The 57,671-nt window shown below is 74.0% G+C and carries 46 protein-coding genes and 2 tRNA genes (1 of these 48 running past the window's edge); 32 read left to right on the top strand and 16 right to left on the bottom strand.

Features of this window, described 5'->3' with window-relative positions:
• On the top strand, positions 1–915 hold the 3' portion of the coding sequence (locus QOZ88_RS14240; protein ID WP_306000401.1) for a sulfotransferase family protein. Its footprint begins 297 nt before the window's first position; 915 of the gene's 1,212 nt are visible here — the last part of the coding sequence; its start codon lies beyond the left edge, outside the window; it ends in the stop codon at positions 913–915.
• Here the strand turns inward: QOZ88_RS14240 and QOZ88_RS14235 are convergent.
• The 7 genes from QOZ88_RS14235 to QOZ88_RS14205 form a co-directional block, all read right to left on the bottom strand.
• Positions 901–1,632: a calcium-binding protein gene (locus tag QOZ88_RS14235; protein ID WP_306000400.1), complete on the bottom strand. Its 732-nt coding sequence runs from the start codon at positions 1,630–1,632 to the stop codon at positions 901–903. The genes QOZ88_RS14240 and QOZ88_RS14235 overlap by 15 nt on opposite strands.
• 239 nt (positions 1,633–1,871) lie before the next feature.
• Positions 1,872–2,966: an aminoglycoside phosphotransferase family protein gene (locus tag QOZ88_RS14230; RefSeq protein WP_306000399.1), complete on the bottom strand. Its 1,095-nt coding sequence runs from the start codon at positions 2,964–2,966 to the stop codon at positions 1,872–1,874.
• Positions 2,967–3,106: 140 nt separating this feature from the next.
• A complete protein-coding gene (locus QOZ88_RS14225; RefSeq protein ID WP_306000398.1) occupies positions 3,107–4,288 on the bottom strand; it encodes a YveK family protein in 1,182 nt (393 codons plus the stop codon).
• 73 nt (positions 4,289–4,361) lie between these two features.
• Positions 4,362–5,519 (bottom strand): hypothetical protein, encoded by a 1,158-nt coding sequence (locus tag QOZ88_RS14220; protein WP_306000397.1) that lies wholly within the window; start codon positions 5,517–5,519, stop codon positions 4,362–4,364.
• Positions 5,516–6,514 (bottom strand): glycosyltransferase family 2 protein, encoded by a 999-nt coding sequence (locus QOZ88_RS14215; protein ID WP_306000396.1) that lies wholly within the window; start codon positions 6,512–6,514, stop codon positions 5,516–5,518. Before QOZ88_RS14215 ends, QOZ88_RS14220 begins: the two co-directional genes overlap by 4 nt.
• The gene (locus tag QOZ88_RS14210; RefSeq protein WP_306000395.1) at positions 6,511–8,154 is read right to left on the bottom strand and encodes an oligosaccharide flippase family protein; all 1,644 of its coding nucleotides are present in this window, start codon (positions 8,152–8,154) and stop codon (positions 6,511–6,513) included. Before QOZ88_RS14210 ends, QOZ88_RS14215 begins: the two co-directional genes overlap by 4 nt.
• Entirely contained in the window at positions 8,151–9,074 is a 924-nt protein-coding gene (locus QOZ88_RS14205; RefSeq protein ID WP_306000394.1) for a sulfotransferase family protein, read from the bottom strand. The genes QOZ88_RS14210 and QOZ88_RS14205 overlap by 4 nt, the downstream gene beginning before the upstream one ends.
• A gap of 442 nt (positions 9,075–9,516) precedes the next feature.
• On the opposite strand from QOZ88_RS14205, the gene QOZ88_RS14200 reads away from it, so the two are divergent.
• The 8 genes from QOZ88_RS14200 to QOZ88_RS14165 all read left to right on the top strand — a co-directional run bounded on the left by QOZ88_RS14200 (position 9,517) and on the right by QOZ88_RS14165 (position 17,867).
• On the top strand, positions 9,517–10,200 hold the full coding sequence (locus QOZ88_RS14200) for a nucleoside/nucleotide kinase family protein (RefSeq protein ID WP_091929206.1): 684 nt from the start codon (positions 9,517–9,519) through the stop codon (positions 10,198–10,200).
• Positions 10,197–11,171 (top strand): NAD(P)-dependent oxidoreductase, encoded by a 975-nt coding sequence (locus QOZ88_RS14195; RefSeq protein ID WP_306000393.1) that lies wholly within the window; start codon positions 10,197–10,199, stop codon positions 11,169–11,171. The genes QOZ88_RS14200 and QOZ88_RS14195 overlap by 4 nt, the downstream gene beginning before the upstream one ends.
• A gap of 50 nt (positions 11,172–11,221) precedes the next feature.
• Positions 11,222–12,118, top strand: coding sequence for an isocitrate lyase/phosphoenolpyruvate mutase family protein (locus tag QOZ88_RS14190; protein WP_306000392.1), 897 nt, complete (start codon positions 11,222–11,224; stop codon positions 12,116–12,118).
• Positions 12,115–13,518, top strand: a complete 1,404-nt coding sequence (locus tag QOZ88_RS14185) for a carboxylate--amine ligase (RefSeq protein ID WP_306000391.1) — start codon at positions 12,115–12,117, stop codon at positions 13,516–13,518. The genes QOZ88_RS14190 and QOZ88_RS14185 overlap by 4 nt, the downstream gene beginning before the upstream one ends.
• 2 nt (positions 13,519–13,520) lie before the next feature.
• Positions 13,521–14,414: a sulfotransferase domain-containing protein gene (locus tag QOZ88_RS14180; protein ID WP_306000390.1), complete on the top strand. Its 894-nt coding sequence runs from the start codon at positions 13,521–13,523 to the stop codon at positions 14,412–14,414.
• 331 nt (positions 14,415–14,745) lie between these two features.
• Positions 14,746–15,531: a hypothetical protein gene (locus tag QOZ88_RS14175; protein ID WP_306000389.1), complete on the top strand. Its 786-nt coding sequence runs from the start codon at positions 14,746–14,748 to the stop codon at positions 15,529–15,531.
• 63 nt (positions 15,532–15,594) lie between these two features.
• Positions 15,595–16,329 (top strand): hypothetical protein, encoded by a 735-nt coding sequence (locus tag QOZ88_RS14170; RefSeq protein WP_139206170.1) that lies wholly within the window; start codon positions 15,595–15,597, stop codon positions 16,327–16,329.
• Positions 16,330–16,508: 179 nt separating this feature from the next.
• On the top strand, positions 16,509–17,867 hold the full coding sequence (locus QOZ88_RS14165; protein WP_306000388.1) for a hypothetical protein: 1,359 nt from the start codon (positions 16,509–16,511) through the stop codon (positions 17,865–17,867).
• A 168-nt stretch (positions 17,868–18,035) separates the two neighbouring features.
• Here QOZ88_RS14165 and QOZ88_RS14160 read toward each other — a convergent pair whose 3' ends face one another.
• The gene (locus QOZ88_RS14160; RefSeq protein ID WP_306000387.1) at positions 18,036–20,168 is read right to left on the bottom strand and encodes an Ig-like domain-containing protein; all 2,133 of its coding nucleotides are present in this window, start codon (positions 20,166–20,168) and stop codon (positions 18,036–18,038) included.
• Between the two features lie 379 nt (positions 20,169–20,547).
• Between QOZ88_RS14160 and QOZ88_RS14155 the strand changes: the two genes are divergently transcribed.
• Positions 20,548–22,506: an Ig-like domain-containing protein gene (locus QOZ88_RS14155; RefSeq protein ID WP_306000386.1), complete on the top strand. Its 1,959-nt coding sequence runs from the start codon at positions 20,548–20,550 to the stop codon at positions 22,504–22,506.
• Between the two features lie 27 nt (positions 22,507–22,533).
• Here the strand turns inward: QOZ88_RS14155 and QOZ88_RS14150 are convergent, their stop codons facing one another.
• From QOZ88_RS14150 to QOZ88_RS14140, 3 genes are all read right to left on the bottom strand, one after another.
• Positions 22,534–23,148 carry a nuclease-related domain-containing protein gene (locus QOZ88_RS14150; RefSeq protein ID WP_306000385.1) on the bottom strand — a complete coding sequence of 205 codons (615 nt, stop codon included), beginning with the start codon at positions 23,146–23,148 and terminating at the stop codon, positions 22,534–22,536.
• 203 nt (positions 23,149–23,351) lie between these two features.
• Positions 23,352–24,401 carry a PHP domain-containing protein gene (locus QOZ88_RS14145; protein WP_306000458.1) on the bottom strand — a complete coding sequence of 350 codons (1,050 nt, stop codon included), beginning with the start codon at positions 24,399–24,401 and terminating at the stop codon, positions 23,352–23,354.
• On the bottom strand, positions 24,398–24,970 hold the full coding sequence (locus QOZ88_RS14140; protein ID WP_306000384.1) for a DoxX family protein: 573 nt from the start codon (positions 24,968–24,970) through the stop codon (positions 24,398–24,400). Before QOZ88_RS14140 ends, QOZ88_RS14145 begins: the two co-directional genes overlap by 4 nt.
• Positions 24,971–25,128: 158 nt before the next feature.
• Here QOZ88_RS14140 and QOZ88_RS14135 point away from each other — a divergent pair, with 158 nt between their 5' ends.
• Positions 25,129–25,464, top strand: coding sequence for a hypothetical protein (locus QOZ88_RS14135; RefSeq protein ID WP_306000383.1), 336 nt, complete (start codon positions 25,129–25,131; stop codon positions 25,462–25,464).
• A 7-nt stretch (positions 25,465–25,471) separates the two neighbouring features.
• Here QOZ88_RS14135 and QOZ88_RS14130 read toward each other — a convergent pair whose 3' ends face one another.
• Both QOZ88_RS14130 and QOZ88_RS14125 read right to left on the bottom strand, forming a co-directional pair.
• On the bottom strand, positions 25,472–25,720 hold the full coding sequence (locus QOZ88_RS14130; protein ID WP_306000457.1) for a phosphatase PAP2 family protein: 249 nt from the start codon (positions 25,718–25,720) through the stop codon (positions 25,472–25,474).
• Between the two features lie 131 nt (positions 25,721–25,851).
• Positions 25,852–26,382, bottom strand: a complete 531-nt coding sequence (locus QOZ88_RS14125) for a CGNR zinc finger domain-containing protein (protein WP_306000382.1) — start codon at positions 26,380–26,382, stop codon at positions 25,852–25,854.
• A 103-nt stretch (positions 26,383–26,485) separates the two neighbouring features.
• Between QOZ88_RS14125 and QOZ88_RS14120 the strand changes: the two genes are divergently transcribed.
• The 6 genes from QOZ88_RS14120 to QOZ88_RS14095 all read left to right on the top strand — a co-directional run bounded on the left by QOZ88_RS14120 (position 26,486) and on the right by QOZ88_RS14095 (position 35,247).
• Positions 26,486–27,685, top strand: coding sequence for an MFS transporter (locus QOZ88_RS14120; RefSeq protein WP_306000381.1), 1,200 nt, complete (start codon positions 26,486–26,488; stop codon positions 27,683–27,685).
• Positions 27,686–27,851: 166 nt separating this feature from the next.
• Positions 27,852–27,940, top strand: a tRNA-Ser gene (locus QOZ88_RS14115).
• A gap of 20 nt (positions 27,941–27,960) precedes the next feature.
• Positions 27,961–28,033 (top strand) — tRNA-Arg (locus tag QOZ88_RS14110).
• Positions 28,034–28,341: 308 nt separating this feature from the next.
• Positions 28,342–29,661 (top strand): heparin lyase I family protein, encoded by a 1,320-nt coding sequence (locus QOZ88_RS14105; RefSeq protein ID WP_306000380.1) that lies wholly within the window; start codon positions 28,342–28,344, stop codon positions 29,659–29,661.
• A 400-nt stretch (positions 29,662–30,061) separates the two neighbouring features.
• Complete coding sequence (locus tag QOZ88_RS14100; protein WP_306000379.1) at positions 30,062–32,302, top strand: MMPL family transporter; 2,241 nt, start codon at positions 30,062–30,064, stop codon at positions 32,300–32,302.
• A gap of 215 nt (positions 32,303–32,517) precedes the next feature.
• Entirely contained in the window at positions 32,518–35,247 is a 2,730-nt protein-coding gene (locus QOZ88_RS14095; RefSeq protein ID WP_306000378.1) for a transglycosylase domain-containing protein, read from the top strand.
• A gap of 169 nt (positions 35,248–35,416) precedes the next feature.
• Here the strand turns inward: QOZ88_RS14095 and QOZ88_RS14090 are convergent, their stop codons facing one another.
• The gene (locus QOZ88_RS14090; RefSeq protein WP_306000377.1) at positions 35,417–36,697 is read right to left on the bottom strand and encodes an alpha-hydroxy-acid oxidizing protein; all 1,281 of its coding nucleotides are present in this window, start codon (positions 36,695–36,697) and stop codon (positions 35,417–35,419) included.
• Between the two features lie 340 nt (positions 36,698–37,037).
• On the opposite strand from QOZ88_RS14090, the gene QOZ88_RS14085 reads away from it, so the two are divergent.
• From QOZ88_RS14085 to QOZ88_RS14015, 15 genes are all read left to right on the top strand, one after another.
• Entirely contained in the window at positions 37,038–38,060 is a 1,023-nt protein-coding gene (locus tag QOZ88_RS14085; RefSeq protein ID WP_306000376.1) for a hypothetical protein, read from the top strand.
• Between the two features lie 40 nt (positions 38,061–38,100).
• Positions 38,101–38,601: a MarR family winged helix-turn-helix transcriptional regulator gene (locus tag QOZ88_RS14080; RefSeq protein WP_091929226.1), complete on the top strand. Its 501-nt coding sequence runs from the start codon at positions 38,101–38,103 to the stop codon at positions 38,599–38,601.
• Between the two features lie 109 nt (positions 38,602–38,710).
• Positions 38,711–40,261, top strand: coding sequence for an acetolactate synthase large subunit (locus QOZ88_RS14075; protein WP_306000375.1), 1,551 nt, complete (start codon positions 38,711–38,713; stop codon positions 40,259–40,261).
• Positions 40,262–40,397: 136 nt separating this feature from the next.
• Positions 40,398–41,399, top strand: a complete 1,002-nt coding sequence (locus tag QOZ88_RS14070; RefSeq protein WP_306000374.1) for a tripartite tricarboxylate transporter substrate binding protein — start codon at positions 40,398–40,400, stop codon at positions 41,397–41,399.
• Between the two features lie 42 nt (positions 41,400–41,441).
• Entirely contained in the window at positions 41,442–42,995 is a 1,554-nt protein-coding gene (locus tag QOZ88_RS14065) for a tripartite tricarboxylate transporter substrate-binding protein (protein ID WP_306000373.1), read from the top strand.
• Between the two features lie 3 nt (positions 42,996–42,998).
• Entirely contained in the window at positions 42,999–44,687 is a 1,689-nt protein-coding gene (locus QOZ88_RS14060) for a tripartite tricarboxylate transporter permease (RefSeq protein WP_306000372.1), read from the top strand.
• Between the two features lie 69 nt (positions 44,688–44,756).
• Positions 44,757–45,422: a 3-oxoacid CoA-transferase subunit A gene (locus tag QOZ88_RS14055; protein WP_306000371.1), complete on the top strand. Its 666-nt coding sequence runs from the start codon at positions 44,757–44,759 to the stop codon at positions 45,420–45,422.
• Positions 45,419–46,096: a 3-oxoacid CoA-transferase subunit B gene (locus QOZ88_RS14050; protein ID WP_306000370.1), complete on the top strand. Its 678-nt coding sequence runs from the start codon at positions 45,419–45,421 to the stop codon at positions 46,094–46,096. The genes QOZ88_RS14055 and QOZ88_RS14050 overlap by 4 nt, the downstream gene beginning before the upstream one ends.
• A gap of 579 nt (positions 46,097–46,675) precedes the next feature.
• Positions 46,676–48,202, top strand: a complete 1,527-nt coding sequence (locus QOZ88_RS14045) for an HAD-IIIA family hydrolase (RefSeq protein ID WP_306000369.1) — start codon at positions 46,676–46,678, stop codon at positions 48,200–48,202.
• Positions 48,199–49,275: a glycosyltransferase family 9 protein gene (locus tag QOZ88_RS14040; RefSeq protein WP_306000368.1), complete on the top strand. Its 1,077-nt coding sequence runs from the start codon at positions 48,199–48,201 to the stop codon at positions 49,273–49,275. The genes QOZ88_RS14045 and QOZ88_RS14040 overlap by 4 nt, the downstream gene beginning before the upstream one ends.
• On the top strand, positions 49,272–50,255 hold the full coding sequence (locus QOZ88_RS14035; protein WP_306000367.1) for a glycosyltransferase: 984 nt from the start codon (positions 49,272–49,274) through the stop codon (positions 50,253–50,255). Before QOZ88_RS14040 ends, QOZ88_RS14035 begins: the two co-directional genes overlap by 4 nt.
• Positions 50,252–51,466, top strand: coding sequence for a glycosyltransferase (locus tag QOZ88_RS14030; protein ID WP_306000366.1), 1,215 nt, complete (start codon positions 50,252–50,254; stop codon positions 51,464–51,466). The genes QOZ88_RS14035 and QOZ88_RS14030 overlap by 4 nt, the downstream gene beginning before the upstream one ends.
• Positions 51,463–52,254, top strand: coding sequence for a D-sedoheptulose-7-phosphate isomerase (locus tag QOZ88_RS14025; RefSeq protein WP_306000365.1), 792 nt, complete (start codon positions 51,463–51,465; stop codon positions 52,252–52,254). Before QOZ88_RS14030 ends, QOZ88_RS14025 begins: the two co-directional genes overlap by 4 nt.
• Positions 52,251–53,615 carry a D-glycero-beta-D-manno-heptose 1-phosphate adenylyltransferase gene (gene rfaE2, locus QOZ88_RS14020; protein WP_306000364.1) on the top strand — a complete coding sequence of 455 codons (1,365 nt, stop codon included), beginning with the start codon at positions 52,251–52,253 and terminating at the stop codon, positions 53,613–53,615. Before QOZ88_RS14025 ends, rfaE2 begins: the two co-directional genes overlap by 4 nt.
• Before the next feature lie 85 nt (positions 53,616–53,700).
• On the top strand, positions 53,701–54,669 hold the full coding sequence (locus tag QOZ88_RS14015; protein ID WP_306000363.1) for a glycosyltransferase family 9 protein: 969 nt from the start codon (positions 53,701–53,703) through the stop codon (positions 54,667–54,669).
• A 64-nt stretch (positions 54,670–54,733) separates the two neighbouring features.
• Here QOZ88_RS14015 and QOZ88_RS14010 read toward each other — a convergent pair whose 3' ends face one another.
• Both QOZ88_RS14010 and QOZ88_RS14005 read right to left on the bottom strand, forming a co-directional pair.
• Complete coding sequence (locus QOZ88_RS14010; protein ID WP_306000362.1) at positions 54,734–56,332, bottom strand: substrate-binding domain-containing protein; 1,599 nt, start codon at positions 56,330–56,332, stop codon at positions 54,734–54,736.
• 157 nt (positions 56,333–56,489) lie between these two features.
• Positions 56,490–57,476 (bottom strand): UDP-glucuronic acid decarboxylase family protein, encoded by a 987-nt coding sequence (locus QOZ88_RS14005; RefSeq protein WP_306000361.1) that lies wholly within the window; start codon positions 57,474–57,476, stop codon positions 56,490–56,492.
• Between the last annotated feature and the right edge of the window lie 195 nt (positions 57,477–57,671).

Genomic DNA, 57,671 nt, shown 5'->3' with positions numbered 1-57,671 from the left:
TCGCGGTACATCGCCCAGATGGCGGCGCTGTTCCCGGACGCAGTCTTCGTCGCCATCGTCCGCCACCCCGGCGCGGTCGTGCACTCCCTGGTCGAGAAGTTCCACTACGAGACCTCGGATGCCGTCACCTACTGGGAGAGCACGAACAAGGAGATCCTGCGCCGGGGCCTCGAACTCGCCGACGACCGTTTCGCCCTGCTGCGCTACGAGGACCTCGTGGCGCACCCGGAGGAGACCCTGCACGAACTGGTCGAGTTCCTGGACGAGCCCTGGTCGGAGGACCTGCTGCGCCACAACGACGTGCAGGCCGCCCGGGGCACCCCCCGGATCTCGGCAGGCGCCACCAGGACCCGGGATCCCATCACCACCGACCGCGCGCACCGCTGGTCCGACTCGATGACGGAGGACACCCGCCGGCTGCTGGAGTCCTCCGCCGGCCCGCTGGCCCGCTTCCTCGGCTACCAGCCGACCGAGCCCGGGGCGCCCGGGGCGCTGGTGCCCCCGAACGCCGAGGGGCGGCGCCGGCTCCTGACCCGTGCCGGACTCGCGGAGCGGCAGGCCGGCGAGGGGGCGGTGTCGGTGGCCGAGGACACGGCGGCCGTGATCATGCCGGACATGAGCCCGGCAGAGCTCGCGAAGCGGCTGCAGGCGGCCGAAGCGGCTCTGGCACGGATCCGGTCGAGCCGGGCGGTGCGCTGGACCAATGCCGCCCGGCGGGCGCAGCGCCGGGCCACCGGGGTGCCGATCGAGTTGTTCGGCGCCGCGAGCGGCGCGGTGCGCAACCGGACAGCGCCGCGCGGCACGCCGCCCCCCGGGCCCGCCGGCCCCCGGGGGGGCGGGGGGCCGGCGACGCCCGCGCGCTCGTGGACGCGCCGCGGGCGCCGCAGGGCCTGCCGGTCGTCAGCCGACGGCTGACGACACCCGCCGGAGGGACTCCACGCCGGTCACGGCGTCCGCCTGGCTCACCAGGGCGGAGTCGTGGTGCTCGTTGCCGTTGACGTAGTCCTTGCCCGGGCAGTACGAGGCGGTCCACCCCTCGAAGCTGGAGCGGTAGGACTCGAAGGTGTCGGCGCCTGTTCCGCCGTACAGGTAGGACGTGCTGCACTCCGTGTCGGTGATCGTGTCGTCGCCGGCGCCGCCGTAGGCCTTGTCGATTCCCCAGGCGACGGTGATCCGGTCATGTCCTCCGTCGCCGCGCAGGGTGTCGTTCCCCGCGTCCATGTCGGCGGAGGACTCGTCGACGACCTGGTCGTCCCCGGCGTTCCCCTGCACGACGTCCGCCCCGCGCCCACCGTTCACGACGTCGTTCCCGTCGCCACCGTTGATCTTGTCGTTGCCCGGACCACCCGTGACGGCGTCCGCTCCCGGGCCGCCGCACAAGAGGTCCGCCGCCAGCCCCGGCACCGCGTCGTCCGAGTAGAAGTCGCCGCCGACGATCCTGTCGTCACCTCCCGCGCCGTAGATGACGTCCGCCACGCCGGACTGCCCCACGAGCACGTCGGCGCCCGCCGTCCCGACGATGGTCGCCGGTTTTCCGAAGCACAGGGGAGTGGCGGCCTGCGCGGCCGTGGCCGGCGCCATCACCGTGGTCACCAGGAGGACCGCGGGCAGGACGGACGTGCGTCGCTTCATGGCAGGTTCCCCCTCGACCGTGGATGACGTCGGGAAGTACGTTGTTGCGCCCGGCACCGGGGAGACAGGGACCAACTGCTCTGTGCCACGGCCGGTGGCCGGTCGTGACCCCTGCGTCCGTGTCCGAGCACCGTGCGTGGTGAGGGCCAGGTCGTGGAGAGGACCGGACGGGGCGCGGAGCTCCCCCCAGCGGGCGCACGCTGCCGGTTCCCGGGCGCGGCGGAGGTCGGGCGCGACGATCAGCCCGGTTCGAACCCGACGAGCCGGACGAGGCGCTCGGTCTCCTGCCGAAGGTACCCGGACGCCGCGCGGAGGGAGGCGCTGCGCACCTTCCCCGGGATGCTGCGGGACGGGCTGTCGACGAGCGCCGCCCACTTGTCCAGGGTGATCAGCAGCTGGTGGCAGCGCATCTCCTCCGCAGGCAGCGCACCGTCGCCACGGTAGCCGTCGATCACCGCTCGCTCGCGGCGGTCCAGATCCTCGGCGCTGTACGCCGCGCCGTGCGTGTGCAGCTGCAGACCTTGCATCCGGAGCGCCACGAGGAAGCGGCAGAGGTCCTCGACCCGCGGCACCCGCCACCGCGTGAGCGGGTCGAAGACGGCGAGCCGATCGTCCTCGAGCAGGAACACGTTTCGCGGGGCGTAGTCGCCGTGCCCGACCGCCAGGGGCAGGCGGGCGGGCAGGACGTCGGCAGCCAGCCGCGCGCCGGACCGGACCGCCTCTCCCGCCGTCCGCGTGCCGAGCCGATCGGTCAGGAACCCGCCGAAGGCCTCGAACCGGTCGACCACGTCGTCCCGGGTCGCCTGCCGGACCGGCAGGCCGGCCGCCGGCATCTGCTGCTGGAAGACGCGCAGCCAAGCGCCTGCTCGCCGCCAGGTCTCCTCGTCACCGCGCCGCGAGCGCCGGCCGATCCGTGGCGAGAACCGGCTGGCTCCCACCAGCACGTCGCGCAGCGTCGGCGCTGCCACGTACTCCATGAGGACGGTGTCGTGGTCGGCCAGGTGGTCCAGCGGTCGGACGGCCCCGAACTCCGGGTTCCCGTTCCCGAACATCGCCTGGACGGCGGTCAGCCCGGTGAACTCCAGCGCGGTCTGCTCCGAGGCCGGGAGCAGGGACGGGGTGAGCCGCGGACGCGCTCCCACGTCGCGCACCGCGTCCGACCAGCCGCGGCGGACCTTGGCCAGGACCTGCGGCCGGGCGGTCCGGTGCCCGACGTGGACGGCGTAGAGCACCGCGCGCGGCCGGTCCACGAGCCGGCGGAGCCGCACGTGCGGTCGCGCGCCGGTGCCGGGAAACCACTGGTCCGCGCACTCGGCCACGCGCTGCCGGATCACCTCTTCGGCACCGGTGGCCGGACGTCCGACCGGTCGCGCGGGCCTCACCACCGGCGCCCTCCCGGTCGACCTGCCGTCGCGCCGGTCGCGGTGCGCTCGTCCGACCGCGCACCACCGGGCGTCGCCACAGGTCCCACTGCCTACCGCCCCAGGGCTGGTTCCTCGACGACGTGCGGCGCATCCGCCCGCTTGCTCCCGGGCGCGGGCTCGGACCGGTACCGGCGGCCCCGCTTGACCAGCAGGACCCGGGCCTCGGCGCTGCCGCCCAGGTGCTCGAGCACGGCGGCCCGCAGGGCGGCGCTGCTGATGCCCTCCCGGGCGACGAGGACGGCGGCGGTGAGTTCGGGCGGCTGCACCAGGTCCAGCGGGTCGTTGCTGTCGATGACGGTCAGGCCGGTCGGGCCATCGGTACCCGAGAGGTCGAGCCGGCCGGGGTCGGCGCCCAGTGCGGCCTTCCGCTCGGAGACGACCTCGTGCAGGTCGGCGGGCCCGATGAACCGGATGTCGCGGACCCGCATCAGGACGCTCGTGAGGGCCACGGACAGCTTGCCGCGCATCCGCTCCTCGCCGGCCCGGCTGACCAGGACGATCGTGGGGGTCTTGAGCCGCAGCAGCCGGCGGCACACCGGGATGAGCCCGGGGAACTGGTCCGGCCGGGCTGACCGCCCCCGACGCGTGCGGGGCACGGTGACGGTGCCGAGCGCCGGCACCCCGGTGGCGTCGTCCACCCCCGCCGCGTCGATGACCGGTCGCCGGACGGCGAGGAGCAGGGACACCGCCGTCAGCCCGAGCACGAGCCCCGTGGCCCCGCCCACCACGACGGCGAGTTTCTCGTTCAGGGCCGGGCCGGGCGGGGGAGGTGGCTGCGCCTGGCTCAGCAGCTGGAACAGCCCGACGCCCGCCCCTGGGGCGTTCAGGGCGTCGACGAAGGTGGTGGCGGCGGTGTTGGCCAGGTCGGCCGCGGTCTGCGGGTCGGGATCGTGACCGATGACGCGGAAGACGATGGAGTCCTGGTCCGCCACCAGGGAGACCCGGTCCGGCACGATGTTCCTCAGCGGGACGACGTCACCGAAGCCGGCGGCCACCGCCTGCGCGACCTGGCCGTTGTCGAAGACCGTCTCGCCGTAGCGGGGCATCGCCGTGAGGCTCATGTCGAGCCGCGTCGCGACGATCAGGGCGTCGGCCTCCGCCGGCTTCTCCACCCTGCTCGCGGCCAGGGGCGCGGCGACGGCGCCGAGGAGGACGCACACGAGGAACACCGGCCAGTACCGGCGCAGCCCCCACCGCAACATGCCGATCGCGTCGCCACCGGGTCCGTTCATGGTCTGCTCCTGTCCGTCGTGGCTGGAGTCGGCGCACTTTGACACGTATCACACGCCTGTGGCAGGGCTCGGTTCACGGCCGCTCGCCCAGCGCGGTCTCCACCGGTCCGACCAGGGACCGGAGCTCCACCGGGTACGGGTGCCGGAGGACGTGGCACGGCCGGTCACCCAGGTACCGCTGGAGCAGCGACCGCTCGATCTCCCGCGCCTCGTCGATCACCGCGCAGCGGCGCTCGGGGAAGAGGAAGCGGAACTGCCGGTACACCGCGAGCAGGGGGGCTCGCTCCTCCTCGAGGGAGGCGAGCATGTGCGCGGCCACCGCGGCCCCGGTGACGGGCTCGATCGAGACCTCGTCGTGGTCGTGGCTGAGCACGAACAGCACGTGGTCCACCCGGCCGTGCAGGGCGAGCGCATCCGCGCCGAAGATCCGGGCAGGGGGGACCTGGACGTAGGCCTGCCGTCGCAGCACCGGCGCGGTGCGGCGCAGAACCGACGCGGGCAGGCCACCGAGACGCGTGGACAGACCCGCCGCCGACGAGGCCACCGCGGGGAGCGACCGGAGCCGGGCCCTCGTCGTGACCGGGAGGCGCGCGCGCAGCCCGGGCATCTGGTCGATGTGCCAGTTCCAGAGCCGGATGGGTTCCGGCACGCCGTGCATCCCGCCGTCCGGGGTCAGGTACACCCATTCGTCACCGACGTAGCGCGCGCCGCGCGCGGCGAAGGCGAGCAGGGCCTCGGTCTTCCCGCCCTTGCCCCAGCCGGTCGCCAGCACGCCGACGCCCTGGTGGGTGAACGCCGAGGCGTGCAGCGGCAGGACGCCTCGGCGGAGCGCGGTCATGTTGATGACGGCGAGCAGGTGCGGGACGTGCCCGGCGCGCCGCTCGCAGACGATCTCGCAGCGGTCCCCGATGGTGTCCACCGGGAACCGGGTGCGGGCGGCCACGCCGTCCTTGCCGCGGAGGAGGTAGAAGTCGTCCGCCGTGCCGGCGCTCTCCGGCCACGTGGCGTAGGTCATCGGCCGCGGCCCGTCGAGCTCGTCCACGAACCGGATGGTGATCTCCGGCTCGCGCGCCAGGGGGGCGGTGAGCGGGCCGAGCTGGCGGGTGAGGGTCTCCACGTCCTCCGGGCGTGCGTCCACCACCCGGATGCCGACGATGCCGTGGAGGTCGAAGTCGACGTCCGGCCCGGTGACCTCGGTCTCCGCCACGGTCGTGCCTGCTGCTCCGGTCATGGCCTCCTGCTCTCGTTCAGCAGCTGCAGCGCCTGGGCCCAGACGCCCACGCCCCACCCGACGTGCATGGCGAGGAAGGCGGCGGGGACGTACACCCGGGACGCCGGGTCCTCGAGGGTCCGTGCGGTGCCGATGGACGCCGCCGTGAGCCCGGCTGCGTACGGGGCGAGCAGCGCACACCCGAGGAGAGGCCGCCGTGCCGCGACGACGGCCGCCGTCGCCAGGTACGGCACGAGCAGCGGCGGAACCAGGTGGCGGGGGCGCAGCGACGCCGGGTGCAACCGGGCGACGTCGAGCTTGCCCGCGCCGTAGCGCCGGTACTGGCGGTAGAGCGACCGCACCGTCTGCCGGCTCTTCCACGAGATTTTCAGCGCCGGGTCGAAGAGCAGCACCGCCCCGCTGCGGCGGAGCCGGTAGTCGAACTCGAAGTCCTCGTTGGCCACGAGCCGCTCGTCCCAGCCGCCGAGCCGGCGCAGCAGGTCCGTGGGGTAGGCGCCGAACGGGATGTGGTCGACGGTCTGCTCGGTCGTGCCGTAGTGGTACAGCGATCCGCCGACGCCGAACCTGCTGCCGAGAGCCGCCGCGATGGCCCGGCCCGCGGGCGTCGTCCCGAACCCGTCCTTGCGGCCGCCGACACCGCCCCAGCGGCCCTCGCGCAGACGGGCGACCGCGGCGCTGACGTAACCGTCGCCCACCGTGGAATGGGCGTCCATGCGCACCACCCAGCGGCCACGGGCAGCGGCGAGGGCGATGTTGAGGGCGGCCGGGATGATCTGCCGGGGGTTGGGCAGCAGCTCGATACGCGGGTCCTCGGCCCTGTGCCGCTCGACCACCGCGACCGTGCCGTCGGTCGAACCACCGTCGACGACGATGATCTGCAGGGCCGGGTAGTCCTGGCGGCGGAGCGAGGTCAGCGTCGCGTCGATCGACTCCTCCTCGTCGCGGGCCGGCACGATCACGCTGACCAGGTCCGCGCAGCTCCCGGTGGCGGTCATCGCAGCAGCCACCGCAGCACCGGGACCCGGCCCAGCTCGGGGAAGTTCTCCTCCAGCTCGATCGCCCGCCGGCCGACGACGAGGACGACCAGGGAGGCGGCCGTGGCGGCGACCAGACCCACCAGCAGGCCGGGGCGCAACGTCCACTGGAAGACCCACAGGGTCGCCGCGCACGCGACGATCGCGAGATAGCAGCGCAGGCAGCTGCGGTCGATGAAGCCCGTCCTGATCGACGAGCGCAGCGCCCACTGGTTGAGCACGTTCTGCACCACCAGGGCCGCGAGGTTCGCGATCGCCACCGCGACCGCCCCGTACCTCGGCACGAGCAGGATGCTCAGCCCGATGTTCAGCACCGCGACGGACACGTTGACGCCGACCAGGAACCGCAACCGCGCGCACACCTGCAGCGTGTAGGCGTTGAAACCGAGGGCGGTGTTGAAGTAGTAGCCGATCGACAGCAGCGCCAGGACCAGCGCCGATTCGCTGTAGCGGGGGCCGAACAGCAGCAGCGTGAGGTCGTGGGCCAGGGGGCCGGTCAGCGCGAAGACCGGGAAGGTCAGGACCGCCACCAGCGCTCCCGTGTGCCAGTACGCCGCACGCAGGCCGTCGATGTCGCGTCGCTCGAAGAGCCGTGCCGCGAGGGGGAGGAACAGCGGGACGAAGGCGCCGAGCACCGCCGTGTTCAGCCGGGACGGGTTGAACACGGCCCGGTAGGTCGCGACCTCCTCGGCGGACTGGTAGTAGCCGAGGACCAGGACGCCGCCCACGACCAGCGACAGCTGGAGCAGCTCCCCGGTGAGCAGCGGCGTCGAGAAGGAGAAGACCGCCTTGAACGGGACGCGCAGGCGGCGCGGCCGCAGCTTCTCGAGCAGCCCGCGCTCCCGCAGGACCCGCACGAGCACCCCGAGGGACACCACCAGCCCGACGAGGCCGGCGGCCACGTACCCGATCGCGAGGAACTCGACCGATGCCCCGGTGAGGGCGAGCGCCACGACGACGGCCAGGCGCAGCCCGGGCGTGAACAGGTACTTGCGGAAGAAGATGGCGCCCGGGGCGCTGAAGACGGCGAAGATGTTGATGAAGACCTGGTCGAGGGCCTCCAGCGGCGCCAGGAGCAGCAGGATGAGCACGACCTGGACGGTCGCCGGGTCCGCAGTGTTCAGGAGCTGATCGGGGAAGCTGAGGAACAGCCCCAGGCCGACGAGGCTGGTGACGACGATCGTCCCGACCGCGAGCAGCACCGCGCCGAACATGCGGTCGTAGTCCTGGTGCTCCTCGTACTTGGCCATGAACCGGCTGAGCAGCCTGCCCTGCCCGAGGGACAGCAGGGTGCGGCCGGCCGCCGCCAGGGCCAGCGCGTAGGAGAACGCGCCGAAGTCGCTCTGCGTCAGGACCCGCACGATGACGACCTGCGTGGCCGTGGTGAGCAGCAGGGTCACGATCCGGCCGACGACGAGGAGCGCCGACCCGCGGACCTGCGAGCGGCGCATCTGACGGCTGGTCCCCGTGCCGTATCGCGGTGCTGTGGCGGCCTCGGCTTCCGTGCCGTCGGGGATGCCGTCGGGGGAGGGCAGCGGCTCGACCGGTGCCGGGTCGTCGGCCGGGGGCCGTTCCTTGGGCGGGCGGGGCGGCGAGCTCATGCGGGCGAGCTGACCGTGAGCCAGCCGGGGAGGTCGTGGTACCCCCGCGCCGCCAGGAGGCGCGCAGTGGACTGGTTCGACTCCCGGTAGATGTCCTGGATGTGCCGGCGCAGTTCGGGGTCGAAGCTCTCGCTCAGCTCGCCACCGCTGTTGAGGTGCGCGTAGGCGCGGCGCAGGCCCCGTTGCGCCGCCGGTGGCAGGAGGCGCTCGCTGCGTCGTTTCACCGTGCGCGCCGCGGCGGCCAGCAGGGTGCTCCGGGGATGCTGGGTCACCTTCCGCGGCTCGGCGTCGAGCGAGGCGACCACGTCGACGTCGATGCCCAGCCAGGTGCACAACGTCGCGATCACCGCCCGGGGGTCGCGCTTGAGGTCCTCCAGGAAGACGACCCGCAGGTCGTCCCCGAACTCCTCGAACCAGTCGCCGAGGTAGTCGGCGTAGAAGCCGATCCGCAGCCCGTGCAGCCCGTCGCGGGGGACCGGCTGGACCCCCTCGCGGTGGCGCTGCTCGAGGACCCGCAGGTACTCCTCGAACGATCCGATCCGCACGTTGTTGCCCACCGAGCGCTGGAACGTGTAGGCCGACCAGAGCCGGTCCGCGGGGTCGCGGAGGCTGATGATGATCTTCGGTTTGCCCAGCACCGTGCGGATCGCCTCGATGACCGGCCGGCCACCGTAGGAGTACGTGGGCGTCGCCTCGAGCGCGTACCGCTCCCCGCGTGCGTGGGCGAAGTGCCGTGCGTAGGTCTCGATCGGTGGCACCGGTCCGGTGTGGCGCTGCGGGTTGTAGTGGTTGAAGTACCCCGTCTCCTTCAGATCGGAGCCGCACACGTCCGGATGCTGGGCCAGGTACGCGAAGAGGGAACCGGTGCCGGCCTTGGGCACACCGGCGATCACCAGGTCCGCGATGCGGGTCTCACTCATCCCCGTCGGCTCCTCGTCTCGTGCGCGTGACCGCTCCGGCCCGGCAAGGTGCCAGAGGCTAGCGGCTGGAGGGGCAGTTGTGACCGGTCGTCACCGCGCCGCTGTCCGGACGGCCCACGACGGCGCCCGCAGCGGATCCGATCGGAGCCCTTCTGCAGATGCCGTGCGGGAAGGGGGTCAGAACGCCGTCGATCTGGGCTAGCGTCCCGCGGCACCTGACCAGGACCCCCCGGATCCGCAACCGATCCAGGGGATCCGCCGGGCCAACTTCCGGTGAAACCTGCGTGGCGCAGGACGGACACCCACGGGGGGACGCGTTGTCGGTACCCAGCGAGCGGCTCGCTCCGGCGCGACTGGCGCCGACCTCGTCGAGCCGCGGTCGCACGCGCTGGATCGGCAACCCGGCTCCGGCCGCGGGTACGACCGGCCGGGGACCTCGCTGATGTTCAGCGTGGCCCTCATCGGACCGGACGGCGCCGGCAAGAGCACCATCAGCGAGCTGCTCGAGCGGCAGCCGATGCCCGCGCCTGTCAAGCGCATCTACATGGGTGTGAACCTCGAGGCCAGCAGCCTGATGCTGCCCACGACACGGCTGGCCCTCGCGCTGAAGTCCGCACGCGGCCGGCGCTCGGACATGACCGCACCGTCGCAGCAACCCGTGCCGGCGGCCGGCAGCCCGGTCCGGCGCGTGGCGAAGGCAGGCGTGCGGGGCGCCCGGCTGGTGCTGTGGCTGGCCGAGGAATGGTTCCGCCAGATCGTCGCCGAGTACCACCGCAGGCGGGGCTCGATCGTCGTCTTCGACCGGCACTTCTACGCCGACTACTACCACTTCGACGTCGCGACCGAGGGCCGGCGGCCGCTCGCCTCCCGCGTGCACGGTTACCTGCTCGAGCACGCCTACCCGAAACCGGATCTCGTCATCTGCCTCGACGCCCCGGGTGCGGTGCTCTTCGCGCGGAAGCGGGAGGCGAGCCCCGAATGGCTCGAGCAGCGGCGCCGGCAGTACCTCCGGCTCGCGGAGGTCGTCCCGTCGTTCGTGGTGGTCGACGTGGACCGACCGCTGGACCTCGTCGCGCGTGACGTGGCGACGGTGATCACCGAATTCTCCGAGAAGAGGCGCGCGTGAAGATCCTCCTGGCCAGCTCCATCGACCCGGCGGCCATCAAGGTCCTGGAGTCCCACCACGACGTCGTGCGGGCGTTCAACGCGCCCGAGGAGCAGCTGATCGACCTCGTGCGGGACCGCGAGGCCGTGGTGTTCCGGAGCGGGGTCAAGATCTCCGCCGCGGTCCTGGACGCCGCCCCGAACCTCGAGCTCCTGGTCCGGGCCGGCTCCGGCCTGGACAACATCGACATCGAGCACGCCCGGTCGCGCGGGGTGCAGATCGTCCGGGTGCCGGGCTCGTCCGCCCAGCCGGTGGCCGAGCTGACCTTCGGGTTGCTGCTGAGCCTGGTGCGGAAGGTGGCCCTCGCCGACCGCCTGCTCCGTGAGGGGCACTGGCCCAAGGCGCAGCTCGGTGGCCCCCTCCTGGCCGGCAAGACGCTCGGCATCGTCGGGGCGGGACGGATCGGCAGCCGGGTGGGCGAGATGGGGGTCGCCTGGGGGATGCGGGCGATCGGGTGCGTCGACCGGGTCACCCCGGAGGTGGCCGGCGGTCTCGCCGGGCGCGGCATCGTCCTGGCGGACTTCGACACCGTGGTGGCCGAGGCCGACTTCCTCTGCCTGCACCTCCCGCTCGACGAACGCACCCACCACATCGTCGACGCCCGCGTGCTCTCGCGGATGAAGGACGGTTCGTTCCTGGTCAACGTCGCCCGCGGCGGGGTCCTGGACGAGAAGGCGCTCTACACCGAGCTCACGGAAGGCGATCGCGTGCTGGGCGCGGCGCTCGACGTCCACGAGTCGGAGGGCGAGGGGGTGGTGTCGCCGCTGGCGGCCCTGCCCAACGTCGTCCTGACCCCCCACATCGGTGCCATGGCGTGGGACTCCCAGCGGCTCATCGGCGAGCGCGTCGTCGAGTTGCTCGGCGCTCACGAGCGCGGCTGCCTCGACGACCTCCTGATCCCGGACGAGGTGGTCACCGGAACGGCCCGCTGACGCGGCCGCGGCCGCCCCAACCCCGAGCACACGAGCAGAGGAAGGTCAGCATGCGAACGAATCGCGCGGAGAAGAAGCGAGCTGCACTGCGGGAGGGCCTGGAGGCCGAGCGGCCGTTCGTGGCGGTCGGAGCCCACGATGCCATGAGCTCCCAGTTGATCGGGTCCTACGGCTTCGACGCCGTGTGGGTGAGCGGGTTCGCCGTCGCCACGATGGCCCACGCCCTGCCGGACCTCAACCTCACGACCATGACCGAGGCGCTCGAGGCGGCCGTCCGCATCGACGGCGCGACGGATCTGCCGGTCCTCGCCGACTGCGACAACGGCTTCGGTGGGCTGTCCAACGTGGTGCGCACGGTCATCGAGTACGAACGCGCCGGGATCGCCGGGGTCTGCGTCGAGGACAACCTGTTCCCCAAGCGCAACAGCCTCTACAAGGGCGAGTCGAAGAGGGAGCTCGTCCCCGTCGAGGAGCAGGCGCGGCGCATCCGTGCCGGCAAAGCGGCGCAGGAGACCGACTCCTTCGTGTTCGTCGCGCGGGTGGAGGCGCTGATCGCCGGCCACGGGGTGGAGGCGGCGTGCGAACGCGCCGACGCCTACGCCGACGCCGGGGCCGATGCGATCCTCATCCACTCCAAGGACAAGTCGCTGGGAGAGATCGAGGGCTTCCTCGGGAGCTGGGGCGGACTGGGGAAGACCCCGCTGGTCGCCGTGCCGACCCTCTTCCCCGACTACACGGACCAGGAGCTCTACGACAAGGGCTTCTCGATGATCATCCTGGCCAACCACCCCATGCGCGCCGCGGTCGGGGCCATGGAGCAGGTGCTCGACACCCTCCGGAGGGAGCGGAAGGCGTCCGCGGTGGATCCGCACATCGCCCCGGTGGACCACATCTTCGAGCTGGTCGGGACCAAGGAGGCCATCGCGCTCGAGGAGTCCGGGGGTTGATCGCCGGCTCGCGCAGGACGGGCACGACGGTCGCCGGGGGGCCGCCGGCCGTCGTGCTCGGCCTGGACACGATCACCGGGCTGCAGACCGCCCGGATCCTGGCAGCGCGCGGGGTCCCGGTCATCGGGGTGACCAACAGCCTCGAGCACTACGCGTGCCGGACCCGCGCGTGCACGCGGGTGCTGGAGGCGGACCTGCGCAGCGAGGACGTCGTCGACGTCCTCCTCCGCCTGGGGCCCGAGCTCGGTGACCGGGCCGCCCTCATCCCCTGCACGGACCTGGCCGTCCTCCAGATCTCGCGGCACCGGGACCGGCTGGCGCCGTGGTACCACGTCGCGCTCCCCGAGCACGCCGTCGTCGACATGCTCATGGACAAGGTCGGCTTTCTCCGGCACGCGCAGGAGAACGGCCTGCCGATCCCCGGGACGGTGATCATCGACAGCCGGGACGACGCCGAGCGCGCCGCCCGGAGCCTCACCTACCCGGTGGCCCTCAAGCCGCCCCTGAAGTCGGCGGTCTGGCAGTCGCACACCAGCGCCAAGGCCTTCCAGGTGTCGGACGGCCGGGAGCTGCTCGAGGTGTACGACCGCGTGGCCTCCTGGTCGGACCGGTTCATCGCCCAGGAGTGGGTCGACGGCGGGGTCGACGCCCTGTACTCCTGCAACGCCTACTTCGGGGCGGGCTCCCGGCCGCTGGTCACCTTCGTGGCGCGCAAGCTCCGGCAGTGGCCGCCGCACACCGGGACCAGCGCTCTGGGGGAGGAGTGCCGCAACGACGAGGTGCTCCGGGAGACCCTGCGCCTCTTCGCCGGGCTCGACTACCGGGGGCTCGCCTACGTGGAGATGAAGCAGGACGCGCGCACCGGCCGGCACCTCATCATCGAGCCGAACATCGGGCGGCCGACGGGCCGCTCCGCCATCGCCGAGGCCGGTGGGGTGGAGCTGCTCTACACGGCCTACTGCGACATGGTCGGCCTCCCGCTCCCGGCCGCCCGTCAGCAGCGGTACGTCGGGGCCAAGTGGATCGACGACCGCCGGGACGTGCAGTCCGCGCTGTACTTCGCCCGACGAGGCCAGCTCGGCCCGGGTGACTGGTGGCGGTCCGTCCGGGGACCCAAGTGGCACGCCGTCGTGTCCCGCTCCGACCCGCAGCCCTTCGTGCACGACCTGCTGCAGGCCGGCCGGCGGGGGGTCGGGATGCTGCTGGCCCGCGGGCGCCGGACCTGGGCGACTCGCCGCCGGGCGACCGGCCGGGTGCGACGCCCGGGCCCCGGACCGGGATCCCCCCCTGGGCCCGACGGCCCACGAGAGGGCGCGCGGACGGTTCCCGTCCCGCTGTCGCCGACCACGTCCACGGCCGAGCACGCGGGTGCGGCCCGCCCCGCCAGGAGAGAGAGGTAGCCGTGCCCGCCACGACCACGATCCCCGACTTCGCCTACATCGGTACGAGCAAGGCCGGGTCCACCTGGCTCTTCAACGCCCTGGCCGGTCATCCGGACGTGTACCTGGCGTCGGACAAGGGTCTGTACTACTTCGACCAGCACTTCGACGAGGGGCCGCAGTGGTACCTGGACCACTTCCGGTCCGCCGGGGACCAGGCGGCCGTGGGCGAGATCTCGCACTCGTACCTCTCCTCGCCCGCGGCCGGGGCGCGCATCGCCGAGTTCAACCCGGGCATGCGCCTGCTGGTCTGCCTGCGCGAGCCCGTCGACCGGGCGTTCTCCGACTACCTGGACCTGGTGAAGAACGGCCAGTACGACGGCCCCTTCGCCGCCGCGCTGGAGAAGTTCCCGCGGCTGCTCGACCGCGGCAGGTACGCGACGCACCTGCAGCGGTACCTGGACCTGTTCCCGCGCTCGCAGCTGCACGTCAGCCTGTTCGACGACCTGCGCGCGGACCCCCAGGCCTACGCCGACGAGGTCTTCGCCTTCCTGGGCGCCCGGCGTCTCGAGCTGCCGCCGGCCGACCTGAAGAGCAGGATGCCCGCCGGGAGGCCCCGGAGCGCCGCCGTCGCGGCGGCCGCCAAGTCGGCCTCGAAACTGGCCAAGCGGACGGGTCTGCGCCGGTTGCGGTCCCGGGTGAAGCGGTCGATCGTCGTCCGGCAGGCGCTCTACCGGCCCTACAAGGACGACCGGCCCACCGTCGACCCGGCGCTGGCCGCCGAGCTCCGGCAGGGGTTCGCCGACGAGGTGCTCCGGCTGGACTCCGTGCTGGGCAGGCCGGTCTCGGAGCTGTGGGGCTACTCGAGCGCGCCGGCGCCGGCGGCGGACCGGTCGCAGCCGTTCCCGGGCCGGTGAGGGAACTCACCGCCACCGCCGGGCGTTTGACCCCACCTCGGTGATGTCCCGATTCCCGGACCCGGCGAGGGGAGGCCTCGTGGGTACCTGCTCAGGCCGGCGGCGTCGGCACGCGTCGACGTGCGGCGCCGGCATCCTCGTGCTGTCCCTGGTCCTGAACGGGTGCACGGCGGAGCCGCGGCAGCCCCGGCCCGGCGAGCCCGTCGACCGGGGCGAGGCCCCCCTCGTCGAGGGGGACCCCTTCCGCGCCTTCACCTCCGACTCCTGGTGGAACACGCCGGTTCCCGCCGACGCGCCGAGTCATCCGCGAGCGACGGACATCCTGCGGTACATGAGCACCGCCGAGGAGGCTGCCGGTGGCTGCGTGCGGCTGGCCGGGGCGCAGGACAGCCCGTGGGGGCAGCCCGTGTACTGGGCTTCGTCGGACGACCCGAGCTACCAGGTCACCGTCGGCAAGGACGACCCGCCGCCCGAGCTGCAGGACCTGCGCATCCCCGACGGGGCGCTGGCCGCGGACAACAACGACGCATCCATGTCGCTCTTCGACGTCGACCGCGGCTACGTCGTCGCGCTGACCGACGCCGAGTTCGACGCGGACAGCCGGACCTGGCGGGCGAGCGGCGCGACCGTCACCTACCTCGATTCCAACGGCCTGGACGTCCGCACCGGGCAGTCCACCGACGAGCGCAACCGCGGCAGCCACCGGGGCAACAACGCGGCCGTGATGATGGCCCGCTTCGACGAGGTGTCCGCGGGACGTATCGAGCACGTGCTCAAGGTCGCCTCCGGGCCGGACCCCTCGTCCCGGGCGGTCTTCCCCATGGTGGGCAGCGACGGGGACTCCTCCGACCCCGCGGCGCCGCCGCAGGGCCTGCGGTTCCGCATCAAGCCGTCGGTCGACCTGGAGTCCCTCGGCCTCCCGCCGCAGGCCCTGGTCATCGCACGGGCCCTGCAGGAGTACGGCTTCTACATCGGCGATTCCGGAGGGGTCACCGCGCTGAAGCTGGAGGACACCCGCATCCAGGGGCGGGGGGAGCTGTGGGACCTGCCCGCCGACGCGCTCTGCGAGCTACCGCTGAGCCCGAGGTACTGGGACGTGCTCCCGGAGGGGTACTGACCGACGGGATGAGTCGCGATGCCGAACGCCCTCGACCGCCTCGCCGGCCAGCAGGATGAGCCGGTGAGCACACTGCTGAGCAGCGCCGACCGGGCGCGCCACTACGCCCGCCGTCCGCTGGCCCGCACGCCCTACCTCTGGGACGCCGCGATGAAGGTGCGCCCCGAGAAGAGGGCGACCCTGGCGCGGCCGGACACCGCCATCGTCATCGAGGGGTTCCTGCGCTCGGGGAACACCTTCGGCGTGGCCGCCTTCGAGATCGCCAACGGGCCGGAGCCGCACGTCGGCCGGCACCTGCACGGCGCAGCCCACGTGTTGCGGGCGGTGCGCCTCGGCCTGCCGACGATCGTGCTCATCCGGCAGCCGCGGGACGCGGTGCTGTCCTACCTGGTGCGGCGGCCCACGCTCACCCCGTACGACGCCCTGGTCGAGTACCTGGACTTCTACCGGACCGCCTGGCCGGCCCGCGAGGGCTTCGTCGTCGCCCCGTTCGACCGCGTGACCAGCGACTTCGGTTCGGTGCTGGACCAGGTCAACGAGCGCTTCGGCACCTCGTTCCGTCGGTTCGAGGCCACCCCCGAGAACGAGGCGCGTGCCTTCCGGCTCGTCGAGGAGATGAACCGGCTCGAGACCGGGGGCGAGGTGGTCGAGTCGCTCGTCGGGCGGCCCTCGGTGGAGCGGTCGCGCCGCAAGGACGAGCTCCGCGCACTGCTGGAGCGGCCGCGGACCGCGAAGAAGTTGTCGGAGGCCACGGCCCTGTACGAGCGCTACCTCGAGCGGGCGCGCACGGCGTCCTGAGGCACCAATCCGCTGGCCAGCGGGCAGCCGGGCGGCTGCCGGGCGCGCCCAGGTCGCTGCGGAGAGTATCTGTGTTAATACGTACAGTGTAGTTTTCTTGCCAGAATCACTGGCCGAAACTGTGCAACTACGCCTAGTCTCCGTGCGGTAACGATTCGTTATTGACCGTGAGGCTTCCCGTGCTCGATCAGACCCCCTCCCGCGGCCGGCACTCCGCCCGGGTTCCCCCCTCGATCTCCCACCGCGCACCGGCGCGTCGCCGGCTGGGCATCCCGATGTCCGTGGCGCTCACCGCCGTGACGGCGGCCCTGCTGCTGGCCGTCGCAGTCCTCTACGGCGCCCCCGCCGACACCCGGCAGCCGGCTGTGGCCGCCGGTGTCTCGCAGTCACTGGAGGAGGCGGGCAAGTCCTCGTCGTGGAAGGAGCGGCGTGCCGAGCGTGTGAAGGAGCGGCGGGCGCGGATCGAGGCGCGGGCGGCCGCCCGCGCCGAGGCCCGGGCATCGGCGAGCGCCACGCCCAGCCCTGCCGGCCCGGTGGCGGAAGCTGCTCCCGAGCCCGCCGCGCAGGCGCCCGCGCCGGTCGCCCCGGCGCAGCAGGGCAGCACCGCCGCATCGACGGTCCGGCCCGCCGGCCAGTCCGGCCTGCCCTACGGGGCCGGCTCCTTCTTCCGGTCGCGGGTCACCGGTGCGCCGGTGGACGCTGCCCGGACCAGCCAGTTCCGGGCCTTCATGGCGAGCCACCCGGACCAGGCCGGCATCGACTGGCCCAAGATCAACGTCAACCCCGACTGGGCCATGAGCTACCACGTCGGAACGGCGAACGACCCGGTGTGGCGACTGGCCGGCGGCAACACGTCCGACCCGCGCCTGGCCGTGCTGCGGACCCAGGGCTTCCACATGGCCGACTCGGTCGCCGACAGCTTCCCCACCGGCGACCAGGACCGGCCCGGCGTGATGGTCGACACGGTGTTCGGCTACACGGTCCAGTTCGCCGACGCCGTCCCGAACAAGGCCACGCGCACCATCACGGTGTCCAACGCCGGCATCATGTGGCACGGCTCCAACGGTCTGGACGGGCGCAACCCCGCCAGCGACGACGAGCGCAACTTCACCAGCCGCGGTCGCATCCCGGACGCCATGGTCATCCGGCGCGACCAGCTGGACCAGGCGATCGCCAACGGCACCGGGCTGGGGCACGTGCTGCACCTCTTCTTCGTGGAGACCAACACCGCCGACGGCGTCGTCCACCCCATGACCGGGGCAGAGGGTGACAAGGCCGGGTGGGGTGCCGAGGGCGAGCGCATCCGGATCCGCCCGGACCTGGACCTCGAGGCCCGCGGGCTCACCGGTGCGGCGCTCGCCATCGCCCGCACGCTGCAGGAGCACGGCGCCTACATCGGTGACAACAGCGGCTCCAGCACGCAGATCAAGGCGTCGCAGCCGCACCACTACTCCGGGACCAACCTCACCACCGATGCCCTCAAGGGCAAGATCAGCTGGGCCGACTTCGAGGTGATCCCACGAGGCTGGCAGGGCTGATCGCACGACTGTGCGGCCGGGACCGCCGCTCGTCCCTCACGGGACGGGCGGCGGTCCTCCGCGTCCGGGGTCCGGCGCCCCGGTCGAGGCCGCCCGGCTGGCCCGGGTGTCCGTTCCGCGGGCCGTGCGGGTCCCGGTGGCTCACCGCGGCCGGCCGGACGCCCGTGGTCACGCGCCCGTGGTGAAGCTCCAGGAGTAGCCCGCGAACTGGTTCGGCGGGGTGGCGAGGTCCGTGACGCCGTCCGTGATCGTCACGGTGTAGGACGTGTCGGCCGCGAGCGTCACGCCCGGGTCGAGCACCCACTTGCCGCTCCTGGTGTTGTAGCGGACCGCGGCGGTGACCGCCGGACCGCCGCCGGTCGGCGTCAGCAGGAAGGTCTCCGGCGTCACGTTCGTCACCTCCTCGCTGAAGGTCGCCGTGATGTTCACCGTCCGGCTGATGCCCTTGGCGTCGGCCCACGGGGTGTGGTGGGTGAGCATCGGAGCCGTGGTGTCGCCCTCCGTGGCGGCGGTCGTGGTGAAGGTCCAGCTGGTCTCGGCGAGGGCGTTCCCGCCGTCGTCGGTGATGGCGCTGGTCAGCCTCGCGGTGTAGGTGGTGCCGGCGGTCAGGTCGGCCGCCGGGTCCAGGGTCCAGGTGTTGCCGCTGCCTTCGGTGACCGTGGCGGCTACGGCCGTCCCGCCGGCCGGCGTCAGCGTGAAGGTAGAGGTGCTCACGCCGGTCACGGCCTCGCTGAAGGTCGCCGTGACGCTGGTCGCCACGGGAACGGCGTCGCCCGTCGGGCTGGTGCCCGTCACCGTCGGCGCGGTCGTGTCACCGGCCGGTGCGGCGGTGCTGAAGGTCCAGCTCGTCTCGGTGAGCTGGTTGCCGTACCCGTCGGTGATGCCGTTGGTCAGCCTCGCGGTGTAGGTGGTGCCGGCGGTCAGGTCGGCCGCCGGGTCCAGGGTCCAGGTGTTGCCGCTGCCCTGGGCCACCGTGGCGGTCACGGCCGTCCCCCCGGTCGGCGTCAGCGTGAAGGTCGAGGTGCTCACCCCCTGCACGGCCTCGCTGAAGGTCGCCGTGACGCTGGTCGACAGCGGCACCGTGCTGCCCGCGGGGCTGGTGGCCGTCACCGTGGGCGCGGTGGTGTCGGCCGGAGCGGTGCCGGAGGGGAACATCGCGAAGTAGGGGAACTTCTTCTGGGTGCCGGCCTGGGTGAAGTCGCCCCCGACGTACAGACGGCTGCTGGAGCTGGCCATTGCCCAGACGCCGGGCCACACGGTGACGAAGTTCGCGGAGAACGGGCCGAGCACCGGCTTGGTGCCGCTCACGTCGAACTCGGCCACGAGCATCCGCGTCACCCCGCCGACGCTGACGAAGTGGCCGCCGACGTAGAGCCTGCCGTCGGGTGCGAGGGTCAGCGCCTGGGTGTCGCCGTTGAAGCCTCCGAGCCGGTAGATCGGGGTGCTGCTGTTCGTGTCCAGGATGTAGAGCCCTCCGGCGTTGCGTCCGGCGGTGTAGACCCGGTTGCGGGCGGCGTCGACCGTGAGGTCCCAGATGACGTTGCAGCCGCTGCACGCCATCGGCGGAGCCCACGCGTCCACGGTGTCGGACGACAGGGTGGCCGAGGCCAGGTAGTTGCGCGGCTGGCCGTTCACGGTGGTGAACTTGCCGCCGAAGAAGAGGCGCGTGCCGTTGGTGCCGAGCGAGTACACCTGCCCGTTGGTGCTGGCGGTGAACGTCGTGACCCGCTTGCCCGTGGTGGTGCTGACCGCGCCCAGGCCCCCCTGCGCCGCGCCGTTGTGCTTGGTGAACTGACCACCGAAGTACGCGGTGGTCCCTACGACGACGATGTCGCGCACGGTGCCGCCCACCGCGGGCTTGAACGTGTTGTCCACGGCACCCGTGGCGGCGTTCACCGCCGCCAGCTTCCGGTGGGTGGCACCGCCTACCGTGGTGAAGGCGCCGCCCAGCAGCAGGCGGGTGCCGTCGGACGTGAGCGCGAGCGCACGGACGTCCGCGTTGGCGCTGCCCCGCCACTTCAGGGCTCCGGTACCGGCGTCGAGCGCCGCGACCCCTCCGGTGAACGACCCACCCACGTACACCGTGCTCCCGCCGGCGACCACCGCGTGGACGCCGCCGTCGGGGACCCACGCCGGCCCGACGGGTTCGGTGCCGTACGCGGCCGAGGCGGCGGGTGCCAGACCCACGACGACGGCGGCGGCGGCCAGGACGACGACCGCAGCCCGCAGTCCGTTCCATGCGCGTCGCGCCGAGCCGCGCGGCGAAGCCCCGGTTCTCGCGAGTCGATCGGATTCACGCATCTGCCCCACCCCGCTGGTCGGCCGTCGGTCGTCGTCCTGCCGGCAGGCGACGAGGTTGCTGCAGGCTAGGAATGGCCGGGGCGCGGCACAAGGTCCATCGGCCCGAACAGCCCGAGAAACAGGGACCCTGCGGACCCGGGGCCCGCCTCGTTGCGATGAGTGCGTGCAGCGGGACGGAGCGTCGCCGTTCTCGACCACGGGGCGTCGTCGTCCCGGGGCGGTCCGGCACGGACCGCGCAGCCGACCGCCGTGCCGATCGGATCCGGCCGTGGCCGCCGGTGCCCGAGGTGACGGAACGCTCCTACAGTCCGCGGCACGTGCGCCATCCAGGTCGCACACGCGTGCCGGGCGTCGTAGCCGGCAACCTCCTGGGGTTCCCATGATCTCCACGTCCGGCCCGCGCCGTCCCCGCCGGCCGCAGCCCACGCGCCTCCTCGTCGCCCTGGCCGCCACGGTCGGCTTGCTGGCTCCGGCGGTCCCCGCCACCGCCGCGGTGGGGGAGCCGGTCACCTACCTCGGCCACACGTACTCGTCCACGGTGACCCGGCCCAGCGCGGACAAGCCGCAGAGCAAGCTCTGGTACCTCGACGGGGCGTGGTGGGCGCTCATGGTCGGCGCGGGCGGCAGTCAGGTGTACATCCACGAGCTGCTGCCCGACCACACCTGGCGCACCACCGGGACCCTCGTCGACAGCCGCCTGAACAGCTCCGGTGATGCCCTCTGGAGCGCGCGGGACGGCAGGTTGTACGTCGCCAGCCGGGTGAGCGGCGAGAACCTGAAGGTGGCGGCCTTCACCTACAGCTCGGCGACGCGGTCGTGGGCCGTGGCTCCCGGCTTCCCGGTCAGCGTGAACAGCGGCGGGGGGTCGGAGTCGGCGAGCATCGACCAGGACTCGCTCGGCAGGCTCTGGGTCACCTACACCCGGGGCTCCAGGGTGTGGGTCGCCCGATCGGATCCAGCGGGGGGCAACTGGACCGCCGGCTTCCTGCCGTCGGTGGTCGACACCTCGATCAAGTCCGACGACCTCTCCGCGGTCATCGCGTTCGGTTCGAGCGTCGGCGTCATGTACTCGGACCAGGTGACCGGCAGGTTCTGGTTCGCGATCCACGACGACGCCGATCCTGACGACGTCTGGCGTCTCGAGGACGCCACGGCGACCCTCAGCTCGGTCGACGACCACATCAACCTGAAGCAGCTCGTGGGCGACCCGCAGGGCCGCATCTTCGCCGCGGTCAAGACGGCGGCCAACGACGTGGCGGGCGCCCCCGCGAGCGCACCGCTGGTCGGGGTGCTGAGCCGGAGCGGGCCGTCGGACGGTCAGGGCACCTGGGCGTTCGCCACGGCCGGAACCATCGCCGACGACCACACGCGCCCGATCATCATGGTCGACGCCACGCACCAGGAGCTCTACTTCCTCGCGACGTCCCCCGGCAACGGCGGGGACATCGTCCACAAGAAGTCCCCGCTGTCGACCATCAGCTTCCCCACCGGCCGTGGGGCTCCGTTCGTGGACGCCAAGCCCGTCGTCAACAATGCCTCGGGGGCGAAGGAGCCGGTCACGGCGCAGACCGGCCTGGTCGTCCTCGCCGTGGCCGAGGGGCAGAAGCGGTACGTCCACGCCGAGATGGACCTCGGTGGCGGCGACGGCGGTGGGGGCGGTGGTGGCGACGTCGCACCGCCGACGGTCGGCACCTCGCCCTCGGCCGGCGCGACCGAGGTGGCGGTCGGCACCAGCGCGGTGGCCACGTTCAGCGAGGCGGTGCAGGGCGTGACGACGAGCACGTTCACGCTGACGACCGATGGTGGCTCCCCCGTCCCGGCGGCGCTCACCTCGGACCCTTCGGGCACGGCCTGGACCCTGGATCCGGCCTCCGACCTGGCAGCGGGTGCCGTCTACACCGTGACGCTGACCGGCGGACCCGATGCGATCCGCGACCTGGCGGGCAACGCGCTGGAGACCGAGAGCTCCTCCTTCACGACGGCGACGGCTGCCGAGCCCCCGGGTGACTCGGTCGAGCCGACGGTGACGGCCAAGACCCCGGCCCCAGGCGCGACGAGGTTCAGCCGCACCGGCAACGTCACGGTGACCTTCAGCGAACCGGTGCAGGACGTGACCACGGAGACCTTCGTGCTGAGGAACTCCGCCACCGGCGCCGTCGTCACCGCCGTCGTGAAGCGCAGCAAGGACACGAACAAGTACGTCCTGAACCCGAGCGCGACGCTGCCGGCGCGGACGAGTTTCACCGCCACGGTCGTCGGGGGAGCGAGCGGGGTGGCGGATCTGGCCGGCAACCGGCTGGCGGCGGACGTCGGCTGGAGTTTCACGACGAGGGCGTGACGCCGGGGCGCCGGTCGGCGTCAGCGGTCACCGATCGGAGGAGGTGGCGCACCGGGAGGGGAGCACGTGACGGCCGGTGAGCGCGACCTGGCGGTCGGAGTGCCGGGAGCGGTCGGACAGCCACTCGGCGAGGTGGTCGCCGGCGACGTACGTGATGCCTCCGGCCACCGCGAGGCGCTCGGGGAACGTCGCCCAGACCACGACGACGGCGCGCGGAGCGACGGAGCGGCGGCCGGTCGTGGAGACGGTGCGGCCGAGGGCGGCAGCCGCGGGTGCCAACGAGCAGTGCTGCCCCCGGGCGGTCCAGGCGGTCTCGGGGCGACCGCCAGGTGTGATGGTGGCCCCCTTGTGGTCGACCGTGACCACACCGCCCCACGCCCTGCTGTCCAGGAGGTACGCGCCCGTGGGGCCGATGACGAGGTGGTCGGCCTGGCCGCCGTCGGGCAGGCGGACGAGCCGCGTGACCTGCCACTCCGCACGGTCCAGCGACCGGAGGACCATCCCTGTCCGGCGCCGCCCTTCCGTCGTCGCTGCCCAGCTGTGCAGCTGCGCAGCGGCCACGGAGACGACGCGGAGGGCGTCGACGAGCTTGGCGCCCCCGGCGAGAAGGGCGGTGGTGGTCGCGGTAGTCCCCAGCGTCATGGCGTGGCCCATCCCGAACGGGCGGTTGTGACGACCTCGGACAAGGTAGTGGCACAGCCGGTGCCTGAACATGGGTTCGCTCCTCCGGGGCGACCGGGGACCCGCCGGTGGTCCGGCTGGTGCTGGCCGCGGCCGTCCGGGCGCCGGGTTCCTGCGCCGGTCCCCGTCACGTCCCGGGCGTCCACCTCGCTCCGCGCCGGCGGTCAGCCCCGCGTCCAGGCCAGGAGGTCGTCGGCCGTCCGCGTGTTGATGACGCGCTCGACCGGGACGCCGCACTCGACCGCCCGCTCGCATCCGTTGTGCTGCCAGTCCAGCTGGCCGGGCGCGTGCGCGTCGGTGTCGACGGCGAACTCGCAGCCGAGCTCCACCGCCAGGGTCAGCAGCCGCCGCGGCGGGTCCAGCCGCTCGGGGCGCGAGTTGATCTCGACCGCGGTGCCGAACTCGACGCAGGCCGAGAACACCGCCTCGGCGTCGAACTGGCTCTCCGGTCGCGGCTTCTGCGTGCCGTTCCGCTGCCTGCGGCCGATGACCAGCCGGCCGGTGCAGTGGCCGAGGACGTCGGTGTGCGGGTCGGCGACCGCGGCGAGCATCCGCTCGGTCATCTGCGCCTTGGGTGCTCGCAGCTCGGAGTGCACGCTGGCGACGACGACGTCGAGGCGGCCGAGCAGCTCGTCGGTCTGGTCCAGGGAGCCGTCGACGTTGATGTCGCACTCGATGCCGGTGAGGATCCGGAACGGGCCGAGCTCCTCGTTCAGCGCGGCGACGACGTCGAGCTGCTGCTCGAGGCGCGCGGGGCTCAGGCCGTTGGCGACGGTCAGCCGGGGGGAGTGGTCGGTCAGCGCCAGGTACTCGTGGCCCAGCGCGAGGGCGGCCTCGGCCATCTCGCGGATGGGGCTGCCGCCGTCGGACCAGTCGGAGTGCGCGTGCAGGTCGCCCCGGAGCGCGGCGCGGAAGGCGGCGACGTCCTCGGCCGCCGGCAGCTCCCCGGCGTAGGTCTCCTCGAGCCCGGCCAGGTACTCGGGCACCTCGCCGCGGTGCGCCTGGGCGATCGCCGTCGCCGTCTTCGGGCCGATGCCCTTGAGGTCCTTCAGCGTGCCCGTGCGGATGCGGCGGTCCAGCTCGGCATCGTCCAGGCCGTCGACGACCGCCGCGGCGGTGCGGTAGGCGCTCACCCGGTAGGTGGCCTCGCGGGCGCGCTCCAGGAGGAAGGCGATCCTCCGGAGCGCGGCCGCGGGCGGGAGCGGGGTGCTCAGCTGAACACCTTCAGGGCTCCCTTGCCGGTCTTCTTGCCTGCCGTGCGGGAGGCCTTCTTCTGCGCCTTGAGGGCGCGCTTGGTGGCCTTCTCGTAGTTCTTCTCCGTGACGTCGGCGGCGCGCTTGGCCGCGCGACGGGTGCGGTAGCCCACCGACGGCCTGCCCTCGGTGTCGACGGCGGCCAGCAGCAGCCCGCCGAGCAGACCAGTGTTCTTCACGAAGTTCGAGATCTGCCCGAACTTCTCCGTCGGGTCCTCGTGCTCCCAGAACCGGTGGCCGGACAGCGTGGTGGGCACGATCGAGGCCGACAGCACGATGGCGGTCAGCCGCGGGAACTTGTTCAGCGCGAACAGCGAACCGGCGGCGACCTTGATCGCGGCGTCGGCCTTCACCCACTGCTCGACGTCCTTGGGCAGCTCCACCGGGAGCTGCTTGTCGGCGGTCTGGGCGATCTTCTCGACCACGGGGCGCGCCCCCGCCACGCGGTCCTGCGGCTTGCGCAGGGTGCTGACCCCTCCGTAGATGAAGGGCGCGGCGAGCAGGGGCCGGGCGATCCGGCGAACCAGCATGGGGAACCTCTTTCCTCGGAGGGCCTGGGGGCAGTCGCTCGGTGCACTGCCCCGAAGATCCACCCGGCAATCACCCGGTCGGGGCCGGGTTCGCCGTCCCCGCTGCCCTCGCGCTGGGAAAGCGGCCGCGCGGCCCCGCTCCCGGCTACCGTGCCGCCATGTCGCTGCTCCCGGCGGTGCGCCAGGTCGTCGGCTCGCTGGTGCTCGCGGCCCTGGCGGCGGCGGTCGCCGGCGGGGTGTGGTCGGCGGCCACCGGCGAGGGCTTCCGGGTGCGCTTCGCGCTGTCGCTGATGGTGGTGGCGGGGCTGCTCGCGCTCGCCGGCGGCACGCTGGTCCCCCGCATGGCCACCGCCGAGCTCCACGCCTTTCTCGGCCGCGGTCCCGGCAACGAGGAGCCGGGTGACCAGGGCGAGGCGCTGACCCCGCTGGGCGTCTTCCTGTTCGTGGCGCTGCCGCTGTTCGCCGCCGGCCTGGTGGCCTACGGCAGCGGGTGACACCGGCTCACTGCAGCTCGACGAAGCGCTCCACGTCGCGGGGGCGCCCGGCGATCACCTGCCACCCGCGCCGGGCCGAGGCGGCCACCGCGCCGCCCACCGCCAGGCCGGCCAGCACGTCACCGGGGTAGTGCACCCGCGAGTAGCCGATGCCCAGGGCCAGCGGGGCGAGCGCGGCCCCGGCCCCGGGCGACTCCAGCGCCAGCCCGGTGACGAACGCCGCGGCCGAGCCCGGGTGCCCGCTGGGGAAGGACAGGCTGCCGGGCTCGCGGCGACGACCGGCCCACCCGGTCGGGGCACGTCCTCCCCCACCGTGGAGCGTCCTCCCTCACGGTGGGCGGTGAGGGGGGACGCTCGATGATCAGGTTCCCTGATCGTGGCCGGGGGTCAGCTCTTCTGGCGGGCGCGGTACGCGGCGACGGTCGACCGGCTGGCGCAGGTGTTGGAGCAGTAGCGGCGGCTGGCGTTGCGCGAGGTGTCGACGTAGACGTCGTCGCAGCCCTCGGCCGAGCACACGCCCAGGCGCTGCCAGCCGTGCTGCACCACCACCTGCGACAGGCCCATCGCCACCGTCGTCGTCAGCTGCTCGAGCGCCGGCGCGTCGGGGCCCGCGTAGTGCAGGTGCAGCTCGCCGTCGTGGTCGGTGGCGTAGGGCCGCGGGCGGGCCAGGGCGAGCAGCTCGTTGAGCCGGGTGAGGACGTCGTCCTGCGACTCCGCCAGCGCGACGGCGCGCACCAGCCGGGCGGTGACGGCGGCCTTCTCGACGTCGGCGGGCGTGAGGTCCAGCGACGTCCCCGTGGCGAACCACTCGTCGTGCGACGCCAGGAACCGCGCCACACCGTCGTCGGGCGCCAGGTCGGCGTTGGCCAGATCGATGGCCAGCTCGACCGCGGTCGACCCGTAGGTGTCGTAGTCCAATTGACTCCCTACCGTCGAGTCCCTAGTCTCGGGTCTGCGTAGGCGGTCAACGGTCCTTGACCGCCTACTGTTCCGTTCCCTGCAGTGCGAAACGAGTGCAAGCGTGCGTGCCTACCTCGCCGTCTGGCGGCTTCCCTCCGCCCCGGTCCTCCTCATCTCCGGCTTCGCGGGCCGGCTGCCGTCGGCCATGGTGCCGCTGGCGCTGCTGCTCATGGTGCAGCAGCAGACCGGCTCGTACGCGATCGCCGGTCTGGCGGCGGCCACGCTCGGCATCGCGTCGGCCGTGATGGCCCCGGTCCTGGGCCGGCTCGCCGACCGGCGGGGGCCGTGCCCGATCCTGCTGACCCAGTCGATGCTCTACCCCTTGCTGCTCGGGCTGCTGGTGGCGGTCACCCTCGGCGGTGCGCCGGACGTCGCCGTCATCGCGGCCTCGGCCCTGGCCGGCGCGAGCACGCCGCTGGTCTCGGGCACCGTCCGTGCCCTCTGGTCGCGCACCGACCCGCGCAGCCGCCCCGCCGCCTACGCCCTCGATGCCACCGCCACCGAGCTGGTCTTCGTGGTCGGCCCCACGCTGGTCGCCACGCTCGCGGTGCTCGCCCGGCCGGCCTGGGCGGTGGGGCTCGCGGGTGGGCTGGCCGTCGTCGGCGCGCTCGGCGTCGCCCGCGCCGCCCGGTCCTGGGTCCCCTCGCCCGCTCACTCGGCGGGGCTGTTGAGCACCGTGCTCACCCCTGGCATGCCCCGCGTCCTGGTCAGCGGATCGGGCCTGATGCTCGGCTTCGGCGCGCTCGAGGTGGCCATCCCGGCCTTCGCGGACTCCACCGGCAGCCCGGGGATGTCGGGGCTGCTGCTGGCGGTCTGGTCGCTGGGCTCGGTCGCCGGCGGGCTGTGGTTCGGCGCCCGGGTGGTGAGCGCGTCGCTGCCCCGGCAGTACCGCTGGCTGCTGTTCGGCGTCACCATCGGCCTCGCCCCGCTGGCCTGGGTGTCCAGCCCGTGGGCGCTGGGCGTGCTGCTCTTCCTCGGCGGGACGGCGATCGCGCCCACCCTGACCGTGCAGAACTCGCTGGTGGGGTCGCTGGCGCCGGTCCACGCCACCACCGAGGCGTTCACCTGGCTGTCCACGATCGCCGTGGGCGCCTCCGCGATCGGCGCGGCCCTCGGTGGCGCGCTGATCGAGACCTCCGCCGGGGTACCCGGGGCGCTGCTGCTTGCCTGCGCGGGAGCGGCCGCCGCCGTCGTCGTCACCCTCGTGCCCGGTCGCGGGCCCCGCGTGGCGGCTGTCCGCCGGGAACCGGTCGCCGCCTGATCGAGGTGCCGAGTGCGACGGGCTCGTGGTGATCGCCCGCCCGATGGCCACGGGCTCGGCGCACTCGGCCGTCCGCGGAGGGGGGTGTCGGCCCACCCCCGGGACGACCGGCCGCGGGGCGCTGGTAGTCTCTTTCCTCGGTGGTTCCGAGGCGACTCGAGCCCCGGGAGGCTTCGCCTAGTCCGGTCTATGGCGCCGCACTGCTAATGCGGTTTGGGTTAATCCCCATCCCGGGTTCAAATCCCGGAGCCTCCGCGCACGACAACTGAACACAGGCACCCGTAGCTCAACGGATAGAGCATCTGACTACGGATCAGAAGGTTAGGGGTTCGAATCCCTTCGGGTGCACGTCTGGTTGAGACACCGATCTGCCGCGCAGCCCCGACGGGGGCGGCGCGGCAGATTCGTTTTCCGGGGTGGTGCGGGTGCATCTGGTGCAGGGTCGGGCCGGTGCGCCGTCCCTGCAGCCGCGCCGTGGCCCGGCTGCACGTCGGGTGGCCCGGCTGAACCCGCTCCGCGCCCCCCGAGGTGCGCGTCGTGCGCCCTCAAGTCGTAATTGCTCGACTACTCTCGGTCAGCGTCCGTAGCGGCGCCCTCGCCAGCCCGGCCCGCCGGGTCGCAGCCGCCGTGCTCGACCCGATCCGAGGACCGACGTCATGAACAAGCGCAACCTGGCCGTCCTGGCCGCCATGACCGTGATCGGCGGCTCCGGACTCACCGGCGCCGCCCTCGCAGCTCCCCGCCCCCTGGCGTCGCAGACCCAGGCCGCCGCCGCGCTGCCCGCTCCGGCCGAGCTCACCGGCGAGGCCGTCGACCAGAGAGCCCTGCTCGACTGGTCCCACGTCGCCGGAGCTCGTGACTACCTCGTCATCGACGTCACCCGGAGCGACGCCGGGCGCGTGGTCGGCTCCACGAGCGGCACGTCCTGGACATCGCCGCGCCTGCCGCTGTCGACGCCGGCCTACTCCTTCGTGGTCGTGGCCCGCGACTCCGCCAAGAAGCAGGGTGCGCGCAGCCAGGCGGTGCAGGTCTTCCCGGGCGGGCAGCCGTCGACCCCCGCCACGATGCCCACGGAGCCGACGACGACGCCCACGGAGCCGACGACGACGCCCACGGAGCCGACGACGACGCCCACGGAGCCGACGACGACGCCCACGGAACCGACGACGACGCCCACCGAGCCGACGACGACGCCGGCGACGGAGCCGGAGCCGGAGCCGGAGCGGTCCGTCACCCATCCCACCCGCGTCTGGGGCTACGAGAACGCCACGAGCCTCCTCCCGGACCCGTGGGACGAGGTCCACTCCCTCCGACCCGACGCCCAGGGCGTCACCACGGAGAACCCGTACCCCGGCAGTCCCCGGACCGCCTTCTTCACCGTCCACCCCGGTGACACGGGCTGGAACGGCACCACGGGCACCCTGCGGTCCGAGGTGCGCGACTCCATCGCCGACTCCGGCGACGTGGAGCCCGGCGACGAGCAGTACTGGGCCTGGTCGACGTTCTTCCCGGCGGATTTCGACTGGGACGAGCGCGGCCAGTTCCTGATCTTCACCCAGTGGCACCAGACGGCGAACTCCGGCAACCCGAACGTCCACTTCTGGTCCGACGTCGACGAGAACCTCATGCTCGACGTCCGCGGCGGCACCGGCGGCCGGGTCGCCGGTGACGCGCAGTACGCCGAGACGTTCGACCTGGGCCTGATCGACAAGGGTGCCTGGAACGACCTCACGGTCCGCTTCGTGTGGTCCCCGGACCCGGCGACGGGCCTGATCGAGGTCTGGCACCAGGGCGAGAAGGTCCTGTCGGAGAACGTCGCCAACCTCTACGCCGACCAGTCGGTCTACATCAAGCAGGGAATCTACTCGGCGGCCGGCACCTCGCGGTCGCACCACCTGCAGCACGCACCGATCGGGTTCGGCCCCACCCTCGAGTCGGTCGCGTCGCTGAACGTGCTCCACCGGCCGGCGGGCTGATCGCCGACCGCAGGCGCCGACGGACCACCGGAGGGCTGGGCGCCGATCCGTCCGGAGACCGTGCCGGCGCCGGGCGCACGTGATCGAGCCACCGAGCGGCCCCGCACCCCGAGGGAGTGCGGGGCCGCTCGTCGTCCGGACCGTCCTCGCCCGCACCGTCGGCGCGGGGTCGGGTGCTCCCGCACCGCAGGTCCGAGCCGCTCCCTGATCAAGATCAGGGACGACCTCAGGGGTTTCCCTGATGTTCGGCCACCTCTCCTCCGGAAGTCTCTCCGCCGACGGGACGGGCCCCGATGGTCGGGCCGGCCCGATCCCCGACCGGCCAGCTGACGGGATGGGCGCACGCCCGCCTGACCAGCAGATTGACCTGCGGACACCCGCACACGGACAGGAGACGACGATGGATGGATCCCGCAACCTCGCGGGGCGGGTCGGCCGGTGGAGCGCGCGGCACCGGAAGACGGCGGTGCTCGGCTGGCTAGCCTTCGTGCTGGCGGCCGTCGCCGTGGGCGCGTTCGTGCCGCAGGCCCAGCTGACCTCGGCCGAGCAGACGATCGGCGCACCCGCCCGGGCGCAGCAGATCCTCGACGACAACGGCTGGGCGGAGCCGGCCTCGGAGATGGTCCTGGTGCAGCGCGAGGCCGGCGTCCCCGAGGCCGCCGCCACCGCCGCGCTCACCGACCTCGTCGACGAGCTGCGCGGGACGCCGGAGGTCGCCAACCTGGTCAGCCCGCTCGACGGCGCCCCGCTGGTCTCCGCCGACGGCCGCTCGGCGCTGGTCACCTTCGATCTCGCCGGCGACCCGGACGACGCCGCCGAGCAGATCGCGCCCGTGCAGGACGTGGTCGCCGCGGTGGCCGCAGAGCACGACGACGTCCGTGTGGAGCAGTTCGGCGGCACCAGCGCCGACCTCGCGCTCTCGGAGACCCTCGACGCCGACTTCCAGCGCGCGGAGCTCCTCTCCATCCCGATCACGCTCGCCGTGCTGCTGCTGACCTTCGGCGCGCTGGTCGCCGCCGTCCTCCCGCTGGTCTTCGCGCTGACGGCGTTCGTCGGCGCCCTCGGCCTGCTGAGCCTCACCAGCCAGATCTGGCACGTCGACCAGACTGCGCAGATCGTGATGCTGCTCATCGGCCTGGCCGTCGGCGTGGACTACTCGCTCTTCTACCTCAAGCGGGAACGCGAGGAGCGCGCCAAGGGCGCCGGTCCGGTGGACGCGCTCGACATCGCCGCCGCGACCTCCGGGCACTCGGTGCTCATCTCCGGCATCACCGTCATGGTGGCCATGGCCGGCATGTTCCTCACCGGGTTCTCGGTCTTCACCGGCGTCGCCTCGGCGACGATCCTGGTCGTCGCCTGCTCGGTGCTCGGCTCGCTGACCGTGCTGCCGGCGATGATGGCCTGGCTCGGCGACCGGGTGGAGAAGGGCCGGCTCCCGTTCGTGGGCCGCCGCACCGCCGACCGGCCGGGCCGCTTCTGGCCCGTGGTCCTCGGTGCGGTGCTGCGCCGGCCGCTCGTCGCCGCCCTGGTGGCCGGTGGTGCGCTGGTCGCACTCGCCGTCCCGGCGGTGTCGATGGACCTGCGCGCCGAGGGCGTCCAGGACCTGCCGCAGGACCTCCCGGTCATCCAGACCTACAACCGGATCACCGAGGCGTTCCCCGGCGGCCCGTCACCGGCCGAGGTGGTGATCGAGGCGCCCGACGTCGCCGCCCCGCAGGTGCAGGGCGCCATCGCCGAGCTGCGCGAGCGCGCCCTGGCCAGCGGGCAGATGAACGAGCCGATCGCCGTCGAGGCCAACGAGGCCGGCACCGTCGCCGTCGTCAGCGTGCCGCTGGTCGGCGACGGCGAGGAGGAGGCCTCCCGCGACGCCCTGGCGACGCTGGCCGACGAGCTGGTGCCGGCGACCGTGGGTTCGCTGGACGACGTGACCGCCGTCGTCAGCGGGGGCACCGCCTACTCGGTGGCGTTCGACGAGCTGATGGCCGAGCGCACGCCGTGGGTCTTCGGCTTCGTCCTGGTGCTGGCGTTCCTGCTGCTGCTGGTCTCGTTCCGCTCGGTCACCGTTGCGGTCACCGCGATCGTGCTGAACCTGCTGAGCGTCGCGGCCGCGTACGGCGTGATGGTGCTGGTCTTCGAGGAGGGCGTCGGCGCCGGTCTCATCGGCCTCGACGGCACCAGCGCGATCGTGAACTGGATCCCGCTGTTCCTGTTCGTCATCCTCTTCGGCCTGTCGATGGACTACCACGTCTTCATCCTCAGCCGGATCCGCGAGGCCCGGGACCGCGGACTCGCCACCCGGGACGCCGTCGCGCAGGGCATCACGTCCTCGGCCGGGGTGGTCACCAGCGCCGCCGTGATCATGGTGTTCGTCTTCCTGACCTTCGTGACCCTGTCGATGACGAGCATGAAGCAGATCGGGCTGGGGCTGGCGGTCGCGGTGCTGCTGGACGCCACCGTCGTCCGGGCGCTGTTGCTGCCCGCCGTGATGCAGCTGCTGGGGGAGCGCAACTGGTACCTCCCGCGCTGGCTCGCCTGGCTGCCGTCGGTGCGGCACGAGCCGGCCCCGGTGCCGGCCGCCGCCGTCGTCCCGGTGCCCCGCCGGGAGGTGGTGGACGAGCCGCTGGTGCTCTCCGGCGACTGAGCCACCCGCTCCGGGGGTCGAGCCCGCGGTCGAGGGGTCCGTCCGGGCCCGCGGACCGCGGGATCGACCCCCGGAGCCGTGTCCAGGGGCGACGGGCGGACTTTGCGATCGCGTGACAGACCGGCCGTTCGGATGGCGCCGTGCGATCCGGGGGGTACCGAGGAGAGCGGCCCCGTCCGCGGGAGCCGCCGTTGCCCCCTGCGCCGAGGAGTTCCGTGTCGCCCCGTCCCGTTCCCGCCGGCCTGCCGCTGCCCGGGGTGGAGGAGACGCCCGTCCGGCGCCGCCGGCGGGGGGGTGCGCTGCTGAAGCTTGTGCTGGCGGTCGTGCTGGGCGGGGCGCTGCTCGCCGGTTTCGCCGTGCCGGTCGTGGGTGGTGCCACGTTCGCGACCCGTACCGGCACGGAGCTGATGCGCCCGGTCGGTGACGAGCTGCTCGACCGCACACCGCCGGGCAACACCCGCGTGCTCGCCGCGGACGGCTCCCTCATCGCCGAGTTCTACCGGCGCAACCGCACGGTGGTGCCCAGCGAGGCGATCGCCCCGGTGATGAAGGACGCCCTCGTCGCCATCGAGGACAGCCGCTTCTTCTCCCACAGCGGCGTCGACGGCAAGGGGCTCGCCCGCGCCCTGCTGCGCAACCTGAGCGCCGGCGAGGTGGTCGAGGGCGGCTCCACCCTCACCCAGCAGCTGGTCAAGCAGATCCGGCTGCAGACGGCGACCAGCCCCGACGCGCGGCAGGCCGCCACCGACGAGAGCATCGGCCGCAAGCTGCGGGAGGCCCAGCTCGCCCTGGCGCTGGAGCAGGAGTACACCAAGGACGAGATCCTCAGCCGGTACCTGAACCGGGTCTACTTCGGCGCCGGTGCCTACGGCGTCGCCGCGGCGGCCGAGACCTACTTCGGCGTGACGCCGGACGCGCTGACGCTCGCCCAGGCGGCCACGCTCGCCGGCCTGGTGCAGAGCCCTGCGGAGTACGACCCGTTCGTCGCCATCGACCGGGCCACCGAGCGCCGCGACGTCGTCCTCGCGCGGATGGCCGAACTGGGTCTGGCCGACCAGGCCGCCGTCCAGGAAGCCCGCAGCGCCCCGGTCGTCCTGACGCCCGGGGAAGGGGCGCCGCGCGGCTGCCGCGAGGTGCGGCTCGGTGCGTTCTTCTGCGACTACGCGCTCAGCTACCTGACCGGAACCCTGGGCATCTCGCGCGAGCGGATCGACACCGGCGGCCTCACCGTCGAGACGACGCTGGACCCGGCGATGCAGCAGGCGGGGGACGCCGCCGTCCTGGGAGCCCTGGCCCGGGAGGACTCCCGCGCCGGCATCTACACCGCGGTCGAGCCCGGCACCGGCCGGGTGCTCGCCATGGCGGTGAACCGGATCTTCGGCGCCGCCGAGGGCGATCCGACGCAGACGACGGTCAACCTCAACGTCGTGGCCGGTCAGGGCACCGGGTCGACCTACAAGGTGTTCACCGCGGCCGCCGCCCTCGAGCAGGGCTTCGGGCTCGACCACGTCATCACCACGCCCGACCCGTACGTGTCGACGGTCTACCGCGACGGCGACGGGCCCTACGACGTCGAGAACGCCGGCCGCTACCGCCAGCGGCTGGACATGGAGCAGGCGCTCTACATGTCCTCGAACACCTACTTCCTGGCGCTGGAGGACCAGCTGGGCAGCGTGGAGGCGCCGGTGCGCATGGCGCAGCGGCTGGGGCTGGCCTCCCTGGACCCGGTCGCCGACCAGGTCATCGCGGAGAACCGCGGCTCGTTCACCTTCGGCGCCGAGGCGACCAGCCCACTGCACCTGGCGAATGCCTACGCGACCCTCGCCGCCGGGGGGACCCGCTGCGCGCCGACGCCGATCCACCGCGTCCTCGACCGCGATGGCCAGCCACTGCTCGGTGAGGACGGGCAGCCGCTCGGGGGCCCTCGGTGCGAGAGCGAGGTGGTGGCGCCGGGGCTGGCGCACACGATCACCCAGGCCCTGCGGAAGGACGTCGAGCCGGGGCATCCGGGCCAGACCGGCCGCCGCGCCTACGTCCCCGGGCACCAGATCGCCGGGAAGACCGGGACCACGCAGGACAACTTCTCCGTCACCTTCGTCGGGTACACCCCGCAGGTGGCGGCCAGCGTGATGGTCTACAACCCGGTGGAGAACCAGGACGTCGGCGGCTTCGGCGGCGGCATGCCGGCCCGGATCTGGCACGACGCCATGCAGCCGATCCTCAGCGCGCGGGAGCCGGTCCCCTTCCCGCCGGCCGATCCGTTCTACGTGGAGGGAACGCGGGAGACGGTGCCCGCCGGTTGCGTCGGCCGGTCCACCGACCGCTGCCGCGGCCTGCTGGGCTCACGCGACCTGGGCGCGACCGTGGTGGCCGTCGACAGCGGCCGCCCGCCGGGTGTCGTCGTCGGCGTCGACCCCGGTCCGGGGGCGATCCTCGACCGGAGCCAGCCGGTGACGGTGCTGGTCAGCAACGGCGCCTGGTGGGCCCCGCCTCCGCCGCCGCCTCCGCCGCCTCCGCCGCCTCCGCCGCCTCCGCCGCCTCCGCCGCCTGCGCCGGAGCCCCCTCCGCCGCCGCCTCCGCCTCCGCCGCCGCCGCCTCCGCCTCCGCCGCCGCCTCCGCCAGCGCCGGAGCCCCCGCCCCCGCCGGAGCCCCCGCCCCCGCCGGAGCCCCCGCCTGCGCCGGAGCCCCCGCCTGCGCCGGAGCCCCCGCCTGCGCCGGAACCCCCTTCGCCGCCGGCCGAGCCGGAGACGCCGCAGCCGCCTCCGCCGCCGTCGGAACCGCCCCCGCCGCCGTCGGAACCCGAGCCGCCGCAGCCACCGGCCGAGCCGGAGCCGCCGCAGCCGCCTCCGCCGCCGTCGGAACCCGAGCCGCCGCAGCCACCGGCCGAGCCGGAGCCGCCGCAGCCGCCCACGGAGCCGACGACGCCGCCGGACGCGGTGCGGTGAGCAGCGGTGCGGCGGAAAGGGGGCGGGGGGCCGGTCCTGGCGGTCTGGCCGCGTTGGTCGGTCTACCCAGCAGTGGGTAGCCACTGTTTTCCCGGCTTCCCCCGCCCGCCCCTACTGTGACCCAGGCCACAGACATCGTCAACCCGCGGCACGGGACCGTCCGGAACGATCAGCCGACGCGGCGCAGGACCTCCGGGCCCAGCTGGTCGACGGCGGTGTGCCCGGTCAGGCCCAGCGTGAGGTCGAACTCCCCGACGACGTCCTCGACGACCTGGCGCACACCCGCCTCGCCGGCCAGGGCCAGCCCCCACGCGAACGGCCGCCCGAGCAGCACGGCACGGGCACCCAGCGCGACGGCGGTGAAGACGTCGGCGCCGCTTCGGATGCCGCTGTCGAGCAGCACCGGCACACGGTCGTCCACCGCCGCCACGACGTCGGGCAGCGCGTCCAGCGCCGCGATCGACCGGTCGACCTGCCGCCCGCCGTGGGTGCTCACGACGACGCCGTCCATGCCCTCGTCCAGCGCGCGTCGCGCGTCGTCGGGGTGCAGCACGCCCTTGAGCAGGATCGGCAGCTTCGTGCGGGAGCGCAGCCAGGCCAGGTCGTCCCAGCTGATCGAGGGTCGCGAGTAGATGGCCAGGAAGGTCTCGACGGCCGCGCGGGGGAGCGGGGAGCGCAGGTTCTCCCGGAACGGGCCCGGCCAGGCGCGGGCCATCGTCACCAGTGCCCGCACCGCCGCGGGGGTGGGCCGGGGCTGCGGCTCGCGGGGGCCGGCAGCGGCCGCGCGCTCCTCGACCAGGCGCCGGAACACCGGGTCGGAGGTGTACTGGGCGATGCCCTTGCCCAGCGCGAAGGGGAGGTGGCCGAGGTCGAGGTCACGCGGGCGCCAGCCGAGCATCGTGGTGTCGAGGGTGACCACCAGGGCCTCGCAGCCGGCCGTCTCGGCGCGGTGGACCAGGCTCTCCACGAGCTCGTCGGAGGTCGACCAGTACAGCTGGAACCACCGCGGTGAGCCGTCCATCGCGGCCGCGCACTCCTCCATGGAGCGCGAGCCCTGGTTGGAGAACACCATCGGCACGCCGGTGGCGGCGGCGGCCCGCGCGACGGCCAGGTCGGCCTCCGGGTGCACCAGCTCCAGCGCCCCGACCGGCCCGAGCAGCAGCGGGGCGGGCAGTCGGCGTCCGAACAGTTCCACGGAGGTGTCCCGGGCGCTCGCGTCGCGCAGCACCCGGGGGACCACGGCCCACCGGTCGAAGGCGGCGCGGTTGGCGCGCTGGGTCGCCTCGTCGCCGGCGCCGCCCGCGACGTAGGCGTAGGCGCGGGCGTCCAGCGCCCGCTTCGCACGCTCCTGCAGCCGGCGGATGCCGACCGGCACCCGCGGGGAGCGGCCGTACACGCCGGCCCGGTACACCTCGTTCTGCCGCCGTCGGCCGGCACCTGCTTCGTCCACGCGGCCACCGTAGTGACCCGCCTCACGGGCGACGAGGCAGGGCCGGGCGCTCGACCCGGGCGGGGGTGGGATCGGCCGATTCCGGGCAGCGCGCGGGATGGATTCAGGGGGTTCTGCGGTTCCCCCGGACGGGTGATCGGCGGGTATCTCGCGACACGCCGCGCGACACGCGCGACACGCGCGTAACGGGCTAGCAACGAAGCGTCACTTCCGTCATCATCTGGAACTCGAGCGCATCGGAAAGGAGGGGGCAGGGCTGAACAGCGGTTTCGGGCAGATCGCCGGGCCGACGTGGACGACGTCGGCGCGGGTGGCCCGCGGTGCCCTCCCCGCCGGTGTGGTGACCGGCCTCCTCGTGGTCCTCCTCGGCATCGCCGTCTCCGGTGCCGCCCCGGCGCATGCGGTCGACGACCCCACCCGTCCCGACGCCCGGGTGACCCACGGCCCCAGCTGCCGCCCCGGCGGCATCGTGGTCGAGGTCGTCGCGGGCAACGCTCACTACAGCGTGGTCCTCGCCACCGTGCGGACGCCGTCCGGTGAGGACGAGGCAGTCCTGGAGCCCTTCGCGAGCGTGGTGCTGCGCACCGGCGACGTCGCTCCCGGCGAGACCATCGACCCGCGGCTGGTGTTCACCGCCCGCGACGGCTCGGGGCCGGCCTTCGTCGACGAACTGGCCGACTACACGCTCACCCGGCCCACGGTCGAGGACTGCGAGGCGGCCATGTCCCCGCCGCCCCCGCCGCCGGCGCCGCCCACCGCCAGGGTGGAGGCCGCCGAGCCGGCACCTCCGCCGTCGGCCGGATCGGGCACCGGCACGCCGCGCACCCCCGGCACGACGACGGCACCGGCCCCGACCACCGGCCGCGCCGGCGCACCGACGAGCCCCGAGCCCACCACCGGCGGTCGGGCGCCGCGCACCTCCGACGCCGCGGGGGCGGTCGTCCCGGCCGGATCCGTGGGTGGAGGCGCCCAGGTGCAGGCCGGCGGCACGGTCGTCCTGCGCGGCGCCGGCTTCATCCCCGGCGAGCGGGTGGACGTCCTGCTCCACGGCGGCGAGACCGTGCTGGCCAGCACCGCCGCGGACCCCGCCGGGGAGGTCCGTGTCGACGTGCGCATCCCCGAGACGGCCGCGGCAGGCCCCGCGACGCTCGACCTGGTCGGGGCCGACTCCGCGGTGGGCACGAGCGTCGCCCTGCAGGTCGCGGCCGCCGCCGAGGAGGCCGCGACCGCTCGCGGGGTCCTCTCGCTGGCGTCGCTGACCATCGCCGCCGTGGCGCTGGTGGCCACCGCCGCGGGGCTGGTCTCGGTCGCCGGGCGCCAGCACGCCGGCCGACGCGCCGTGGGTTCGGTCTCCGCGGGCTGAGGTCGGTTTCACCGTCGCCCGATCAGGGGACCCTGACCGAGTGCCACTGTCCGAGGACGCGCTCGCGCGCGGCGTCCCCCGGGATGCCGCCGCTCTTCCCGGAGCCGCTCCCCGCCCCGCCGAGACGTGGTTGCGCATCGTCCAGGTGCACGACCACATCACCCGGCGGGTCGACTCGGCGCTCCACCGCCACCACGACCTCTCCCTCACCGGCTTCGAGGCGCTGCGGCGCATCGCGGAGTCGCCGGGGGAACGGGCCTCGATGGGAGAGGTCGCCGAAGCCGTCGGCCTCTCCCGGCCCGGCGTCACCAGCACGATCAACCGCCTGGTCGCCCAGGGGCTGGTCATCCGGGAACGGGTGGACGGCGACCGCCGCCTGCTGCACGCCCGGCTCACCGCCGCCGGCCGCGCGCGGGTGACGGCGGCCTGCACCACGCACGACGAGCTCGTCGCCCACCTGCTGACCCTGCTCGGTGACGACGCCACCGTCGTCACCGACGCGCTCGCCCGGGTCTCGGCCGCCACGCGCACCCGCCGCTGACGCCCGCGCCGACCGCGGACGGGCAGGCGGCCGGTCCCGCGTACGGTGCCCCCATGGCTGTCCAGGGTGACCTCCGCCACGCACGGTCCGAGCGGGTGGGGGGTGCGGCATGAACGGCGCGCAGGCCCTCATCCGGACGCTCGTCGACGGTGGGGTCGACGTCTGCTTCGGCAACCCGGGCACCTCGGAGATGCACTTCGTCGCCGCGCTCGACACCGTCCCCGAGATGCGCGGCGTCCTGTGCCTGTTCGAGGGCGTGGCGACGGGCGCCGCGGACGGCTACGGCCGGATGACCGGCCGGCCGGCCGGCGTCCTCCTCCACCTCGGGCCGGGGCTGGCCAACGGGCTGGCCAACCTGCACAACGCCCGCCGCGCGGCGACGCCGATGGTCCCGGTCGTCGGTGACCACGCCGGCTACCACAAGCAGTACGACTCCCCGCTGGACTCCGACATCGACGCGCTCGCCGGCACGGTCTCCCGGTGGATGCGCCGATCCGAGACCTCCGCGGACGTGGCACGGGACGCGGCGGAGGCGATCGCCGCGGCCCGCACGGCCCCCGGCGGGATCGCCACGCTGATCCTGCCCGCCGACGTCTCCTGGTCCGAGGGGGCCGCGCCCGCGGCGCCGCAGCCGGCGGGCGGACCGCGGCCGGTGCCGGAGGACGCCGTCGCCGGCGTCGCCGCGCTCCTGACCTCCGGTGAGCCCTGCGCGGTCCTGGTCGGCGGGGCGGCGACGCGGGAGGCGGGGCTGCGGGCCGCCGGCCGGGTCGCGCGGGCCGCCGGGGCCCGGCTGTTCTGCGAGACCTTCCCGGCGCGGCTGGAGCGCGGGGCCGGCCTGCCGCCCGTCGAGCGCCTGCCCCGCGCCGGGCAGCAGGTGGCAGCGCGCCTGGCCGGCGTCCGCCACCTCGTCTGCGTCGGAGCCCGCCCGCCGGTGGAGTTCTTCGCCTACCCCGACCGCCCCAGCAGCCTGGTCCCCGAGGGGTGCGCGGTGCACGTGCTCGCCGAAGGAGCGGACGACGTCGTCGGCGCGCTCGACCGGCTGGCCGACCTCGTGGCCCCGGGCGTGGAGCCCGACCTGCAGCCCCTGCAGCGGCCCGAGCTGCCGACCGGCCCGCTCACCCCGGACGCCGTGGGCGCGGCGCTGGGTGCCCTCCTGCCCGAGGGGGCGGTCGTGGTCGACGAGGGGGTCACCTCCACCCGGCAGATGCCCGTCCCGACCGCCGGTGCACCGCGGCACGACTGGCTGACCCTCACCGGGGGCGCGATCGGCCAGGGCCTCCCGGTCGCCACCGGAGCCGCGGTCGCCGCCCCGGGGCGGCGGGTCGTCTGCCTCGAGGGCGACGGCAGCGCCATGTACACCATCTCGGCGCTGTGGACCCAGGCGCGCGAGCAGCTCGACGTGACCACGGTCGTGTTCAGCAACCGGTCCTACCGCATCCTCGAGGGCGAGCTCCGCAACGTCGGGGCGGAGGCCTCCGGGCCGCGGTCCAGGGACCTCCTGGAGCTCAGCCGGCCGGATCTGGACTTCGTGTCGCTGGCCGCCGGGATGGGCGTCCCGGGCAGCCGGGCGACGACAGCCGAGGAGTTCGTCGAGCAGTTCCGCCGGGCGGTCACCGAGCCGGGACCGCACGTGATCGACGCCGTGCTGACGGTGCCCTGACCGAGTCCGGATCGTTGCCTTTTCGGGGGGCTGCCCGGGTCGCCCTGTGCTTGTATCCAGGTGATCCGCACCACCGACCGGACGCGTTCCGGTGGGGGGCAGACCGGTCAGCGGTGACCGTTGGGGGGAAGAAGCAATGCGCATCTCGGCAGGCCTCGCAGGCGTGGCACTGATCGGTCTGGTCGCCGCCTGCGGCGGTGAGGACGGCGGCGGCGGCGGCACCGCTGCGGAGGGCGGTGGCGGGGGCGGCGACGCGTCGTCGTACCCGGCCGAGTCGATCCGCATGATCGTGCCCTACGGCGCCGGCGGGCCGACCGACCTGACCACCCGCACCGTCGGTGCCTGCATCGAGGAGGAGCTCGGGCAGACCGTCGTCGTCGAGAACCTCCCGGGTGGCTCCGGCGCCCTGGCCACGAGCGAGCTCGTCGCCGCCGAGCCCGACGGGTACACCCTCTCCCTGGTCACCGCGGGCACCATGGTGCTGACCCCGCTGGCCAACGAGGTGGGCTACACCAAGGACGACATCACGCCCGTCGGCGTCATGACCGAGGTGCCGTCGGTGCTGGCCGTGGGGGAGAACTCGCCGTACGCCACCGCGGAGGACTTCTTCGCCGCGGTCGAGGCGCAGCCGGGGACCGTCACCGTGGGCACACCCGGCGCCTCCACCCCGCAGGCGATCGAGCTGCAGCGGCTGGCCGAGGAGCACGGTGTCCAGGTCACCGCGGTGCCGTTCAACGGCAACGCCGAGATGACCACCGCCCTCCTCGGCGGGAACGTCGACGCCGTGCTCATCAACGCCTCGAGCGACGTCGTCCAGAACATCGAGTCGGGCGCCTTCGTCCCGCTCGTGGCCTCGCCCGAGGAGCGGCTGTCCTGGCTGCCCGACACCCCGACGTTCACCGAACTGGGCTACGACGGCCTGACCCTCTCCGGTTCGACGTTCGGCCTCGCCGGCCCGGCCGGGCTGCCCGACGACGTCGTCTCGACGCTGGAGGACACCCTGCAGACCTGCCTGGACAAGCCCGAGGTGCAGCAGACGCTCGGCGAGGAGTACGTCCTCGAGGAGTTCGCCGGCGCCGAGGAGCTCGGCGAGGTCCTCGACCGCACGCAGGAGGTCTACGAACCGATCCTCGGCTGACCCGATCCCCGTACGACCCGCCCCCGACCACCGGAGGAACCCATGCGCCGTACCCGCTCGACCTGGCCCGCGCTGATCGCCGCGTCCGTGCTCTCCCTCGCCGCCTGCGGCGGGACCGAGGACGCCGGCACCGAGGACTCGGCGGAGGCCGCGCCGGACTACCCGACCGAGACCATCAACCTGATCGTCCCCTACGCCGCCGGTGGCCCGACCGACCTGGCCGGGCGCACCATCGGCAGCTGCATCGAGGAAGAGCTGGGCCAGACCGTCGTCGTGGAGAACCGCGAGGGCGCCTCCGGCTCGGTCGGCATGCAGGCGATGATCGCCGGCGGGAACGACGGCTACACGCTGTCGCTGATCGCGGTGCCGGCCTCGGCCACCAACCCGCTGCAGGACGACGTCGGCTACACCAACGAGGACTACGTCCCCATCGCCGCGGTCACCGAGATCCCCTCGGCCCTCATCGTCGGGGAGGGCTCGCAGTTCAGCACCGCCGAGGAGTTCTTCACCTACGCCGAGGAGAACCCGGGCGAGCTCAACGTCGGGGTCCCCGGCACCACGACGTCGCAGGCCATGGAGCTGCGGCGGCTGGCCGAGGAGTACGGCGTCGAGGTCACGGCCGTGCCGTTCACCGGGAACGCCGAGATGACGACGGCGATCCTCGGCGGCAACGTCGACGCCATCTTCATCAACAGCTCGCAGGACGTGCTGGAGAACATCGACGCCGGCAGCTTCCTGCCGCTGGCGGTCAGCCCGGCCGAGCCCGTGGACTACATCGACGCGCCGACCCTGGCCGAGTCCGGCTTCCCGGAGCTCACCAACAGCGTGTCGGTCTTCGGCCTCGCGGCCCCGGCGGGCGTCCCCGACAACGTGGTCTCGACGCTCGAGGAGACGGTGGACACCTGCCTGCAGAAGGACGAGGTGCGCGAGCAGCTCGGGGAGCAGTACGTTCCCGACGAGTTCGTGGACAGCGCCGCCTTCTCCGACCGGATCGACAGCATCATCGAGCCCCCCGTATCGACAGCATCATCGAGGCCTACGGGCCGATCCTGCAGGAGTGACCTCCCGCGGCCGCGGGGGACCGGCGCCGTCCCGGTCCCCCGCGGCTGCCCGGTCGCGTCCGCACCTTCCCCCGGAGAGTTGATGACGAAGCAGTTGCACCGGCTCGCGCCGCTGATCCTGGTGCTCCTGGGCGTGGCGGGCATGCTGGGCGCCCGCAGCCTGGGCCTCGGTGAGCTGAACGCCCCCGGCCCCGGCCTGTGGCCGTTCATCGTCGCGATGCTGCTCACCGGGACAGGGATCGTGCTGCTCTTCATCGACGACCCCGAGGACTACGAGCCGTGGACCCGCGGCACCCTCGGGATCGCCCTGGGGCTGGCCAGCCTCGCGGTGTTCATCGTCCTCTTCGAGACGATCGGCTTCCTGGTCTCGGCCATCCTGATGCTGCTCTTCTGGCTGCGGATCTTCGCCCGCGAGCCGTGGCGCTGGGCCGTCCCGCTCGCGGTGCTCGGTGCGCTGGCGTTCCACCTCGTCTTCGTCGAGGCGCTGGCCGTACCGTTCCCTGACGGCATCGTCTTCGCACCGGTCGGGAGCTGAGGCATGGGCATCCTCGAGGGCATCGGCCAGGGCTTCTCGGTCGCGCTGGACCCGACGAACCTGCTCTACGTCTTCCTCGGCGTGCTCATCGGCACGGTCATCGGTGTGCTGCCGGGCCTCGGGCCGACGGCGACCATCGCGCTGCTGCTGCCGATCACCTACGAGATCGAGCCCGTCACCGCCGTCATCCTGCTCGCGGGCATCTACTACGGGTCGATGTACGGCGGCACGATCACCTCCGTCCTGCTGCAGCTCCCGGGCGAGGCGGCCTCGGTCGTCACCACCTTCGACGGCTACCAGATGGCCAAGCAGGGCAGGGCCGGCCCCGCGCTGGGCATCGCCGCGATCGGCTCCTGGGTCGGCGGCACGGTCTCCGTGATCGGGCTGATCCTGCTCGCGCCGCCGCTGGCCGACCTGGCGGTCGAGTTCGGTTCCCAGGAGTACGTGGCCCTCACCGCGCTGGGCATCCTGCTGGTCACCTACCTGGGCACCCGGCACCCGGTGAAGAGCCTGTCCATGGCGGCGCTCGGCCTGCTGCTGGCCACGGTCGGGCAGGACCTGATCACCGGGACCAACCGCTTCACCTTCGGGTCGATCTCGCTGTTCGACGGTTTCGACTTCGTCGCCGTGGCGATGGGGCTCTTCGGCGTCGGCGAGATCCTCTACAACGTCGAGAAGACCGAGAAGGCGCAGGCGCTCAAGAGCAAGATCTCCAACATCTGGCCCAGCCGCAAGGACCTCAAGGACTCCTCGGGTGCGATCGCCCGCGGGTCGGTGATGGGCTTCTTCATCGGGGTGCTGCCCGGCGGTGGTGGCGTCATCTCCTCGCTGGCCTCCTACGCGACCGAGAAGCGGCGGGCCAAGGACCCGACCCGGTTCGGCAAGGGCGCCATCGAGGGCGTCGCCGGGCCGGAGACGGCGAACAACGCCTCGTCCACCTCGGCGTTCATCCCGCTGCTCACCCTCGGGATCCCGCCCAACGTGGTCCTTGCCCTGATCTTCGGTGCGCTGCTGATCCAGGGCATCACGCCCGGCCCGCAGCTGATCGACCAGCAGCCCGAGATCTTCTGGGGCGTCATCGCCTCGATGGCCATCGGCAACCTGATGCTGCTGATCCTGAACATCCCGCTCGTCGGTTTCTTCGTCCAGCTGCTGCGGGTGCGCGCGGGCATCCTGGCGGCGTTCGCCCTGCTGGTCACGATGGCCGGCGTCTTCTCGGTGAACAACGACATCTTCGACATGTGGGTCGTGCTGGCCTTCGGCGTCATCGGCTGGATCATGAAGAAGACCGGCTTCGAGCCCGGTCCGCTGGTGCTGGCCTTCGTCCTGGGCGCGATCCTCGAGTCGAACTTTCGCCGGTCGATGCTGATCTCGGGCGGCGAGTTCTCCACCTTCTTCACCCGCCCCATGTCCGGGACGCTCTTCGCCCTGATGGCCCTGGTGATCCTCTGGAGCACCGTCCAGGGCATCCGTCGCCGGCGGCGTCGCAGCCGCCCGTCCACGCCGGGCGAGGAGGACCTCGCGGCGACCGGCACCACCGCCGAGCCCGAGGGCACGCCGGGTGCGGAGAACACCGACGACACGGAGGGCGCGACGACCGGAGCGCCGCGGGACGGGTCAGGCTCGACCGGGGCGACGGGTTCGACCGCCTCGGGGGCGCCGGACGGGGGGCCGGGGCCTGACCGTGGCTGACCGATCCCGGCGGCGGGTACCGCCGCCAGCACCCGGTCGCTCCGTACCGGCCAGACCATCGGGGGCGCAGTGATCGACAAGCGGGTGGCGTCGCTCGCCGAGGCGGTCGCGGGCGTGCCGGACGGCGCGACCGTCCTCGTGGGCGGGTTCGGTGCCGCCGGCGTGCCGGTCGAGCTGGTGCACGCGCTCCTGGAGCAGGGTGCCCGCGACCTGACGATCGTCACCAACAACGCCGGGAGCGGGGAGACCGACGTCGCCGCGCTCATCCGTGAGCGGCGGGTGCGCAAGATCATCTGCTCGTACCCGCGGTCGGCCGGCTCCATCTGGTTCGAGGAGTTCTACCGGGCGGGGGACATCGAGCTCGAGCTCGTGCCGCAGGGCACCCTCAGCGAGCGGATGCGCGCCGCGGGCGCGGGCCTGGGCGGCTTCTTCACCCCCGCCGGCGCCGATTCGCTGTTGGCCCGCGGCAAGGAGGTGCGCATGATCGCCGGACGGCGGCACGTCTTCGAGGAGCCGCTGCGCGGTGATGTCGCGCTGGTCCAGGCGCTGCGCGCGGACCGCTGGGGGAACCTGGTCTACAACAAGGCGGCGCGGAACTTCGGCCCCACCATGGCCACCGCCGCCGAGCTCACCGTGGTGCAGGTGCGGGAGTTCGTCGAGCTGGGCGAGCTGGACCCCGAGGCCGTCGTGACCCCGGGCATCTTCGTCGACCGGGTCGTCGAGGTGGCGGCATGACCGCGACCCCGCTCTCGCACACCGGCATGGCCGCCCGGGTGGCCCAGGACATCCCCGACGGCTCCTACGTGAACCTGGGCATCGGCATGCCCACGCTGGTCGGCGATGTCGTCTCCGCCGGCAAGGAGATCGTCTTCCACAGCGAGAACGGCATCCTCGGCATGGGGCCCGCACCGGCTGCGGGGGAGGAGGACTGGGAGCTGATCAACGCCGGGAAGGCGCCGGTCACGCTGGTTCCCGGCGGCTCCTACTTCCACCACACCGACTCGTTCATGATGATGCGCGGCGGTCACATCGACGTGACCGTGCTGGGCGCCTTCCAGGTCTCCGCGCAGGGCGACCTGGCGAACTGGGCGACCGACGACGCGCACCTGCCCCCGGCGGTCGGCGGCGCGATGGACCTCGCGGTCGGCGCCAAACGGGTGCTGGTGCTGATGATGCACACCACGCCGGACGGCCGGCCCAAGCTGCTGCCGGAGTGCACCTACCCGCTGACCGCCGCGCAGGTGGTCGACCGCATCTACACGGAGCTCGCGGTCATCGACGTCACCCCCTCGGGCTTCCTGGTGCGCGAGATGGTCGCCGGGCTCACCCGCGAGGAGCTGGAGCGGCGCACCGCCGCGCCGCTGGCCTACGCCGAGGAGGTCGCGGTCCTGGCACCCACTGGCCGCTGACCCGCTCGGGCGCCGCGCCGGGATCCGCCCCGAGCACCGTCCGGAAGCCGCGCCCGGTACCGGCCGGAGCTCGCGTACGGTGCCGGCCGAAGCCTGCGCCCGGTGCCGGCCGGAGCCTGCGCCCGGTGCCGGCCGGACTCCGACCGGGCCGGGGTGCTTTCCGCCGGTCCGGTACTCGCGGCCGCGCTCGCCGCCGACCTGTTCCCTGGGCCCTACCTGTTCCCTGGGCACTACCTGTTCCCTGCGCAGTAGCGCTCTGCCCCGCCGGGGTGGGCAGAGCGCTACTCCTCCCGGAACACCTCCTCCGGCGCGGCCTGCGGCGGCGGTTGGCCGGCGTCGTCGAACCCGTTCCCGGCGGTGCTGCGCCGGGACGGTTCCTCGGCGCTGCGGCACGCCGTACCTGTCCTGCGGGCAGTAGTCCTCTGCCCCGCCGGGGTGGGCAGAACGCTATTGCCCTGGGGCACCTCCCACGGCCGCGCCCGTCCCTGGCAGGTGGTCCGGTCCGGGCCTCCGGCGGGCGCCGGCGCAGCGCCTGGGGTCCCCCGTTCGCCTGCCGGCCGCGAACACTTCAAGCCCGTAGTGTTTCGCCGGTACGAGAACGGGCAGGACGCGATCATGCTCGCGCAGTGCACCGTCGTCGTGCCGACGATCGGACGTCCCTCGCTGGACGTCCTGCTCGACGCGCTGGCCGCTGCCCCGGGCGCCCGCCCGGCCGAGCTCGTCGTGGTCGACGACCGCCCCACCGGGAAGCCGCTGGAGCCCGACCGCCCCGGCCTGCCGCCGGTCCGCGTGGTGCGCACCGGGGGAGGGGGCCCCGCCCGGGCCCGCAACCTCGGGTGGCGCACCGCCCGCACCGAGTGGATCGCCTTCCTCGACGACGACGTGGTGACCGACCCCGACTGGTACGAGCGGCTGGCGGCCGACCTCGCCGACCTGCCCGACGACGTCGCCGGCAGCCAGGGCCGGGTGCGGGTGCCCCTGCCCGAGGATCGCCGGCCCACCGACTGGGAGCGCGGCACCGCGGGCCTGGCCACCTCCAGCTGGATCACCGCCGACCTCGCCTACCGCCGCAGCGCACTCACCGCGGTCGGCGGCTTCGACGAGCGCTTCCCCCGCGCCTTCCGCGAGGACTCCGACCTCGCCCTGCGGGTCATGGACACCGGCTCCCGGCTCGTGCGCGGGGAGCGGTGGATCACCCACCCGGCCCGGCCCGCGGACCGCTGGGTCAGCGTCCGGGTGCAGGCCGGCAACGCCGACGACGTCCTCATGCGCCGGCTGCACGGGCCGGGCTGGCGGGACCGTGCCGACGCCGCGCTCGGCCGCCGCCCGCAGCACGCCGCGGTCACCGCCGCCGCGCTGGCCGCCGTCGGCCTGGCCGCCGCCCGCCGGCACCGGGTCGCGCTGGCCGCGGCGGCCGCCTGGGCCGCCGGCACCGCCGAGTTCGCCTGGCGGCGGATCGCCCCCGGCCCGCGCGACCGCGCCGAGGTGACGACGATGCTCGCCACCAGCGCGCTCATCCCGCCGCTGGCCACCTGGCACTGGCTGCGCGGCGTCGTCCAGCACGTGGGCGTGCCGCGCTGGCGCGGCCTGCCCGACCTGGTGCTCCTCGACCGCGACGGCACGCTGGTGCACGACTTCCCCTACAACGGCGACCCGGAGTGGGTGCGCCCGGTGGACGGTGCTCAGGAGGCCCTCGACCGGCTGCGCGCCCGTGGCGTGCGGGTCGGCGTGGTGAGCAACCAGTCCGGCGTGGCCCGCGGGCTCATCATCCCCGACCAGGTGGACGCCTGCATGAAGCGGCTCGACGAGCTGCTCGGCCCCTTCGAGACGGTCCAGGTGTGCCCGCACGGCCCGGACGACGGCTGCGCCTGCCGCAAGCCCGCGCCCGGCATGGTGCTCGCCGCGTGCGCCGAGCTCGGCGTCGACCAGGCCCGCTGCGTCGTGATCGGCGACATCGGTGCCGACGTCGAGGCGGCCGCCGCGGCCGGTGCCCGCGGCATCCTGGTGCCCACGCCGGTGACCCGCCGCGAAGAGGTGGCGGCGGCCCCGCAGCGGGCGGCGAGCCTGCCCGACGCGGTCGACGACGTCCTGGCCGGGCTGTGGTGAGGGCCCCGCGGACCGTCCTGGTCGCCCGGCTGGACAACGCCGGCGACGTCCTCCTGCAGGGCCCGCTCGTGCGCGCCGTCGCGCACGGCGCCGACCGCGTGGTGCTGCTCGCCGGGCCCGCCGGTGCGGCCGCGGCGGAGCTGCTGCCCGGCGTCGACGAGGTGTGGACCTGGTCCTGCCCGTGGATCCTCGGCGACCCGCCGCCGGTCGACGCCGACGACCTCGCCGCGCTCACCGACCGCGTGCGGGCGCTCGCGCCCGACGAGGCGGTCGTCTCGACGTCGTTCCACCAGTCGCCCCTGCCCCTGGCGCTGGTGCTGCGGTCGGCGGGCGTGCCCCGCATCTCGGCGATCAGCGTGGACTACCCCGGCACGCTGCTCGACGTCCGCCACCGGGTCGAGGACGACCTCCCGGAACCCGAGCGTGCGCTATCGCTCGCGCGGGCCGCCGGGTTCGAGCTGCCGGCCGGCGATGACGGTCGGCTGGCGGTGCGCCGACCCCTGCCCCCGGTCGCGCACCGACCCGGCTACGTCGTCCTGCACCCGGGCGCCTCCGTGCCCGCGCGCGCGTGGCCGGCCCGGCGCTGCGCGGAGGCGGTCGAGGCGCTCGCCGACGCCGGCCACCGGGTGCTGGTCACCGGTGGCCCGGCCGAGCGGGAGCTCACCGCCCTCGTCGCCGGCGACCTCGGCGTCGACCTCGGCGGGGCGACCTCGCTGGCCGAGATGGCCGCGCTGCTCGACGGCGCCGCGGCGGTCGTCGTCGGCAACACCGGCCCGGCGCACCTGGCCGCCGCCGTCGGCACCCCCGTCGTCTCGCTGTTCTCGCCGGTGGTCCCCGCCGCCCGCTGGGCGCCCTACGGCGTGCCCAGCGTGCTGCTGGGCGACCAGTCGGCACCCTGCGCCGGCACCCGGGCCCGCGAGTGCCCCGTGGCCGGCCACCCCTGCCTCACCGAGGTGACCGCGTCCGACGTGGTCGCCGCGGTGGAGAAACTGCTCACGGTCCAGCAGCCGGCCGTCGACCGCACCCCTGCCGCAGCCCGAGAGGCGGCGACGAGCACCCAGGTGAGAGCGTGAAGATCCTGATCTGGCACGTGCACGGCTCCTGGACGACGGCGTTCGTCCAGGGTCGCCACGAGTACCTGCTCCCGGTGACCCCGGGACGCGACGGCGACGGGCTGGGCCGGGCCCGGACGTGGGACTGGCCGGCCTCGGCGCGGGAGGTCACCCCCGCCCAGCTGCGGGAGGAGGAGCAGCCCGACGTCGTCGTGCTGCAGCGCCGGCGCGACCTCGAGCTGTGCCGCGAGTGGCTCGGGCGCGAGCCCGGCCGCGACCTGCCGGCGGTGTTCCTCGAGCACAACGCGCCCGGCCTGGAGCCGGGTGACGGGCCGGTCCCGCACACCCGGCACCCGATCGCCGACCGCGACGACATCCCGATCGCGCACGTCACGCACTTCAACGAGCTGTTCTACGACAACGGCCGGGCGCCGACGACGGTGATCGAGCACGGCATCGTCGACCCGGGTGAGCGGTGGACCGGCGAGCTGGCCCGCGCCGCCGTCGTCACCAACGAGCCGGTCCGCCGGGGGCGCACCGTCGGCGCCGACCTGCTGCCCGGGCTCGCCGCGGCCGCGCCGCTCGACGTCTTCGGCATGGGGCTCACCGGCCTGCACGAGCAGTACGGGCTGGACCCGGCGCGGGTGACCCTGTTCGACGATCCGCCCCAGCACGCCATGCACGCCGAGCTCGCCCGCCGCAGGCTGTACGTGCACCCGGTGCGCTGGACGTCGCTGGGCCTCTCGCTGCTGGAGGCCATGCACCTGGGCATGCCGGTGGTCGCGCTGGCCACCACCGAGGTGGTCGAGGCGGTGCCCGCCGAGGCCGGGGTCGTCTCCACCCGGCCCGAACGGCTGTGGGCCGCCGTGCGCGAGTTCCTGCACGACGAGGACGCCGCCCGGCTGGCCGGCAAGGCCGCGCGCGCCGCCGCTCTGGAGCGCTACGGCCTCAACCGTTTCCTGCGCGACTGGGACGCGCTGCTCGAGGAGGTGACCCGATGAAGATCGATCTGGTGTCCGAGCACGCCAGCCCGCTCGCCGCGATCGGCGGCGTGGACGCGGGCGGGCAGAACGTGCACGTCGCGGCCCTCGCCGCGGGGCTCGCCCAGCGCGGGCACGAGGTCACCGTGCACACCCGCCGGGACGACGCGTCGCTGCCCGAGCGGGTCGTGGTGCAGGACGGCTACAACGTGGTGCACGTCACCGCCGGTCCGGCCCAGTCGCTGCCGAAGGACGAGCTGCTGCAGCACATGCCCGCCTTCGCGCGGGTGCTGCGGCACGGCTGGGCGGCGCAGCCCCCCGACGTCGTGCACGCGCACTTCTGGATGAGCGGCCTGGCCTCGGTGGAGGCGTCGGCCAGCCTGCTCGCCCCCGTGCCGGTGCTGCAGACCTTCCACGCGCTGGGCTCGGTCAAGCGCCGGCACCAGGGCGACGCCGACACCTCCCCGGCCGAGCGGATCGACCTCGAGCGCGGGCTCTGCCGCGACGTGGCCCAGGTGGTGGCCACCTGCTCCGACGAGGTGTTCGAGCTGCGTCGCCTGGGGCTTCCCAGCGACCGCGTCTCGATCGTGCCCTGCGGCGTCGACACCGCGGTGTTCACGCCCCGCGGCCCGGTGGCCCCGCGGGGTGAGCGGCAGCGGCTGCTGGTCCTCGGCCGGCTGGTCGAGCGCAAGGGCCAGGACGACGCCGTCCGGGCGCTGCGCGCGGTGCCCGACGCCGAGCTCGTCGTCGTCGGCGGCCCCCCGGCCGGGGAGCTCGACGCCGACCCCGAGGTGCGCCGGCTGCGCGCCATCGCCGGCGAGGCCGGGGTCGCCGACCGGCTGGTGTTCGCCGGGGCCGTCGCCCGCGCCGACGTCCCGGCCTGGATCCGCTCGGCCGACGTCGTGCTCGCCGTCCCCTGGTACGAGCCCTTCGGCATCACGCCGCTGGAGGCGATGGCCTGCGCCCGGCCCGTCGTGGCCACGGCCGTCGGCGGGCTGCAGGACACCGTCGTCGACGGGGTCACCGGCGACCTCGTCCCGGCGCGCGAGCCCGAGCGCCTCGGCGCGGTGCTCGCCGCGCTGCTCGCCGACGACGAGCGCCGCGCCGCCTACGGCGCCGCGGGCGTGAAGCGGGCCCGCACCCGCTACCGCTGGGCCCGCGTCGTCGCCGACACCGAAACCGTCTACCGCCAGGTGCTCACCCGGCACCGTCCCGTGGAGGTCGCCCGATGAGCGTCACCCCGCACTCCTTCTTCGAGAACGTCGTGGCGCAGGACCCGGCGCGCGATGGAGCGGCGCAGGACCCGGCGCACGATGGAGCGGCGCAGGACCCGGCGCACGATGGAGCGGCGCAGGACCCGGCGCACGGAGCACAGCGCGAGGTCCCGGCGCCGGACACCTGCACCCACCTGACCGGGGCCGACCACGTCGCCTCGCTGCGGAACGCGCTGCGCTCGCTGGAGGACCAGCTGCCGGCGCTCGACCGCTGGGGCCGGCTGCTGGCCGACGTCCTCTGCGGGCCGTACCGCGGCCGGCTGCTGGCCGCGGGCAACGGCGGGAGCGCCGCCCAGGCCCAGCACCTCACCGCCGAGCTGGTGGGCCGCTACCGCGCGGACCGCCCGCCCTTCTCGGCCATCTGCCTCACCGCGGAGACCTCCTCGCTGACCGCGATCGCCAACGACTACCCGGCCGACGAGCTGTTCGCCCGGCAGGTGGAGGCCCACGGCCGGGCGGGTGACGTGCTGGTCCTGCTGTCGACGTCGGGCCGCTCGCCCAACGCGGTCGCCGCCGCCCGGCGCGCCCGCGACTGCGGGATCACGACGCTGGCGATCACCGGGCCGGCGCCCAACCCGCTGGCCGCCGCCGCCGACGAGGCGGTCTGCATCGACTCCCCGTGGACCGCCACCGTGCAGGAGTGCCACCTGGCCGCCCTGCACCTGGTCTGTGCCGCCTTCGACGCGGCCGTGCTCGCCGACCCGCCGCGGGTGCCGACGGGGCCGTCGTTCGAGGCGGCGAAGTGAGCGCCCGGCCGCTGGTCGTCGTCGGGGACGCGCTGCTCGACGTCGACCTGGTCGGCACCGCGTCGCGGCTGAGTCCCGACGCCCCGGTGCCGGTGGTCGAGGACGTCGAGCGGCGGGAACGCCCGGGGGGCGCCGCGCTCGCGGCGGTCATCGCGGCCGCGGCGGGGTCCCGCGAGGTGGTGCTCGTGGCGCCGCTGGACTCCGACGAGGACGCCGACCGGTTGCGCGCCCTGCTCGCCGGCCGCGTCCGCCTGGTCGAGATCCCGGCCACCGGGGGCACCGCCGTGAAGCAGCGGGTGCGCGTCGGCGACCACTCCGTCGCCCGGCTGGACAGCGGCGCGCCGGTCGCCGTGCTCGGCGAGCTCCCCGCCGCGGCCGCCGTGTCGATCCGCGACGCCGCCGCCGTCCTCGTCGCCGACTACGGCCGGGGGACGACGGCAGACCCGGCGGTGCGCGCGGCCCTGGCCGGGGCCCGCGGCCCCGTCGTCTGGGACCCGCACCCGCGGGGCGCCGACCCGGTGCCCAGCGCCCGCCTGGTCACGCCCAACGGCGCGGAGGCGGCCCGGGTGGTCCCGGCCGTGGACGGCGAGGGCCTGGCCGCCGTCGGTGCCCGCGCGGAGGCGCTCATCCGGCACTGGGGAGTCGGCGCGGTCGCGGTGACGATGGGCGCCCGCGGCGCGCTGCTCTCGTACGGCACCGGTGCACCGATGGTCGTGCCCGCGGTCGCGGTCACCGGCGGTGACCCGTGCGGCGCCGGGGACTCCTTCGCCGCCGCCGCGGCGCTGGCCCTCGCCGACGGCGCGGTCACCGGCGAGGCGGTGGCCGCCGCGGTGGCCTTCGCGTCGGCCTTCGTCGCCCGCGGGGGAGCGACCGCCTGGGACGCCGACGAGCGGGTCGAGGCGGTGGCCACCGAGCCCGGCGCCGAGGCCGTCATCGCGCGGGTGCGCGCCGCCGGGGGCACCGTCGTCGCCACCGGGGGCTGCTTCGACCTGCTGCACCCCGGGCACGTCGCCACGCTGCGCGCCGCCCGCGGGCTGGGCGACTGCCTCGTCGTCTGCATCAACTCCGACGACTCGGTGCGCCGGCTCAAGGGCCCCTCGCGGCCGCTGGTGACCGCGCCCGACCGCGCCCGGGTGCTGGAGGCGCTGGAGTTCGTCGACGCGGTGGTCGTCTTCGACGAGGACACCCCCACGCAGGTGCTCGACCGGCTGCGCCCCGACGTGTGGGCCAAGGGCGGCGACTACGCCGGTGCGGACCTGCCCGAGGCCGAGGTGCTGCGCTCCTGGGGCGGTCAGGCCGTCGTCCTGCCCTACCTGGACGGCCACTCGACCACGGCCCTGGTCGAGCGCTCCCGCGTATGAGGCCCGCCGTGCTGACAGGCATAGGAAGCTTTACGTGTGGATCCGCCCCCGTTTCCGCAGGTAAAGCTTCCTATGCCGGGGGCCGGTGAGCGTCGAGGCGCCCGCGGCAGTCGTCCTGCGGCCGCTGGGGCTGGGGGACCTGCTGACGGGGGTGCCCGCCATCCGCGCGGTGCGGGCGGCGGTGCCCGGGCACCGGGTGGTGCTGGCGACGACGACGGCGCTGCAGCCGCTGGCCGCGCTCATCGACGCCGTCGACGAGGTGCTGCCCGCCCGCGAGCTGGAGCCGCTGGACTGGTCGGGGCCGCCGCCGGAGCTCGCCGTCGACCTCCACGGCAAGGGCCCGGCCTCGCACGTGGTCGTCGCCGGCCTGCACCCGCAGCGGCTGCTCACCTTCGCCAGCCCCGGCTACCCCGGACCCACCTGGTACCCCGACGAGCACGAGGTCCAGCGCTGGTGCCGGCTGGTCTCCGAGGGGCTCGGGGTCGACGCCGATCCCGATGCGCTGGACATCGCCGTGCCCGCGGTGCCGCCGCCGGTGCGCGGGGCCACCGTGGTGCACCCGGGGGCGGCGTTTCCCGGCCGGCGCTGGCCGGCGGAGCGCTTCGCGGCCGTCGCCCGCCACCTCGCCGCCCGCGGCCACGACGTGCGCATCACCGGCGGCCCGGCGGAGGTGGAGCTCGCCCGGTCGGTGGCCGCGGCGGCCGGGCTGCCGGAGTCGGCCGTGCTGGCCGGCCGGACGACGTCCGTGGAGCTCGCGTCGGTGGTGGCCGCGGCGCGGCTGGTCGTGTGCGGCGACACCGGTGTCGCGCACCTGGCCACCGCCTACCGGCGACCGTCCGTGGTGCTCTTCGGCCCGGTGCCACCGGCGCTGTGGGGGCCGCCGCCGCGCCCGCAGCACGTGGTGCTCTGGCACGGCGACGGCACCGGCGACCCGTGGGGCACCGACCTCGACCCCGCGCTGGCGGAGATCACCGTCGACGAGGTGGAGGGGGCACTCGACGAGCTCCTGCCCGGTCACGCCGAGTGGATCCCGGAGGGGTCCGCGCAGGCGTGACGCAGTGGCTCCACGCCGCCGGGGGACGGCACGTGGTCGCGGTGTCGTCCGGAGGACGACGATGTCACGAGCGCTGGCGGAGGGCGTCGAAGAGGACCATCTGCAGGTCCTCCTCCTCGACGGCGGAGTACGCCGCGCCGCCGGTGGCCTCCGCGATCTGCTCGAGCGCGCTGAGGTCGGCGTCCGGCCCCAGCGCCACCCCGATCACCTTGACCGGCCGGTCGGGGTCGGCCTCGGCGGCCAGCGTGATCAGCAGGTTGTCCAGGCTGGTCCCCTCGGCGTCGTCCTCGTTGGTGCCGTCCGTGACGACGAGGACGCTGTTCACCGCCGTCGGGTCGTAGTTCTCCCGCGCGGCCCGCACGGCGGCCAGCGTGGTGTCGTACAGCCCGGTCCCGCCGGGGGTCAGTCGCTCGGGGATGGTCTGCAGCTGCTCGTCGAGGACGGCGCGCTGCGTCTCGCCATCGACGACGGCGTCCAGCTCGCGGGTGGGCACGAGCTCGGTCCAGTCCTGCTCGCCGTCCAGCTCGTAGGCGAAGGCCCAGAGGCCCAGGGCGTAGTCGTCGGGGACGAGGGAGAGCGTGCTCCGGGCGGCGTCCCGGGCGAGGGTGGCCCGCGTGCCCCCGTTGACCGGGGCCTCCATCGACGTGGAGACGTCGAAGACCGTCAGGACGCGCGACGGCGCGGCGAGGCTGGAGAGGCGGGTCAGCAGCCCCTGCACCTGCGGGGCTTCCAGGGCCAGCACCTCGGGGGCCACCTCGGCGATCCCGGTGTCGGCGCCGGCGCCGGGCGGGGCGTCGCCCTCCGGCCCACGGAAGCCCGCGTCCCGGACGGCCGCCTGCGCCTCCTCGGACAGCAGGCGGTCGGTGACGATCTCGACGGCGCGGGCCTGGGCGCCGGTGGGCGAACCCACCCGCAGCACCGGGTAGTCGAGCACCGGGGAGCCTTCGGCGGGGTAGACGGCGAGCAGGGCGGAGTCCTCGGCCTCCTGGTGGATGGCGTAGACCTCCTGCTCGCTGACCGGCACCAGCGGGGCTTCGGAGCCGCCCTCGCTGCCGGCGGTCAGCGCCTCGCCCGCGGTGAGCTCGGTGCTGCGGGCGGCGGCGAGCACGGCGGCCACCACGGCGTTGTCGGCGTCGGCGTCCCCACCCAGGGCGGTGCGCACCGCGGCCAGCGCGGAGAGCGCCTCGGCGCTGGCGGCGAGGTCCGGGACGGCCAGCGGTCGTCCGGTGCCCAGCGCCTCGGCCCAGCCCGGGCCCTCGCCCGTCCAGCCGAGCTCGTCGACGACGGACTCGCTGGTGGCCAGGACGACGGGGGACACCGCCATCGAGCCCACCGGCTCCAGCTCGGCGCCGCCGGCGACGCGGGCCGGCCACAGCGAGGAGTCGGGCACCCACACGTCGGGCAGGGAGCCCTCGTCGAGCGCGCCCAGGTCACCCGCGGTCTGGAGCGGCTGCTGGGCGGTCACCTCCGCGCTGACGCAGAGCGCGTCGTCGGGTGACTCGACCGAGCTCAGCAGCTCCTCGGTCAGCGTGCCGAGCTCCGGGGCCACCGTGACGTCGACGGTGACGTCCTCGTCACAGCCACCGCTCCCGGCCAGCCACCAGACCAGGCCACCGAGGACCAGGACGATCGCGAGGCCGGCGGCGACGAGAACGGGAGGCACCGGACGGCGCGTGGCTGCGGGATCTGCGTGACGGCCCATGCTCGCTCTCTGAGGTCGACTCGGGGTGGGTGCGGCTCCCCCAGAGCTCGCCGTTCCAGATTAGATGTGTCCCGCGTCGCGCCGGGGTGACACTCGTCGCACGAGTCGTGACGGACCGTCAGACGGTCGGTGCCGCAGCCGTCCGCTGGACGGCGAACCAGTCGACGGTGCGGCGCAGCCCCTCCTCGGAGGTCACCCGGGGGCGCCAGCCGAGCAGCTGCTCGGCACGGGTGGTGTCGGGGCGCCGGACCTTGGGGTCGTCGACGGGCAGGGGGATGTGGTCGACGGGGGAGTCCGACCCGGTGAGCTCCACGATCCAGCGGGCCAGCGCCAGCATCGACAGCTCGTCGGGGTTGCCGATGTTCACCGGCCCGGGATGGTCGGAGAACGCCAGCGCCAGGATGCCCGCGACGGTGTCGTCGACGTAGCAGATCGAGCGGGTCTGCGAGCCCGTCCCGGCGACGGTGAGCGGCCGGCCGTCCAGCGCCTGGTTGACGAAGGCGGGGATGGCGCGGCCGTCGTCGGCGCGCATCCGGGGGCCGTAGGTGTTGAAGATCCGGACGATGCCGGTGTCGGTGCCCTTCGACGTCCGGTAGGCGGTGGTCATCGCCTCGCTGAACCGCTTGGCCTCGTCGTAGACGCCGCGCGGGCCGACCGGGTTGACGTTGCCCCAGTACTCCTCGGTCTGCGGGTGCTGCAACGGGTCGCCGTAGACCTCGGAGGTGGAGGCCAGCACGTACCGGGCACCCTTCTCGTGGGCCAGGCCCAGGGTGTGCAGGGTGCCCAGGCTGCCGACCTTGAGCGTCTCGATCGGCATCTTCAGGTAGTCGATCGGGCTGGCCGGCGAGGCGAAGTGCAGCACCAGGTCCACTGGGCCGGGGACGTGCACGTAGTCGGTGACGTCGCAGCGGACCAGCCGGAACCCCGGGTGCTCCATCAGGTGCGAGACGTTCTCGGGAGCGCCGGTGAGGAAGTTGTCGAGGCAGACGACCTCGACGCCGCGTTCGAGCAACTGCTCGCACAGGTGCGAGCCGAGGAACCCCGCACCGCCGGTGACCACCGCCCGCCGGATCGTCCGTGCCTCGCGAACCGGCCCGCTGACCATGGCTGCCCTCCTCGACGGCGCGCGGGAGCGCGCTCTGGCGGCCCCTACCCGGAGATCAACTCCGCACACACTTCGGCGTCGAAGTGTTCTTGCCGCGGAACGCCGACGGGCCGCCGGCCTCCCGCAGGAGACCGGCGGCCCCCCCGGGGGGGGGGGCACGCTCAGCCCAGCAGCCGGCCCGGGCCTCCACGGGGG

Origin of the sequence: Blastococcus carthaginiensis, from assembly GCF_030731085.1 — a bacterium.
GTDB lineage: Bacteria > Actinomycetota > Actinomycetes > Mycobacteriales > Geodermatophilaceae > Blastococcus > Blastococcus carthaginiensis.
This window is presented reverse-complemented; position numbering and strand designations above follow the sequence as displayed.

Bases quoted from the DNA above. Each gene is read 5' to 3' on its own strand.
- QOZ88_RS14235 (WP_306000400.1), bottom strand. From the start codon at position 1,632: ATGAAGCGACGCACGTCCGTCCTGCCCGCGGTCCTCCTGGTGACCACG.
- QOZ88_RS14225 (WP_306000398.1), bottom strand. From the start codon at position 4,288: ATGAACGGACCCGGTGGCGACGCGATCGGCATGTTGCGGTGGGGGCTG.
- QOZ88_RS14220 (WP_306000397.1), bottom strand. From the start codon at position 5,519: ATGACCGGAGCAGCAGGCACGACCGTGGCGGAGACCGAGGTCACCGGG.
- QOZ88_RS14215 (WP_306000396.1), bottom strand. From the start codon at position 6,514: ATGACCGCCACCGGGAGCTGCGCGGACCTGGTCAGCGTGATCGTGCCG.
- QOZ88_RS14210 (WP_306000395.1), bottom strand. From the start codon at position 8,154: ATGAGCTCGCCGCCCCGCCCGCCCAAGGAACGGCCCCCGGCCGACGAC.
- QOZ88_RS14205 (WP_306000394.1), bottom strand. From the start codon at position 9,074: ATGAGTGAGACCCGCATCGCGGACCTGGTGATCGCCGGTGTGCCCAAG.
- QOZ88_RS14200 (WP_091929206.1), top strand. From the start codon at position 9,517: ATGTTCAGCGTGGCCCTCATCGGACCGGACGGCGCCGGCAAGAGCACC.
- QOZ88_RS14190 (WP_306000392.1), top strand. From the start codon at position 11,222: ATGCGAACGAATCGCGCGGAGAAGAAGCGAGCTGCACTGCGGGAGGGC.
- QOZ88_RS14175 (WP_306000389.1), top strand. From the start codon at position 14,746: ATGAGCACCGCCGAGGAGGCTGCCGGTGGCTGCGTGCGGCTGGCCGGG.
- QOZ88_RS14160 (WP_306000387.1), bottom strand. From the start codon at position 20,168: ATGCGTGAATCCGATCGACTCGCGAGAACCGGGGCTTCGCCGCGCGGC.
- QOZ88_RS14155 (WP_306000386.1), top strand. From the start codon at position 20,548: ATGATCTCCACGTCCGGCCCGCGCCGTCCCCGCCGGCCGCAGCCCACG.
- QOZ88_RS14150 (WP_306000385.1), bottom strand. From the start codon at position 23,148: ATGACGCTGGGGACTACCGCGACCACCACCGCCCTTCTCGCCGGGGGC.
- QOZ88_RS14140 (WP_306000384.1), bottom strand. From the start codon at position 24,970: ATGCTGGTTCGCCGGATCGCCCGGCCCCTGCTCGCCGCGCCCTTCATC.
- QOZ88_RS14135 (WP_306000383.1), top strand. From the start codon at position 25,129: ATGTCGCTGCTCCCGGCGGTGCGCCAGGTCGTCGGCTCGCTGGTGCTC.
- QOZ88_RS14105 (WP_306000380.1), top strand. From the start codon at position 28,342: ATGAACAAGCGCAACCTGGCCGTCCTGGCCGCCATGACCGTGATCGGC.
- QOZ88_RS14100 (WP_306000379.1), top strand. From the start codon at position 30,062: ATGGATGGATCCCGCAACCTCGCGGGGCGGGTCGGCCGGTGGAGCGCG.
- QOZ88_RS14075 (WP_306000375.1), top strand. From the start codon at position 38,711: ATGAACGGCGCGCAGGCCCTCATCCGGACGCTCGTCGACGGTGGGGTC.
- QOZ88_RS14070 (WP_306000374.1), top strand. From the start codon at position 40,398: ATGCGCATCTCGGCAGGCCTCGCAGGCGTGGCACTGATCGGTCTGGTC.
- QOZ88_RS14065 (WP_306000373.1), top strand. From the start codon at position 41,442: ATGCGCCGTACCCGCTCGACCTGGCCCGCGCTGATCGCCGCGTCCGTG.
- QOZ88_RS14060 (WP_306000372.1), top strand. From the start codon at position 42,999: ATGGGCATCCTCGAGGGCATCGGCCAGGGCTTCTCGGTCGCGCTGGAC.
- QOZ88_RS14050 (WP_306000370.1), top strand. From the start codon at position 45,419: ATGACCGCGACCCCGCTCTCGCACACCGGCATGGCCGCCCGGGTGGCC.
- QOZ88_RS14030 (WP_306000366.1), top strand. From the start codon at position 50,252: ATGAAGATCGATCTGGTGTCCGAGCACGCCAGCCCGCTCGCCGCGATC.
- QOZ88_RS14025 (WP_306000365.1), top strand. From the start codon at position 51,463: ATGAGCGTCACCCCGCACTCCTTCTTCGAGAACGTCGTGGCGCAGGAC.
- QOZ88_RS14005 (WP_306000361.1), bottom strand. From the start codon at position 57,476: ATGGTCAGCGGGCCGGTTCGCGAGGCACGGACGATCCGGCGGGCGGTG.